At 69.8% G+C, this 55,798-nt stretch carries 56 protein-coding genes, 1 tRNA gene and 2 pseudogenes (1 of these 59 cut by a window edge); 32 read left to right on the plus strand and 27 right to left on the minus strand.

The genetic code is table 11. From position 1 onward, the window contains the following. Positions 1–105: 105 nt before the first annotated feature. Complete coding sequence (locus AB0L95_RS04025; protein ID WP_365156556.1) at positions 106–792, minus strand: DUF461 domain-containing protein; 687 nt, start codon at positions 790–792, stop codon at positions 106–108. Between the two features lie 756 nt (positions 793–1,548). Here AB0L95_RS04025 and AB0L95_RS04030 point away from each other — a divergent pair. The 7 genes from AB0L95_RS04030 (at position 1,549) to AB0L95_RS04060 (ending at position 8,688) form a co-directional block, all read left to right on the plus strand. Next, positions 1,549–2,031, plus strand: a complete 483-nt coding sequence (locus AB0L95_RS04030; protein WP_003953493.1) for a CarD family transcriptional regulator — start codon at positions 1,549–1,551, stop codon at positions 2,029–2,031. A gap of 436 nt (positions 2,032–2,467) precedes the next feature. After that, positions 2,468–3,262, plus strand: a complete 795-nt coding sequence (gene ispD, locus AB0L95_RS04035; RefSeq protein ID WP_365156559.1) for a 2-C-methyl-D-erythritol 4-phosphate cytidylyltransferase — start codon at positions 2,468–2,470, stop codon at positions 3,260–3,262. Further along, positions 3,252–3,746 (plus strand): 2-C-methyl-D-erythritol 2,4-cyclodiphosphate synthase, encoded by a 495-nt coding sequence (gene ispF / locus AB0L95_RS04040; RefSeq protein WP_365156562.1) that lies wholly within the window; start codon positions 3,252–3,254, stop codon positions 3,744–3,746. The genes ispD and ispF overlap by 11 nt, the downstream gene beginning before the upstream one ends. Positions 3,747–3,799: 53 nt before the next feature. After that, a complete protein-coding gene (locus AB0L95_RS04045) occupies positions 3,800–4,207 on the plus strand; it encodes a PPOX class F420-dependent oxidoreductase (protein ID WP_365156565.1) in 408 nt (135 codons plus the stop codon). Positions 4,208–4,303: 96 nt separating this feature from the next. Further along, a complete protein-coding gene (cysS, locus tag AB0L95_RS04050; protein WP_365156567.1) occupies positions 4,304–5,704 on the plus strand; it encodes a cysteine--tRNA ligase in 1,401 nt (466 codons plus the stop codon). A gap of 98 nt (positions 5,705–5,802) precedes the next feature. Then, the gene (rlmB, locus tag AB0L95_RS04055; protein WP_365156570.1) at positions 5,803–6,741 is read left to right on the plus strand and encodes a 23S rRNA (guanosine(2251)-2'-O)-methyltransferase RlmB; all 939 of its coding nucleotides are present in this window, start codon (positions 5,803–5,805) and stop codon (positions 6,739–6,741) included. A 168-nt stretch (positions 6,742–6,909) separates the two neighbouring features. Next, entirely contained in the window at positions 6,910–8,688 is a 1,779-nt protein-coding gene (locus AB0L95_RS04060) for a DoxX family membrane protein (RefSeq protein ID WP_365157725.1), read from the plus strand. Positions 8,689–8,878: 190 nt separating this feature from the next. Here the strand turns inward: AB0L95_RS04060 and AB0L95_RS04065 are convergent, their stop codons facing one another. The 3 genes from AB0L95_RS04065 to ugpC form a co-directional block, all read right to left on the minus strand. Then, positions 8,879–9,610, minus strand: coding sequence for a nucleotidyltransferase family protein (locus tag AB0L95_RS04065; RefSeq protein ID WP_365156573.1), 732 nt, complete (start codon positions 9,608–9,610; stop codon positions 8,879–8,881). 51 nt (positions 9,611–9,661) lie between these two features. Next, the gene (locus tag AB0L95_RS04070; protein ID WP_365156576.1) at positions 9,662–10,108 is read right to left on the minus strand and encodes a hypothetical protein; all 447 of its coding nucleotides are present in this window, start codon (positions 10,106–10,108) and stop codon (positions 9,662–9,664) included. Between the two features lie 272 nt (positions 10,109–10,380). Next, a complete protein-coding gene (gene ugpC / locus AB0L95_RS04075; protein WP_365156579.1) occupies positions 10,381–11,517 on the minus strand; it encodes a sn-glycerol-3-phosphate ABC transporter ATP-binding protein UgpC in 1,137 nt (378 codons plus the stop codon). 227 nt (positions 11,518–11,744) lie between these two features. On the opposite strand from ugpC, the gene AB0L95_RS04080 reads away from it, so the two are divergent. Further along, positions 11,745–11,818: transfer RNA gene (locus AB0L95_RS04080), tRNA-Thr, on the plus strand. Between the two features lie 97 nt (positions 11,819–11,915). Here AB0L95_RS04080 and AB0L95_RS04085 read toward each other — a convergent pair. Further along, positions 11,916–12,785 (minus strand): site-specific integrase, encoded by an 870-nt coding sequence (locus AB0L95_RS04085; protein WP_365156581.1) that lies wholly within the window; start codon positions 12,783–12,785, stop codon positions 11,916–11,918. Between AB0L95_RS04085 and AB0L95_RS04090 the strand changes: the two are divergent. Then, positions 12,750–12,869, plus strand: a pseudogene (locus tag AB0L95_RS04090) (serine hydrolase); the annotation flags it as partial. The gene AB0L95_RS04085 and the pseudogene AB0L95_RS04090 overlap by 36 nt on opposite strands. A gap of 83 nt (positions 12,870–12,952) precedes the next feature. Next, positions 12,953–13,360 (plus strand): hypothetical protein, encoded by a 408-nt coding sequence (locus AB0L95_RS04095; RefSeq protein ID WP_365157806.1) that lies wholly within the window; start codon positions 12,953–12,955, stop codon positions 13,358–13,360. Positions 13,361–13,458: 98 nt separating this feature from the next. On the opposite strand, the gene AB0L95_RS04100 is transcribed toward AB0L95_RS04095, so the two are convergent. Continuing rightward, complete coding sequence (locus tag AB0L95_RS04100; protein ID WP_365156584.1) at positions 13,459–13,629, minus strand: hypothetical protein; 171 nt, start codon at positions 13,627–13,629, stop codon at positions 13,459–13,461. 291 nt (positions 13,630–13,920) lie between these two features. Between AB0L95_RS04100 and AB0L95_RS04105 the strand changes: the two genes are divergently transcribed. Beyond that, positions 13,921–14,553 carry a hypothetical protein gene (locus AB0L95_RS04105; protein WP_365156587.1) on the plus strand — a complete coding sequence of 211 codons (633 nt, stop codon included), beginning with the start codon at positions 13,921–13,923 and terminating at the stop codon, positions 14,551–14,553. A 33-nt stretch (positions 14,554–14,586) separates the two neighbouring features. Here AB0L95_RS04105 and AB0L95_RS04110 read toward each other — a convergent pair whose 3' ends face one another. Next, entirely contained in the window at positions 14,587–15,003 is a 417-nt protein-coding gene (locus tag AB0L95_RS04110; RefSeq protein ID WP_365156590.1) for a YeeE/YedE thiosulfate transporter family protein, read from the minus strand. Further along, positions 15,003–15,647, minus strand: coding sequence for a YeeE/YedE thiosulfate transporter family protein (locus tag AB0L95_RS04115; protein WP_365157728.1), 645 nt, complete (start codon positions 15,645–15,647; stop codon positions 15,003–15,005). The genes AB0L95_RS04110 and AB0L95_RS04115 overlap by 1 nt, the downstream gene beginning before the upstream one ends. Before the next feature lie 1,248 nt (positions 15,648–16,895). On the opposite strand from AB0L95_RS04115, the gene AB0L95_RS04120 reads away from it, so the two are divergent. Next, complete coding sequence (locus AB0L95_RS04120; RefSeq protein ID WP_365156593.1) at positions 16,896–17,144, plus strand: hypothetical protein; 249 nt, start codon at positions 16,896–16,898, stop codon at positions 17,142–17,144. Between the two features lie 268 nt (positions 17,145–17,412). Here the strand turns inward: AB0L95_RS04120 and AB0L95_RS04125 are convergent, their stop codons facing one another. Both AB0L95_RS04125 and AB0L95_RS04130 read right to left on the minus strand, forming a co-directional pair. Beyond that, a complete protein-coding gene (locus AB0L95_RS04125; protein ID WP_365156595.1) occupies positions 17,413–18,753 on the minus strand; it encodes a S53 family peptidase in 1,341 nt (446 codons plus the stop codon). A gap of 396 nt (positions 18,754–19,149) precedes the next feature. Further along, on the minus strand, positions 19,150–19,458 hold the full coding sequence (locus AB0L95_RS04130) for a hypothetical protein (protein ID WP_365156598.1): 309 nt from the start codon (positions 19,456–19,458) through the stop codon (positions 19,150–19,152). A 452-nt stretch (positions 19,459–19,910) separates the two neighbouring features. On the opposite strand from AB0L95_RS04130, the gene AB0L95_RS04135 reads away from it, so the two are divergent. The 4 genes from AB0L95_RS04135 (at position 19,911) to AB0L95_RS04150 (ending at position 24,236) form a co-directional block, all read left to right on the plus strand. Further along, entirely contained in the window at positions 19,911–21,302 is a 1,392-nt protein-coding gene (locus AB0L95_RS04135) for a serine/threonine-protein kinase (RefSeq protein ID WP_365156601.1), read from the plus strand. 677 nt (positions 21,303–21,979) lie between these two features. Continuing rightward, on the plus strand, positions 21,980–22,189 hold the full coding sequence (locus AB0L95_RS04140) for a hypothetical protein (protein ID WP_365156604.1): 210 nt from the start codon (positions 21,980–21,982) through the stop codon (positions 22,187–22,189). A 689-nt stretch (positions 22,190–22,878) separates the two neighbouring features. Then, complete coding sequence (locus AB0L95_RS04145; protein ID WP_365156607.1) at positions 22,879–23,928, plus strand: sigma-70 family RNA polymerase sigma factor; 1,050 nt, start codon at positions 22,879–22,881, stop codon at positions 23,926–23,928. 95 nt (positions 23,929–24,023) lie between these two features. After that, positions 24,024–24,236: a hypothetical protein gene (locus tag AB0L95_RS04150; RefSeq protein ID WP_365156609.1), complete on the plus strand. Its 213-nt coding sequence runs from the start codon at positions 24,024–24,026 to the stop codon at positions 24,234–24,236. Here the strand turns inward: AB0L95_RS04150 and AB0L95_RS04155 are convergent. The 8 genes from AB0L95_RS04155 to AB0L95_RS04190 form a co-directional block, all read right to left on the minus strand. Beyond that, positions 24,197–25,882, minus strand: a complete 1,686-nt coding sequence (locus tag AB0L95_RS04155; RefSeq protein WP_365156612.1) for a glycosyltransferase — start codon at positions 25,880–25,882, stop codon at positions 24,197–24,199. The two genes, AB0L95_RS04150 and AB0L95_RS04155, sit on opposite strands and share 40 nt — an antisense overlap. Next, positions 25,879–27,132: a nucleotide sugar dehydrogenase gene (locus AB0L95_RS04160; RefSeq protein ID WP_365156615.1), complete on the minus strand. Its 1,254-nt coding sequence runs from the start codon at positions 27,130–27,132 to the stop codon at positions 25,879–25,881. The genes AB0L95_RS04155 and AB0L95_RS04160 overlap by 4 nt, the downstream gene beginning before the upstream one ends. Positions 27,133–27,969: 837 nt before the next feature. Further along, positions 27,970–29,256, minus strand: coding sequence for a glycosyltransferase family 2 protein (locus AB0L95_RS04165; protein ID WP_365156618.1), 1,287 nt, complete (start codon positions 29,254–29,256; stop codon positions 27,970–27,972). A 29-nt stretch (positions 29,257–29,285) separates the two neighbouring features. Continuing rightward, a complete protein-coding gene (locus AB0L95_RS04170) occupies positions 29,286–29,459 on the minus strand; it encodes a hypothetical protein (protein WP_365156620.1) in 174 nt (57 codons plus the stop codon). 209 nt (positions 29,460–29,668) lie between these two features. Beyond that, positions 29,669–30,928, minus strand: coding sequence for a nucleotide sugar dehydrogenase (locus AB0L95_RS04175; protein ID WP_365156623.1), 1,260 nt, complete (start codon positions 30,926–30,928; stop codon positions 29,669–29,671). 400 nt (positions 30,929–31,328) lie between these two features. Further along, positions 31,329–31,907 (minus strand): hypothetical protein, encoded by a 579-nt coding sequence (locus AB0L95_RS04180; RefSeq protein ID WP_365156626.1) that lies wholly within the window; start codon positions 31,905–31,907, stop codon positions 31,329–31,331. Between the two features lie 56 nt (positions 31,908–31,963). Further along, a complete protein-coding gene (locus AB0L95_RS04185) occupies positions 31,964–32,329 on the minus strand; it encodes a hypothetical protein (protein WP_365156629.1) in 366 nt (121 codons plus the stop codon). An 87-nt stretch (positions 32,330–32,416) separates the two neighbouring features. Next, positions 32,417–32,725: a hypothetical protein gene (locus tag AB0L95_RS04190; protein WP_365156631.1), complete on the minus strand. Its 309-nt coding sequence runs from the start codon at positions 32,723–32,725 to the stop codon at positions 32,417–32,419. 602 nt (positions 32,726–33,327) lie between these two features. On the opposite strand from AB0L95_RS04190, the pseudogene AB0L95_RS04195 reads away from it, so the two are divergent. Beyond that, positions 33,328–33,465: pseudogene (locus AB0L95_RS04195) on the plus strand (IS982 family transposase); the annotation flags it as partial. Between the two features lie 116 nt (positions 33,466–33,581). Here the strand turns inward: AB0L95_RS04195 and AB0L95_RS04200 are convergent. Continuing rightward, positions 33,582–34,280, minus strand: a complete 699-nt coding sequence (locus AB0L95_RS04200; protein ID WP_365156634.1) for a class I SAM-dependent methyltransferase — start codon at positions 34,278–34,280, stop codon at positions 33,582–33,584. A gap of 114 nt (positions 34,281–34,394) precedes the next feature. After that, the gene (locus tag AB0L95_RS04205; protein ID WP_365156637.1) at positions 34,395–35,495 is read right to left on the minus strand and encodes an acyltransferase; all 1,101 of its coding nucleotides are present in this window, start codon (positions 35,493–35,495) and stop codon (positions 34,395–34,397) included. Positions 35,496–35,898: 403 nt separating this feature from the next. Here AB0L95_RS04205 and AB0L95_RS04210 point away from each other — a divergent pair, with 403 nt between their 5' ends. The 7 genes from AB0L95_RS04210 to AB0L95_RS04240 all read left to right on the plus strand — a co-directional run bounded on the left by AB0L95_RS04210 (position 35,899) and on the right by AB0L95_RS04240 (position 41,266). Next, positions 35,899–37,053: a SchA/CurD-like domain-containing protein gene (locus AB0L95_RS04210; RefSeq protein WP_365156640.1), complete on the plus strand. Its 1,155-nt coding sequence runs from the start codon at positions 35,899–35,901 to the stop codon at positions 37,051–37,053. A 65-nt stretch (positions 37,054–37,118) separates the two neighbouring features. Further along, the gene (locus AB0L95_RS04215) at positions 37,119–37,580 is read left to right on the plus strand and encodes a cupin domain-containing protein (RefSeq protein ID WP_365156643.1); all 462 of its coding nucleotides are present in this window, start codon (positions 37,119–37,121) and stop codon (positions 37,578–37,580) included. Beyond that, positions 37,577–38,845, plus strand: a complete 1,269-nt coding sequence (locus AB0L95_RS04220) for a beta-ketoacyl-[acyl-carrier-protein] synthase family protein (protein WP_365156646.1) — start codon at positions 37,577–37,579, stop codon at positions 38,843–38,845. The genes AB0L95_RS04215 and AB0L95_RS04220 overlap by 4 nt, the downstream gene beginning before the upstream one ends. After that, positions 38,842–40,092, plus strand: coding sequence for a ketosynthase chain-length factor (locus tag AB0L95_RS04225; RefSeq protein ID WP_365156649.1), 1,251 nt, complete (start codon positions 38,842–38,844; stop codon positions 40,090–40,092). Before AB0L95_RS04220 ends, AB0L95_RS04225 begins: the two co-directional genes overlap by 4 nt. A gap of 82 nt (positions 40,093–40,174) precedes the next feature. Next, positions 40,175–40,432, plus strand: a complete 258-nt coding sequence (locus AB0L95_RS04230; protein WP_365156652.1) for an acyl carrier protein — start codon at positions 40,175–40,177, stop codon at positions 40,430–40,432. 1 nt (position 40,433) lies between these two features. Continuing rightward, on the plus strand, positions 40,434–40,913 hold the full coding sequence (locus tag AB0L95_RS04235) for an SRPBCC family protein (protein ID WP_365156654.1): 480 nt from the start codon (positions 40,434–40,436) through the stop codon (positions 40,911–40,913). Between the two features lie 20 nt (positions 40,914–40,933). Beyond that, complete coding sequence (locus AB0L95_RS04240; RefSeq protein WP_365156656.1) at positions 40,934–41,266, plus strand: TcmI family type II polyketide cyclase; 333 nt, start codon at positions 40,934–40,936, stop codon at positions 41,264–41,266. Positions 41,267–41,357: 91 nt separating this feature from the next. On the opposite strand, the gene AB0L95_RS04245 is transcribed toward AB0L95_RS04240, so the two are convergent. Next, the gene (locus tag AB0L95_RS04245) at positions 41,358–42,386 is read right to left on the minus strand and encodes a methyltransferase (protein WP_365156659.1); all 1,029 of its coding nucleotides are present in this window, start codon (positions 42,384–42,386) and stop codon (positions 41,358–41,360) included. Positions 42,387–42,716: 330 nt separating this feature from the next. On the opposite strand from AB0L95_RS04245, the gene AB0L95_RS04250 reads away from it, so the two are divergent. The 3 genes from AB0L95_RS04250 (at position 42,717) to AB0L95_RS04260 (ending at position 45,414) form a co-directional block, all read left to right on the plus strand. Further along, positions 42,717–43,382 (plus strand): rhomboid-like protein, encoded by a 666-nt coding sequence (locus AB0L95_RS04250; RefSeq protein ID WP_365156662.1) that lies wholly within the window; start codon positions 42,717–42,719, stop codon positions 43,380–43,382. Positions 43,383–43,392: 10 nt separating this feature from the next. Then, positions 43,393–44,799 carry an FAD-dependent oxidoreductase gene (locus AB0L95_RS04255; protein ID WP_365156664.1) on the plus strand — a complete coding sequence of 469 codons (1,407 nt, stop codon included), beginning with the start codon at positions 43,393–43,395 and terminating at the stop codon, positions 44,797–44,799. 141 nt (positions 44,800–44,940) lie between these two features. Further along, positions 44,941–45,414, plus strand: a complete 474-nt coding sequence (locus AB0L95_RS04260; RefSeq protein WP_365156667.1) for a GNAT family N-acetyltransferase — start codon at positions 44,941–44,943, stop codon at positions 45,412–45,414. Between the two features lie 17 nt (positions 45,415–45,431). Here the strand turns inward: AB0L95_RS04260 and AB0L95_RS04265 are convergent, their stop codons facing one another. After that, a complete protein-coding gene (locus tag AB0L95_RS04265) occupies positions 45,432–46,106 on the minus strand; it encodes a pentapeptide repeat-containing protein (RefSeq protein WP_365156670.1) in 675 nt (224 codons plus the stop codon). Positions 46,107–46,240: 134 nt separating this feature from the next. On the opposite strand from AB0L95_RS04265, the gene AB0L95_RS04270 reads away from it, so the two are divergent. Continuing rightward, entirely contained in the window at positions 46,241–47,749 is a 1,509-nt protein-coding gene (locus tag AB0L95_RS04270) for an MFS transporter (protein ID WP_365156673.1), read from the plus strand. Between the two features lie 11 nt (positions 47,750–47,760). Here AB0L95_RS04270 and AB0L95_RS04275 read toward each other — a convergent pair whose 3' ends face one another. Then, positions 47,761–48,261: a hypothetical protein gene (locus tag AB0L95_RS04275; RefSeq protein WP_365156676.1), complete on the minus strand. Its 501-nt coding sequence runs from the start codon at positions 48,259–48,261 to the stop codon at positions 47,761–47,763. A 64-nt stretch (positions 48,262–48,325) separates the two neighbouring features. Here AB0L95_RS04275 and AB0L95_RS04280 point away from each other — a divergent pair, with 64 nt between their 5' ends. Further along, positions 48,326–49,726: a M1 family metallopeptidase gene (locus AB0L95_RS04280; protein ID WP_365156679.1), complete on the plus strand. Its 1,401-nt coding sequence runs from the start codon at positions 48,326–48,328 to the stop codon at positions 49,724–49,726. A 29-nt stretch (positions 49,727–49,755) separates the two neighbouring features. On the opposite strand, the gene AB0L95_RS04285 is transcribed toward AB0L95_RS04280, so the two are convergent. After that, positions 49,756–50,277, minus strand: a complete 522-nt coding sequence (locus AB0L95_RS04285; RefSeq protein ID WP_365156682.1) for a GNAT family N-acetyltransferase — start codon at positions 50,275–50,277, stop codon at positions 49,756–49,758. Positions 50,278–50,384: 107 nt separating this feature from the next. After that, positions 50,385–50,960, minus strand: a complete 576-nt coding sequence (locus AB0L95_RS04290; RefSeq protein WP_365156685.1) for a TerD family protein — start codon at positions 50,958–50,960, stop codon at positions 50,385–50,387. Between the two features lie 159 nt (positions 50,961–51,119). Between AB0L95_RS04290 and arfB the strand changes: the two genes are divergently transcribed. Beyond that, positions 51,120–51,548 (plus strand): alternative ribosome rescue aminoacyl-tRNA hydrolase ArfB, encoded by a 429-nt coding sequence (gene arfB / locus AB0L95_RS04295; protein ID WP_365156688.1) that lies wholly within the window; start codon positions 51,120–51,122, stop codon positions 51,546–51,548. Positions 51,549–51,551: 3 nt separating this feature from the next. On the opposite strand, the gene AB0L95_RS04300 is transcribed toward arfB, so the two are convergent. After that, entirely contained in the window at positions 51,552–52,127 is a 576-nt protein-coding gene (locus AB0L95_RS04300) for a flavin reductase family protein (protein WP_365156691.1), read from the minus strand. Between the two features lie 425 nt (positions 52,128–52,552). Here AB0L95_RS04300 and cdgB point away from each other — a divergent pair, with 425 nt between their 5' ends. Together cdgB and AB0L95_RS04310 are read left to right on the plus strand one after the other, a co-directional pair. Further along, entirely contained in the window at positions 52,553–54,226 is a 1,674-nt protein-coding gene (gene cdgB / locus AB0L95_RS04305) for a diguanylate cyclase CdgB (protein WP_365156694.1), read from the plus strand. Between the two features lie 117 nt (positions 54,227–54,343). Then, positions 54,344–55,288 (plus strand): CBM35 domain-containing protein, encoded by a 945-nt coding sequence (locus AB0L95_RS04310; protein ID WP_365156697.1) that lies wholly within the window; start codon positions 54,344–54,346, stop codon positions 55,286–55,288. 6 nt (positions 55,289–55,294) lie between these two features. On the opposite strand, the gene AB0L95_RS04315 is transcribed toward AB0L95_RS04310, so the two are convergent. After that, positions 55,295–55,798, minus strand: the 3' portion of a protein-coding gene (locus tag AB0L95_RS04315) for a 1-phosphofructokinase family hexose kinase (RefSeq protein ID WP_365156700.1). The gene runs 426 nt beyond the window's last position; only the last 504 of its 930 coding nucleotides appear in the window; its start codon lies off the right edge, out of view — the gene reads right to left on this strand; it ends in the stop codon at positions 55,295–55,297.

Consider the following 55,798-nt stretch of genomic DNA (forward strand, 5'->3'; position numbering starts at 1 on the left):
GACCGGGGGACCCCCGCCCCGAACCGGCATCGGGCGGCCCCCCCCGGGGGGGGCCGCCATCCCCCGAACGGCCGTGGGGACGGGGCCGTGGCCCCGTCCCCGGTGTCACTGGCCGGCGGAAGCGGTCGCCGTCGCGCTCGCGGACGCGTCGTGCCCGGGCTTGCCGGACTCCTCGTGCCCGGGCTTGCCGGACGAGCCCGCCGCGGGCGAGCCCGACGCCGACTTCGAGGGCTTGGCGCTCGTGCTCCCCGACGGCGAGGCGGTGGTGGTCGGCGTGGGGATGTTGCTCGGTCCCCACTTGGTGAAGTAGCTCTCGGCCGGCACCACGTAGGCCCCCAGGCTCACGTCGCCGGTCTTGCTGAAGCTGAACGTGATCTTCTGCGCGTTGCCGTTCTTGACGGAGGCGCCCATGTTGTCCAGGACGGCGGAGACGTTGTCCTTGCCGCCGATGACGAGGGAGCCGCCGGCCGGGACGGTCACCTTGCCCGAGCCCTTGGCGGGGGAGAGGGCGGCGGTGCCGTCGCCGTCCACGCTGATCGAGTCCAGCGTCTCGTCGTCGCGGCCGGTGTTGAAGACGGTCGCCGAGATCACCGCGGGGCCGGTGGCCTTCGGGTCGGGCTGGGTGATGACGAGAGCGTTCTGGACCTTGATGGTGCCGACGCTGGTCGCGGCGTTGTCCGGCTTGACCTCGAGCGTCTGGCTGTCGTTGCCGGCGCCGCATGCGGCGAGCGAGGCGATCGAGAACGCGATGGCGGCGGCGGCGAGGGCGCCGCGTCGAAGGCTGCTGCTCACGGCGGCGGCAACTCCTTGAACGTGGGCGGAGCAGGACGACTCCCTGATAAAGCCGCCCTAAGTGTCTGTCAGCGGCCTTAGGTTACCGAGCCGTTCCCCGGCCGCCGCACCCGACCCTCCCCAAGGGCTCCGAGTTCGTTCGGGAAGGGGGTCCGGCGCGGGTCCTCGGGGATACGGCGCAGGTCGTCGGGAAACCGGTGCGGGGGCGTCGGAAGATACGGCGCGGGGTCGTCGGGGACAGGGTGCGCGCTCGGCGGTGGTCGTCCGCCGAGTCCGTCCCGAACACTCTGACCTCATCGTTCTCACCTGGCTCATCAGCCACTTTGACCTCGACTTGGCCTTCCATTCACATAACCGACTTGCCTCCGTCCGGATTTCCGGCAAGGAATGCGCGGCCAGTACCGGAAATCGATCACAGGGACAACCGGGCGGGGAACAGTACCCGTCTTGATCAATTCCTGATTCGGCCCGGACGCGACGACAGGCACCGAACGGAGTAGCGTAAGTCGAGCGCTTGGGGCCGGACAAAAGGGGACGATCGGGGGTCGGCTGGTGGCCTCCGAAGCGTGTAACGTACGGGTTTCCCCGTGCCCGCAGAGCCGCTCCGACCTGCGAATACCCTCTTCCGCTCTCCCCTCGAAGCACGTTCCTGTCGCGGTTGTCAAGCCCCGAGATATGCCCTGACCTGCGAAAACGCCATTCAGAAGACGCGGTTTCCGTGTTACCCTGGATAGCCACGGAAGGGGTACCTGTCACATGACGTTCAAGGTTGGCGACACCGTGGTCTATCCCCATCACGGGGCCGCGCTGATCGAGGCCATCGAAACTCGTCAGATCAAAGGCGTGGACAAGACCTACTTGGTGCTGAAGGTCGCCCAGGGCGACCTGACGGTGCGTGTGCCAGCGGACAATGCGGAGTTCGTCGGCGTGCGTGATGTGGTCGGTCAGGACGGGCTGGACCGGGTCTTCGAGGTGCTGCGCGCGCCGTACGCCGAGGAGCCCACGAACTGGTCGCGTCGCTACAAGGCAAATCTGGAGAAGCTCGCCTCCGGCGATGTCATCAAGGTCGCGGAAGTCGTGCGTGACCTGTGGCGTCGTGAGCGCGAGCGCGGACTGTCCGCCGGTGAGAAGCGGATGCTCGCCAAGGCCCGGCAGATCCTGGTGAGCGAGCTGGCCCTCGCGGAGAACACGAACGAGGACAAGGCCGAGGCGCTGCTCGACGAGGTCCTCGCGTCCTGACGCCCTTCCGTTCCGCCCGGTTCCCCCGAGGGGCCCCGCCCGGCCTCCGGAGGTGCCTGGCGGACGGACCGGTGCGCAGCACCCATGTATATGCCGCGGTGCCCGATGACGCAGTAGCTGTCGCCGGGCGCTGCGGCATGTTCGTACCCATGGCCACACGTCGTCCCCACAGGCACATGCATACGTGGAAACCACAGGCACATGCATACGTGGAACCTTGCCGGGGTGTGGAGCCCTGTCCGGATGTCCTGCGCCGGGGGGGAAACCCCGATACTTGGCGTGCCGGGCCCGGGCAGCTGGCTCGACCGGATGTCACGGAAGGGTCCGGTCGAGGCTCGCGCCCGGCACTCCCCCCAAGCTCTCTGCTGCGTTCGAGCAGGGGGCACCCCCAGGGCCATACCCATCCCGGCCGAGCACACAAACCTGACAGGAACCGATGTCTGACGATTCGCGTCCTTCACCCACCGGAGTCCTTCCCTCGACGGCGACCCGCATCGCCGCGGTGATTCCGGCCGCCGGCCGGGGAGTTCGCCTCGGTCCGGGCGCCCCCAAGGCACTTCGCACGCTCAACGGCACCCCCATGCTCATCCACGCGGTGCGCGCGATGGCCGCGTCCCGCGCCGTCTCCCTGGTGATCGTCGTGGCCCCGCCGGACGGCGCCGCCGAGGTCAAGTCGCTCCTCGACGCGCACGCGCTGCCCGGGGGCACCCCCGGCGGCAGCTGGGGGAGGACGGACTTCCTCGTCGTGCCCGGCGGGGACACCCGGCAGGAGTCCGTGAAGCTGGGCCTCGACGCGCTGCCGCCGGAGTACGAGATCGTCCTCGTCCATGACGCGGCCCGCCCGCTCGTCCCGGTCGACACGGTGGACGCGGTGATCGACGCAGTACGGGACGGCGCGCCCGCCGTGGTGCCGGCGCTGCCGCTCGCCGACACCGTCAAGGAAGTCGAGCCCGCCGCCACCCCCGGCGAGCCGGAACCGGTGGTCGCCACCCCGGAGCGGGCCCGGCTGCGCGCGGTGCAGACCCCGCAGGGCTTCGATCGCGCCACGCTGGTGCGCGCGCACGAGACGGTGACGGACAACGTCACGGACGACGCGAGCATGGTCGAGCAGCTGGGGCTCGGAGTCGTGGTGGTGCCCGGCCACGAGGAGGCCTTCAAGGTGACGCGGCCCCTGGACCTGGTGCTGGCGGAGGCGGTCCTGGCCCGCAGGAGGCTGAACGATGGCTTCTGAGGCACCGCTGCTGCCGCAGGTGGGCATCGGTACCGACATCCACGCCTTCGAGGAGGGGCGGGAGCTGTGGTGCGCGGGCCTGAAGTGGGAGGGCGAGGGGCCCGGTCTCGCGGGCCACTCGGACGCGGACGTGGTCGCGCACGCCGCGTGCAACGCGCTGTTCTCGGCCGCCGGGCTCGGCGACCTGGGGCAGCACTTCGGGACGGGACGCCCCGAGTGGTCGGGCGCCTCGGGCGTCACGCTGCTGACCGAGGCGGCGCGGATCGTCCGCTCGGCCGGGTTCCGGATCGGGAACATCGCGGTGCAGGTCGTCGGGCCCCGTCCGAAGATCGGCAAGCGCCGCGACGAGGCGCAGAAGATCCTCTCGGAGGCGGCGGGCGCTCCGGTGTCGGTCTCGGGCGCGACGACGGACGGCCTCGGCTTCCCGGGGCGCGGCGAAGGGCTGATGGCGGTCGCCACGGCGCTCGTGGTGCGGGTGGACTGAGGGCGCGGGGGTACCCGAGGGGTCACCAGTGACCGAGGTCCCGGAGGTACCCCATGGCGACCGCCGCTCTGTCCGACCGGCTCAAGGCCCTGCTCGACCGCCCCGTCTTCGTGGTCGTGGGCACGATCCAGCCCGACGGAAGCCCGCAGCTCTCCCCGGTGTGGGTCAAACGGGACGGTGATCAGCTCCTGCTCTCCACCACCGTGGACCGCCGCAAGAAGCAGAACCTGGACCGCGACCCCCGGGTGAGCGTCGTCGTCCAGGACCCCGATTCGCCGTACGAGTACGCCGAGATCAGGGGGACCGCGGAGCTCACGTCCCAGGGCGCCCCGGAACTCATCGACGAGCTGTCGCTGAAGTACACCGGGAAGAAGTACGCGGAGTTCAACCCGGACTCGATGCGGGACGCCGAGCGGGTGGTGGTGCGGATCGTTCCGCGGAAGGTGGCCGGGGGTCTGTGAGAGCGGCTTTCCGGTGCCCCTGACGCCGGTCACGAATGCGCGCCCCTTGGCGGCAAGGGGCGTGAGGCACTCCCCGCGGCCCACTACTCTGGACACGTGACTATTCGCCTGTACGACACCAGCGCCCGGCAGATCCGTGACTTCACCCCGCTCCAGCCGGGTTGTGTCTCGATCTACCTGTGTGGTGCCACCGTGCAGGCGCCGCCGCACATCGGGCACATCCGCTCCGGCCTGAACTTCGACATCATGCGCCGCTGGTTCGAGTACCGCGGCTTCGACGTGACGTTCATCCGCAATGTCACGGACATCGACGACAAGATCATCAGGAAGGCGCACGAGCAGAACCGCCCGTGGTGGGCCATCGGCTACGAGAACGAGCGCGCCTTCAACGACGGCTACCGCGCCCTCGGTTGCCTGCCGCCCACCTACGAGCCCCGCGCCACCGGCCATGTGCCCGAGATGATCGAGATGATGCGCGGGCTCATCGAGCGCGGACACGCCTACGAGGCCGAGGGCAACGTCTACTTCGACGTGCGCTCCCTGCCCGGCTATCTGTCGCTGTCCAAGCAGGAGCTCGACGATCTGCGCCAGCCCTCCGAGGAGGGCGAGACCGGCAAGCGCGACCCGCGTGACTTCGCCATGTGGAAGGCCGTGAAGCCGGGCGAGCCGAGCTGGGAGACGCCCTGGGGACGGGGCCGCCCGGGCTGGCACCTGGAGTGCTCGGCGATGGCCCACAAGTACCTCGGGCCCGTCTTCGACATCCACGGCGGCGGCATCGACCTGATCTTCCCCCACCATGAGAACGAGATCGCCCAGGCCAAGGGCTTCGGCGACGACTTCGCCCGGTACTGGGTGCACAACGCCTGGGTCACCATGAGCGGCGAGAAGATGTCGAAGTCGCTCGGCAACTCGGTGCTCGTCTCCGAGATGGTCAAGCGCTGGCGTCCCATCGTGCTGCGCTACTACCTGGGCACCCCGCACTACCGCTCGATGATCGAGTACAGCGAGGACGCCCTGCTGGAGGCCGAGTCCGCGTTCGCCCGGATCGAGGGCTTCATGCAGCGCGTCGTGGAGAAGGCCGGCGGTGCCGTCGAGCCCGCCGACGAGGTGCCGCCCGCCTTCGCCGAGGCGATGGACGACGACCTGGGCGTGCCGCAGGCGCTGGCCGTCGTGCACACCACCGTCCGGCAGGGCAACAGCGCGCTGGCCGCCGACGACAAGGAGGCCGCCGTGGCCCGGCTCGCCGAGGTGCGGGCCATGCTCGGCGTCCTCGGCCTCGACCCGCTCGACGCGCGGTGGTCCGGGGAGGACGACCGGGGCGAGGATCTGCACGGGGTCGTCGACAGCCTCGTGGGCCTGGTGCTCCAGCAGCGCGAGGCCGCCCGGGCCCGCAAGGACTGGACCACTGCGGACGCCATCCGCGACCAGCTGAACCAGTCGGGTCTCGTCATCGAGGACAGCCCCGAGGGGCCGCGCTGGACGCTCGGCTCACGCTGATCGCGCCCCGGCGACTCCTTGATCGATTGTGCCGCCCGGCCCTCCGGGCGGCACACTGCATAGACGTACATACGAAAGCTTCAACAGACGGGTAGGTCATGGCCGCGAACAACCGCCGCATGTCCGGCAAGAAGGGCGCGCAGGTCGGCAGCGGCGGCAAGCGGCGCCGCGGCCTGGAGGGCAAGGGCCCGACCCCGCCCGCCGAGATGCGCAAGGGACACGCCAAGCAGCGTGCCGCCCAGGCGAAGGCGCGCCGTGTCCAGGGGCGCCCCCAGCGTCGTACGGGCGGAAAGACGTCGTCCGAGCTGGTCGTCGGGCGCAACCCGGTCGTCGAGGCGCTCCGCGAGGGCGTGCCCGCCTCCACGCTGTACGTCCAGCAGTTCATCGACAGCGACGAGCGGGTGCGCGAGGCGCTGCAGCTCGCGGCGGAGCGCGGCGGGATCAACCTCATGGAGGCCCCCCGGCCCGAGCTGGACCGTATGACGAACGGCCTCAACCACCAGGGGCTGGTCCTGCAGGTCCCGCCGTACGAGTACGCGCACCCCGAGGACCTCGTCGACGCCGCGTTCGACGAGGGCGAGGACCCGCTGATCGTCGCCCTCGACGGGGTGACCGACCCGCGGAACCTGGGCGCGGTCGTGCGATCCGTCTCGGCCTTCGGCGGGCACGGCGTCGTCGTGCCCGAGCGGCGTGCGGCCGGGATGACCGCCGGTGCGTGGAAGACGTCCGCCGGTACGGCCGCCCGTACGCCCGTCGCACGCGCCACCAATCTGACGCGCACCCTGGAGGCGTACAAGAAGGCGGGCATCACCGTCGTCGGGCTCGCCGCGGACGGGGAGGCCGAACTCGGCGACCTGGACGCCCTTCAGGGGCCGGTCGCGATCGTGGTCGGCAGCGAGGGCAAGGGCCTGTCGCGGCTGGTCGGCGAGACCTGCGACTTCCGGGTGCGGATCCCGATGCCGGGCGGCGCCGAGTCGCTCAACGCGGGTGTGGCCGCGGGCATCGTGCTGTACGAGGCGGCCCGCAGGCGCGCCTGAGGCCGACGGCCGCCGGGCCTGGACAGACCGCTCCGACAGGCCCGGACGACCGTTCGTATGCTCACCCGTACGAGGGAAACCGGTCGTACAGGACAAGCTTGACGGGGTCCGGACAGATCCACGCGGTCAAAGCAGTGTCCTATCCACACGTCACTCGGTTAGATGAGTGTGGACACCAGAACACGCCGCACACCCACGGGGGAGCGGTCGTCGGGATTCGACGACACCCCCGCGCTGAGCATGGTGAAGGTGCCGAGCGATCCGGCGCAGGTCATCGTCAATCATGCGAGCTTCCGCGTGAGGTTGGGCGCGTCGACACGGCGCGCCCCGTCCCCGCACGCGGCGCGGCAGCTGAGCGGCCCCCAGGACGCCGGTGCCGTGGGCCGTCGTCGTCCCGTCGTGTGGAGCGGGAAGTCCGCGCCCGACGACAGCGGAGCCCACCGGCTGCTGCAGGCCGTACGGAGCCAGACCATCGGCCACGGCGAGGATCCGGGCGGCGACGGGGGCGCGACCCAGCTCATGTCCCGCCTCGACGTGCGGGGCCTGCCCGGCCACGGCTACGACTCCGGCGCGACCCGGCTGCTGCCGCACATGCGGAACGCGGGCAGCACGTACGACGAACCGGTCCACACGCAACCGCTCTACGGCGGACCGGCCTACGACGACTCGCCCTACACCGACTCGCCGTACGCCGACCCGTCCTACGACGAACCGGCCTACGGCGACCCGTCCTACGACGAACCGGCCTATGGCGACCCGTCCTACGACGCCCCGGGCCACGGCCTGCCGGGCCACGGCGAACCGCCCTACGGCGAATCGCCTTACGGCGGCCCCCTGTTCAGGGACGAGGTCCCGGTCGCGGAACCGGGGCCCAGGGGCAGGCGGCGCTGTGGCACCCCGGCCACGTCCGCCGCCGCGGCGGGGGTGCGGCACGCCTACTACCCGGGCCGCCGGATGAACCTCGGCGTGGTGCTGCTGCCGCTGCGTATCTTCCTGGGCTCCATCTCCGCCTACGCCGGCATGGGCAAGCTCTGCGACCCCGTCTACTTCGACGGCGGCAAGCGGGGCTCCATGGTCACCTGGCTCAACACGCTCCACCCCTGGCAAGTCGCCGAGCCGATGCGCCAGTTCGCGCTTGAGCACCCCGTCGGGACCGGGCTCGTCATCGCCTTCCTCCAGGTGATCGCGGGCGTACTCACGGTCCTCGGCCTGTGGCAGCGGGTCGCGGCCGCGGTCGGCGCGCTGCTGTCCGCGGCGCTCATCGTCACCGTGAGCTGGCGGACGGCCCCCGCGTACGACGCGCCCGACATCATCTACCTCGCGGCCTGGTCGCCGCTGGTCATCGCCGGGGCGCCGGTGTACTCCGTGGACGCCCGGCTCGCGGGCGGCGCATGGCGCAGGCTCGGTCCGCGGGCGGACATCTGGGAGCTGCGGCGCTATGTGCTGCGCCGGGGCGCGCTGCTGGCCGCGCTCGTGACCGGGGTGACGCTGCTCGTCGGGTCGCTGCTCGGCGGGGCGGTGCGGGACGCGGACCGCGTGGTCGTCCCCGGCCCCGGAGAGGCACCGCGTAACGAGCTGCCGGGCTCGCCGCTGCCCGGGACGCCGGGCGGGCGGCAGCACCCGTCGAGCCCCTCGGCCTCGCGGCCCTCGGCGACACGGGGGACGACCTCGTCCCCGCCGTCGAGCGAGGTCACCACGCCGGGTACGGCCGGGGCGACCGGCACCGCCACCGGCGGCCAGCCGAGTCAGACCCAGGGCACCGCGGGCCAGGCCCCGCCGCAGCACTCGGCACCGTCGCGGCAGGCGCCCAGCACCAGCGCCGGGCCGTCCTCCTCGGGCGGCAGCGGCACGGGCGGCCCGACGGGCGGTGCGAGCGGCAGCAGCGGTGGCGGCGGAGGAAGCAGCTCCGGAGGCTCGGACCACCTGGTGGGCGGCCTCCTGGGCTGACCCCGACCGGGTTTCGGGAAGGCAGGGCCCCGCATGTTGGAGGTGCGGGGCCCTTCTCCTGCCGTGGGGCGGGCGAGGACGTGGTGCCGTAGGGTCCGTGCAACGTCAGCGGCGCTTGCGGATCTCCAGGTAGCGCTGCGCGACGTCGGCCAGGAACCAGTCAGGCACGGTGTCGGGGGCCGGGGCCGGGTCAGCGGCCCAGGGTCGCCAGTTCCTTGGCCGCCTCCGTGAGGTCCTTCGCCGTGTCGATGGCCCGCCAGTAGGCGCCCTGCGGGAGGGGGAAGCCGGCCAGGCGGCGTTCCCGGGCCAGCCGGGGAAAGGTCGTACGCTCGTGGTCGCCGCGCTCGGGGAGCATCTTGGCGAACTCGGCGGAGAACACGTAGACACCCGCGTTGATCTCGAACGTCGACGGCGGGGCCTCGATGAAGTCCGTGACGTGCCCGAAGCCGTCCGTCTTGACGGCACCCCACGGGATGCGCGGCCGGGCCAGCGCGAGCGTGGCGGCCGCGCCACGCTCGGTGTGGAAGTCCGCCATGTCCCGCAGCGAGAACCGGGTCCAGATGTCGCCGTTGGTGGCGTACCACGATTGGTCGGGGTGCGGCAGATGCTCGGCGGCGTAGCGCAGACCGCCGCCACGGCCGAGCGGCTCCGCCTCGACGACCGTCTTGACATGCACGGGCAGATCGGTGGAGTCCAGCCACCGCTGGAGGACGTCGGCGAGGTGGCCGCAGGAGACCACGACGTCCGTCACACCCTCTTCGGCGAGCCAGGCGAGCTGGTGGCCGATGATCGGGGTCCCGGTGCCCGGGATCTCCACCATCGGCTTGGGCCGGTCATCGGTGTACGGACGCAGCCGTGAGCCCTGGCCCCCGGCCAGGATGACGGCTTGAACGGGGCGCGAGGCGGCGTTCGGATCGGTCATGACCGAACTGTACGTCGCGCGCCCCGTCCGCGGTCCGGGCGGTCGGCGGGCTCAGCCGCGCCGTGCGGCCACGCCCGAGGCGAAGGAGGTGTCGCAGACCGGGCGGGCGTAGGACTGGGCGCGCGTGGGGCCGTAGATACGGACGGCGGCGCGACCGAGCGCGCGGGCGATGGACGCGCAGTGCCTCGCCAGCGACGGGCGGCCGTTGACCGCCTGCTGGAGGTGGGTGAGCGCGACGCCCGGGTTCCGGTCCTGGAGCTCCAGCAGGAGCTTGTCGCGCAGCACGTCCTGCGGGGCGCGGGAGGAGGCGCGCGTGGAGACGTCTGCGGCGGACGCGGCGAGCACCGAGTTCGACGAGCCCCCCGACCAGTTCACGCGGGTGACCGCGAGGGTCCCGGACAGCACCAGGACGACGGGCAGGACGAGGGCCAGGGTGCGACCGATCCGGCGGGCGGGGCCACGGCCGCGCCGTGTCCGAAGAGTAGTGGTGTGCTTCACGCGAGTGAGGGTAGCGCGGGGTAGTGATTTGGCGACATTTAGTCACCGGTTCGGGGGATGGGGAGGCGGGGATTTCCGGGTAGAGGGTTGACGTTCTTGGTCGAAATGCCGCGTATGCCGGGGTATTTGTCGTCGGCTGCCGATGGCCGCCGATGACTGTTGACGGCTGTCGTCGGTTGTTGACGGCGGCCGACGGCTGTCGACAGCGAAGAGGGCCCCGCGGCTGGCCGCAGGGCCCTCTTCGTCCTTCCGGTCCCGCCGGTGGGCGGACCTCAGTCGGAGAGGCGCTCGCCGGTCGAGGTCGAGAACACGTGGGTCTCGCCCGGCCGCGGCACGATGTGCAGCTGAGCGCCCTTCTCCGGCACCTGGCGGCCGCCGACACGGACGACCAGGTCCTTGGCCTCGCCGCCGACCTCGGCGGAGCCGTAGACATAGCCGTCGGCGCCGAGTTCCTCGACGACGTTCACGGAGATGGCGAGGCCGGCCGGGGCGTCCTCGGCGTCCTTGGACAGCGAGGCGGCGGCGGAGCCGCCCAGCTCGACCACGTCGAAGTGCTCGGGGCGGACGCCGACCGTGACCGTGCGGTCACCCTTGTCGGTGGCGGCCTTGAGGGCCTCGCGGTTGACCGGCACCACGCTGTTGCCGAACTTCACGCCGCCGTCCGTGATCGGGACCTCGACGAGGTTCATCGCCGGGGAGCCGATGAAGCCGGCGACGAAGAGGTTGGCCGGGCGGTCGTACATGTTGCGCGGCGAGTCCACCTGCTGGAGCAGGCCGTCCTTCAGTACGGCCACGCGGTCGCCCATCGTCATGGCCTCGACCTGGTCGTGGGTCACGTACACCGTGGTGATGCCGAGACGACGCTGGAGCGACGCGATCTGCGTACGGGTGGAGACGCGGAGCTTGGCGTCCAGGTTGGACAGCGGCTCGTCCATCAGGAAGACCTGCGGCTCGCGCACGATGGCGCGGCCCATGGCGACACGCTGACGCTGACCGCCGGAGAGCGCCTTCGGCTTGCGGTCCAGGTACTCGGTGAGGTCGAGGATCTTCGCGGCCTCCTCGACCTTCTTGCGGATCTCCGCCTTCGCCACACCGGCGATCTTGAGCGCGAAGCCCATGTTGTCGGCGACCGTCATGTGCGGGTAGAGCGCGTAGTTCTGGAACACCATGGCGATGTCCCGGTCCTTGGGCGGCAGATGCGTGACCTCACGGTCGCCGATCCGGATGGCGCCGGCGTTCACGTCCTCGAGCCCCGCCAGCATGCGGAGCGAGGTGGACTTGCCGCAGCCGGACGGGCCGACCAGGACGAGGAACTCCCCGTCCTCGATCTCGATGTCGAGTGCGTCGACGGCGGGCTTGGTGGAACCCGGGTATATCCGGGTCGCCTTGTCGAACGAGACAGTGGCCATGGTGAATGGGCCCCCTTCACCGGCAGGAACGTGCCGGACGATCCGTTGTAAAGGTGGTGTGCCACCACGGGGGTTCCGTTGTGGCGTAGTCCACAAGAGTGAACTGGCTCAGGACCGTACCTGCCCTTCACCTGCTCTGTCAGTACCCGAGCGACTGTGAACTTCGCGGAAATTTTCGACGGTCCCGTGCCGGGACCTGGGTACACTGCACGGGCACGCATGTGCACGCCTCCTTAGCTCAGCTGGTCAGAGCACCGCTCTTGTAAAGCGAAGGTCGTCGGTTCGAATCCGACAGGGGGCTCACCTTCTGACCCGCGTCGGAGCATGAAACGGGCCCACCGGAGACCATCTCCGATGGGCCTGTTTAGCGTCGATGGGAACGCCATGGGAGCGAGGCGTCAGGCGGCGTCCTCGCTGGGAACGCCGGTGGGGTTCTCGGCCGTCAGAGCACCGGCCCTCGCGTCCGGCTCGTGGGCCACGTCACGGCGCGCCGGGGACTTGCGCGGAACCAGAGCAAGCGGAGCCTCGGCCTGGGCGTCCTCGAACTGCGGCAGCACCGACGTGTACGTGTCGGCGGTCAGCGAGTACGAGCCGTGCCCCAGCAGAGTCTGGATGGCCTTCATGTGCAGGCCAGCGGCCAGCGACAGCGTCGCCGCGCAGTGCCGCAGGTCGTGCAGCCGCACCGGCGGCAGGCCGAGCCTCGTCACCAGGCGCGTGAACGTCTGCGACAGGTGCTCCGGGTGGTAGGCGCGGCCGTCCTCCCAGGTGAACACCAGGCCTGTGTCCTTCCACGTCTTGGCGCTCTCCTCCCACTCGGCGCGCTCCCCCGCCTGCCGCTCGCGCCACAGTTCCAGCAGCTTCCGCGTCTCCGAGTCCAGCTTGATCGTCCGCTCGCCGCTCTCGCTCTTGGGGGTGTCCTCCCACACGTCGTACGACGCGACGACCAGCTGCTCGCTGATGTGCACGGTGCCGTGTGTCAGGTCGGTCTCCGCCCACGGCAGGCCGGCAGCCTCGCCGCGGCGCAGGCCACGGAAGATCATCAGGTGGAACATCGAGTACAGGCGGTGCTCCGCGACGGCGTCCAGGACAACGACGGCCTGATCGCCGACCGGTTCATGGTCGAGTCGCTCGACGAGGTGATCCAGCGCACGCTGCGTCCCACCAACCGACCGTGGCCGGGGCCGGTCTTCGCGCCGGGCAGCGAGCAGCTGTACAACAACTTCAACTACCGGCTGGCAGGCCGGATCATCGAGCAGGTCACCGGTCACTCGATCAAGGACGAGGTGACCGCCCGCATCCTGCGCCCGCTCGGCTTGCGGCACACCGACGTGACCGAAGGCGCTCCGCAGATGCCAACCCGCACCTGGCCGGCTACCTCCCCGACGACGCCGGCACCCCGGTGGACGTCTCCGCGCAGGGCGGCAACCCCGAGTCGATGGTCTCCACCCCCGCCGACCTGGACCGCTTCCTGCGCGCACTGCTGGACGGCGAATTCCTGCCGCCGCAGCAGGTGCGCGACCTGCTCACCCTGCCGCGCGACGCCGCCGGACAGCTGGTTCCCTCGCTCACCCCTGGTGACTGCCAGTTCGGACCGGACAAGGGCCGGGCCTGCTACAGCGCCGGGCTGATGGCCATCCCTCTGCAGGACGGCACGGTGGTGTGGGGCAAGACCGGTCACGATCTCGGTTACTCCGACGGGTTTTTCGCGACCCCGGACCTGAGCCGGCGCCTGATCTATTCGTCCGGCAGCACCGGCAGCACCGGCAGCACCGGCAGCACCGGCGGCACTCCGGCGCCAGCCCTCCGGCTCGCCATGACCGTGTTCGGCCCCTTTGCCCGCTGAGCCCGACCGCCAACGAGCCACCAGCTTCAACGAGCGCGGACGGGCCCGGGGCCTGCCAGTGACACCGACCGCGCTGAGTGCCTGGCTGAAATGCCTGCTCACCGCGTGGTCGGGCCGCCGTCGATCACGCGTAATAGGTCAGGAAGGTGGAACGGCACCGTTGCCGATACCAACTCAGGCAAGCTCGCAGGAGAGCCGGGGAAGTGCAAGCGCTGTTTCAGCAGCACGTGCAGTTCCACGGCGGTGCAGACGCCGGAGTGGTCGACCATCACCCTTCGTGGTCACAACGCGGACCCCGCAGATGAATACGCGACACCTCAACATGTGCGCTTACCAGTCCCGGACCCGAACCTCAGGGGCATCCGCGACCGCGCCCTGGTGCTCATGCACTTCGCCGTCGCCGGCCGCGAGCACGAACTCGCCTTCAACCGGGTGCGCGACTACGCCGAGGCCCCCGGCGGCATCCAGGCCGACCTGCGCGTGTCCAAGGTCCGGCCCCGCGTCGTCCCGGTCCCCTACGGCTCCCGGCCCTCGATCTGCCCGGTGAGAGCCTGGCAGGCGTGGAAGGAGCCGCCGGCCTCACCGACCCGGACGGATACGCCTGGCGCCGCCTGCACAACCGCTGGCACACCGTCCTGGAGGGCGGCCTGCAGCCCGCGGCGATCGGCGACGTCGTCACCCGCGCCGGCGAGCGCGCGGGGATCGAGATCCGATTCACCGGCCACAGCCCCCGCCGCGGCCTGGCGACGTCCTCCCGGCTGAAGGGCCACGACCAGATCGTCATCGCCAAGCAGGACGGATGGGCCCCGCACTCCAAGGTCCTCGCGGGCTACCAGCGGGTCCTGCAGCAGCAGGTGGCCGCGCAGGAGCCCGGCGTGTGGGCGACCAGCGTGGCCGAGGTGCCGCCGCTGGTCGGCCTGCAGGAGGCGACCCAGCTGTTCGGTCTGACCAGCCAGCAGAACCTGTCGGCGGTGGTGCGTCAAGGTCGGTGTGCGCCGGCGGACTACCAGCTGTCGGGGTCGCCGCTGTGGCTGTTGGACACGCTCATCGAAGCCGCCCCCGACATCCGGGCGAAGTCCCGCACCGTGATGTGGGCGATCGCTCCGCAGGTCGAGGCGGCGCTGCGGCAGGGCCGCTATACCGGCCCCGGCTCCGTGATCGTCCCACGTGGGCGCGCCGCGAAGGCCCTCTGACGCGCAAGTAGCAGTCGGCCACCGACCGGTTGGTTAGAGCCCGCAGGAGCCCCGGTCGAGGTGGAAGTACCGGGCGTTGGCCCAACGACACAGTCGGATACCGACGGCCACGCCGACGATTGTGACCAGAGCGGGCATGTATCCGCTGGCCACCTGGGTGATCGGGATTGCCGGGCACCCACCTGAGATGGCCCAGCCCGTACCGAACAACACTGCGCCTGGGATCACTCCGGCGTGGATGCGCCCCGGGGTGCGGCGGACCCGTAGCAGAGCGAACACGCAAGCGATGATCACGACGGCGCCCGCGAAGGAGAGCAACATGCGCAGGTCCTGGAAGGTGAACATGCGGTTCAGTTCGGCGTAGTCGCCGAAACCGATGTTCGTGACGGTATAGCCGAGGGCCAGTCCGGTGATGATGTTGGCCAGCAGAATCGCGCCCCGGGTGCGCATCAGATCACCTTCCACAGGAGGAACGACACCCCGACGGCGGTGCCGAAGAACACCGCGGTCGCGACGATGCTGACCGGGCGTAGACGGCCGCAGCCGCTGAGTCCGTGCCCGGAGCTGCATCCGCCGGCCAATCGAGTGCCGAAGCCGACGAGCACACCTCCCACGAACAACAGGGCGACCATGGTGATCGGATTGGCGGTGACCAGGTTCCGAAAACCCGGGCCCATGTCGAAGCGGAGGTGGAACCGCCCAGAGGTGACTGCGGCGATCAGTCCGCCGAGGAAAATCGACACCAGCAAGGCAGCCTGGGTGACCAGAGGGACCGGGCGCAGACTCGTGACCGAGGGGCCGTCACCTGCAGCCGGATCGAGTGGTTGTGTTTCCCGGTACGGAGGCTGCGGCATGGTGGGCGCGCCGGGGCCGGTTCCGAAGTGTTCCGCGGTGGCCACTGCGAGCGCGTCGGCGAGAGCGCGATCGTCTTCGAACTCCTCCTCCGTCCGCTCGAGCTGACGTTCGCTGCGCCAGTGCAACACGCGGTCCCACGCCGAGGAGACCCCGAAAGACCGATCGGTGGCGAGGGTGTAGTTGATGGTGACCAGAGCGAGCCCGACAGCGCCCGCCCACCAGGGCCAGTAGGAACTCATGCGGGGCCTTTCATCCAGTCGGCGAATCGAGCCCACCAGCCGCGCGGCGGGCCGGATGCTGGGCGCGCGTGTCGAGCGAGGCGGTCTGCAGGCTGGGGAAACGGTGCGGGTGGCGACGGTTGGTAATGCCCGACCGGTTCCGGCGGAGGGGTTGTTGCGAAAGGGGCGGCCATCTCCGGCGACGTGGTTCCCGGTTCTGACCACTCAGGTGGCTGGCCTGGTCCTGGCTGGGACCAAGCCGCGGTCTGCGAAAACCAGGGATTGGGTCCTGGTGGCGGGGCCTGTCGGGGTGCCTGCGTTGGGGTGGCCTCGCCGGGCCGGCTCTCATCGGCCGCGGGTTCGAGGTGCCGCGCGCGGACTCCGTTGGGCAGCAGGCTGATCGGCACGCGCTCGCCGGTGAGTGACAACTGGTAGCGCGCACAGTCGTGCCACTGATTCTCGCTGTCGCAGTAGTACTTGCGCCAACCTTGCAAGCTTGCCCTGAGTAGGGGGAAAAGGGGGCATGTTGCGGCGTGCGGGCAACCCACGTTGCTCCCTCCTGACCGGCGCACACCGCCCGTTCGGAGAGGGCGGCTGCCGTTGTCGGTTGTTGTCCTTGCCGCGCCCGGTCGACGATCGCAATACGTCGAGGAGTGCAGGCACAGCGCCGTATTTTGGTCCCCCGTCACCGCGTTCCGGCGTGATGCAACCATTGTTTCGGTATCCCGGGCAACCCCAGGGCGGTTTTTCAACCAAACCACTTGACATTGCATGGTGGGCGTGAAAATTGGGCCTCTATTGTGCCGAGAAAGTGAAAGTCGGAGACGGCCAATGAAGATATTGACGAAGGGGAATTATGTGTCAGCGTGTCCTCTGCCGGACGTGTCGGAAGGTGACCTATGAGGGCTGCGGCCGCCATGTGGAGCAAGTACTCGCCGATGTGCCAACGGCTCAGCGGTGCATGTGCGAGTCAGCGAAGCACGGGCGCGCGCACCCACCGGAGGCGACGGCTCGATCGGCACAGGTGTCGACCCGACCGGGCGGGCCGCTACCACCCGCACGCGTTGCTCGACGCCAAGGAAGTTCATCGGGCTCGTCGAGAGGTGGTTGGTGGGCTCGGCTCGTCCATTGGGTGAAAAGCCCGGCCTGAGGTTGTGGCGTGAGAAGGTCAACTGCGCCGGCTTGAGGCCCAAGACGTCCGTTATGGATGATCTCCGCCCTAGGGGGGGTGGCCGCGTTCCCTGGTCGGCGGGGACGTAGCGTCAGCGCATGGACTTGCGTATCACCGCTGAGGAGGAAGCGCTCGTCTTCCGGCTCGCGGAACTCCTGGACGCCGGCACGCGACCGCGGGAGGCGCAGCTCGTCGAGGAGCTGGGCCCGGATGTTCGGCAGCAGCTCGAAGGGCTCAAGGCGAAGGGGTGGATCCTCGTCCTCGAGGCTACAGGCGGGATGGTGATCACCGATCTCACCGGGCCGACGTGGAAGGCCGTCAGCAGCCGCCGCGACGTCGGCTGGTAGCGGCCACCAAGCAGCGTCTGACCTCGCCACATTCCTAGGCATCCCCGAAACCGACATCGAGGACGCCCGCTGACCACCAGACGTTCTGTGGAAACAGTTTCGTCAAGTCCGCCGAGGGATCTGAGCGGCCCCCAGCATGCCGATCAAGCCTGGCAAGGACGACCTGGGCGCCCTCTACGAGAACCGCTGACCGAGAACCGCCTATCCCGGCGAAACATCGGCCCCTGCCCGCGGTTCGCGGGCAGGGGCCGATGCGCAGCGCGGGGCGTCAGAAGGCGCCGGTGCCGTTCGGAGTGCCGAGTCCGGTCGGTCCGTCGTAGCCGGGGCCGGCCGTGCACAGGTAGTTTCCGCAGGCGCCGTTCGAGCCCGACGTGACGTCGTTCAGCGCCGAGGTGTGGCTGTACGGGTATGAACCGGCCATCACGGAAGCGGTGTTGCCTGCCAGCGCGTACACGCTCGCGATGATCGGCGACGAGGCGCTCGTGCCACCCACCTGCACCCAGCCGTCCGCGCCCGCGACGGCCCCGAGCGAGATCAGCAGGTCACAGTAGGAGCTGGTGCCGCACGTGTTGTACGTGTCGTAGACCGCGACGCCGGTGTTCGGGTCGGCGACCGCGGACACGTCCGCGACCGTACGCTTGGCGCAACCGGTGTCGTGCTGCCAGGAGGGCTTCGCCTCGTACGCCGAGCAGCCGGACCCCGCACCGCTCGTACTGGTGGCCGAACCCCAGGCAGTCTCGCTCCAACCGCGGGAGTTGGACGACTTGGTGAGTGACGTACCACCGACGGCGGTGACGTAAGGCGAGGACGCCGGCCACGACACCCCGTAGCCGGAGTCGCCGGAACTGGCGGTGGCGGCGATCCCCGGGTGGTTGAAGTGGCTGTCGTCCGAGGTGATGGTGGAGTCCTCCGCGCCGCCCCAGCTGTTGGAGATCGAGACCACGCCCGAGGTGGCGGCGGCCTGGTCCTCGGCCTTCATCAGGTCACTGGTGTTGGCCGAGTTGGCCTCGACGAGCTGGATGTGGCAGTCAGGGCACGTCGCCGAGACCATGTCGAGGTCGAGGCTGATCTCCTCGGCCCAACCGGCGTCAGCGGACGGCAGCGACGACGCCTGCCCGTTCTGGTTCACCTTGCGGAAGCAGCCGTTCGCCGTCGTACAGGCCGACAGTCCGTATGCGCTGCGGTACTTGCCGAGGTCCGCCTCGGCGGACGGGTCGTCGTACGCGTCGACGATGGCCACGGTACGGCCGCCGCCCGACGTCCCGCCGAGGTTGTATGCGGAACGCAGGTCCGACGGCACGTACCCGGCCGTCGTCGGCGACCCCGTGGTCAGCGGCGCCAGCAGGCCGGACGAGGTGCGATGTGCCCGCATCATGCCGAAACAGCGCGCCTGCCCCGCGTGCGCGGGGTGGGCGCAACCGAAGTCGAGCACCGGCGACGAGGCCGCCCGCGCAGGAACCGCGGCCTGCGCGGCACCGGCGCCGACCACGCCTCCGGCCAGCACGGTGAATGCGACAGTGATGAGCCCGGTCAGCAGGGCTGCCGCTCGCCGGGCACGGCGTATGTGAGGAGAGAGGCGGCCATCTCTTTGCGCAGAACGTTGTTCCATCGAGCCTCCTGAAAGTCGTGGGGCACTCGTGGGGCGCCGTGCACGGCCGGCCGCCCGGAGCGGGCGGTCGCATCGCGGCAGTTGGTAGGGGTCGCACGACAGTTGAATTTGAGTCAAGTTCGAGGTGCTGCCACCATGCAGTCGCCGCATGCCACCGTCAAGAGCATGTCAACCCCAACACCCCGCTTTTGCTCATGCAATTGCGGCGTTTGACCTTCGCATGGAGATCGACCGCACACTCGGAGCAGATGCCACGCCCGTCCATCTGCGGTCTGGCACTTGGCGGCATCAGGCGATAGGCCAGCGGGATGAGCAGCGTTCAGCACCTGTCGATAAGGACCCTGTAGCGGGACCGACCGTGGGCGCTCAACTAGGCATGCCAGCCCCTATGCCCGTCTAGCCACCATCGCCACCTTTCACCAGGACGATGATGTCGCCGTTGAGTGTCCCTATGACCGTGTATCCCAGGGAGGTCATCAAACCGGAGACGGCAGCCCGCACTGCAACCCGCATGCCGTCCCTGCAATCACCGCCAGGCTGGTCAGCAGCCAGCGCGGTGAATCCGTCAGACGTCGCCCACGCGACCAGCACCCCGGCACGGGTCTCACTGACCCGGAGACCGGGCGTCAGGCGGTCTACTTGGCCAACTACTTCAAATCCTGCCTGGCTCAGAGCATGCCGGACCTGCGCGAAAAGCTCAGCCACCTCACACGACACATCCCTCGCCTGCCCGCAGCCGGTCCCTTCATGCCCACCCGCGCGGGGGGCCTCGTGAACGATCTGTGACGCTCACGAGATCAGCACCACACAGATGTGTTGACCTCATGGCAACAGGCGGTCACCCGTGACACTTGAAACCCGCGTTGCGCTGGAGAAAGTGACCCCCGGACGTGGGTCGCGCCGACTGCCCCCAGGGGGAGGAACGCGGGCGGCATCGTGCAGGAGCAGGGCCGTTTGCCCCCGTGACGGGTCCGCCCCTGCACGCCTCTTCCGGAGAACGGGGCAACTCACCAAGCCGAGCCGATCACGTCTGACCAAGCCGCTTGTCTGCCGCCGGTAGGCGAGACCGGGAGGACCGGCCACGAAGCCGTGAGGGGCAGGACCGCGACGCCATGAGAGGCATGGTCGCGAAGGCGGGTGGCTGAATAATGACCGCCATGATGAATCAACTCGTGGCCGGAAGCTACCGACTCGAACACCCCCTGGGGCGCGGCGGTATGGCAACCGTGTGGCGGTCCAGGGACGAGGTGCTGGGTCGTGCCATGGCGGTGAAGCTCATGGCCGAGGGGGCGCTGCACGACGCCTCGGCCGTCGAGCGGTTCCGTCACGAGGCGAACACTGTGGCCGGTCTCGGACACGCGAACATCGTCACCGTCTTCGACGCCGGCGTGGACGGGCATCTGCCCTTCCTGGTGACGGAGTTGATCGAGGGGGCCGACCTCGGCTCGCTGATCGCGCGCGGGCGGTTGCGGGTCGAGTACGCCGTCACGGTGGCGGACCAGGTGTGCGGGGCGCTGGAGACCGCGCATCGGGCGGGGGTGGTGCACCGTGACCTCAAGCCCGCAAACCTGCTCATGAGCCCGGACGGCACGGTGAAGGTGGTCGACTTCGGCATCGCCCGTACGGCCGCGACCGCGCGCGCCGGGCTCACGGCCGTCGCCACCGTGGTCGGCACCAGCGCCTACATGGCGCCCGAGCAGGCGACCGGCGCCCCGGTGGACGCCCGCGCCGACCTGTACGCGCTCGGCTGCATCCTGCACGAGATGCTCACCGGGGAGCCGCCCTTCACGGGTGAGGACCCGATGGCCGTCCTCTACCAGCACCTGCACCAGCCGCCGCGGCCGCTGCGCGGCATACGCCCGGACGTCCCCGCGGACCTGGAACAGCTGGTGCTCGACCTGCTGGCGAAGGACCCCTCCGACCGTCCAGCCGATGCAGGGGCCGTGCGCGAGCGCCTGGCCGGTGCCGGTTCATCCCCTGCACTCACCACCCTGCCCATGCCCGCCGCTCCCGAGGCCGGGGCCCACGGGATTCGCCCCGAGGCAGTAGGGCGTCGGGGCCGGGCCACGGCGCGTCCCGACCGCCGAAACCGGCGCCGGCTCGTCCTGCTCGGCGCGGCGGTCTTCGCGGCGCCGGCCATCACCGGCTATCTGGTGAACTCGTCCGGCTCCCCCGACGCGAACCAGGCCGCCGACCCGGCACCGTCGGCCAGCGCGCCCACCTCCTCGGCGCCCGCCACCGCGGCTCCCTCGCAGACAGCGTCGAGTCCGTCGACCACCGCCACGGCAACCCAGCACCAGGGAACGGTCGCCGATGTGCAGAGGGTCGTCACCACGGAGCAGCTCAGCGGTGTCCTGGCACGCGACGCCGCACAAGACCTGCACAACCGGCCCAAGGAGATCGCCAAGCAGCGCGCCAAGGGGCGTACGAACGACGCCGACCACAAGATCGAGGACCTGCGGGGTCGCCTGAACAGCCTCCAGCGCACCGGCAAACTCACCGCCGCGGGAGCCCCCCGGATCACCGCCGCACTCGACGCGCTCGGCTGAACGGCCGTGCGTAGGCGAGCTGCGGCCGGTGTGACCCCGGCTTCTCGTCGGTCGAGCGCCTGATCGACGGCGCCGGGGCTGCGGTGCAACTCCGGTGAGCATGGCGTGCCGGGCAGAGAGCCGAGGAACGGCTGCCCGGCAGTTGCCAGATCCGAGCAGTGCCGCATGCGGCGTCGTCGGCTCAGTCGGGCAGCCGCACGTTGTCCCACTTTGTATTGCGCTCCTCCCGCACACCGCAGGATCAGCGACCCCAGCCGCTCCCCGGAGCGGTACTCGCGCCCCCCGCGCCGTGAATCTGCACGTCGAATGCCCCAGCCACAACACTTCGGTCGCGGGATCCACACAAGAACACGCCAGACGACGCCCGATTGATGTGGAGCGTCAAGTTGGGAGCTCCTGCGGCGATACCAGCCATCCCCGGGCCCATGCAGCTTGTAGAGAAGCTGCCTTCAAATCGTGGTCATGTCTGCACGGATGCGAAGACCGCGCCTCTAACTGCCCTGGTGGGAGCGTCGTTTGACTGGATGCTCGGCGTCCTCCGTGATTTCATCCTTTGCGCTGCCGGGTCGCGCGAAGGTTCCTGGAACTGGACGTCGCGCGCCTGCAGCCGCGGCTCGCCGTTTGTCCCCACATGAGCCGCTCCCCTTACCGACATTCATACGAAGGGAAGTCTCACCATGAACTCCGCTCCCCAGGTTCAGACCATTGAGATCTCCGACGCTGAGCTCGACAACGTCTCCGGCGGCCTCAGCCCGCACGTCGGCGTCATCGCCGGGCCCACGGCAGTCAGCGACTCGGATGTCCTGGCTCAGGTCGACGCAGTCAAGGGCGAGGCCCTGGGAGCCGCCAGCCAATACCACCAGGCTGGCGTCTTCGTCTCCTTCTGATCGGTAGCCTCCCGCTGCTGAGCCGTCAGCAGTTGTCGACGATGCTGACCATGAAGCGCCCTTCCTCGGCCCCAGACGGGGCCGAGGAAGGGCGCTCATGAGGTTCCCCTGCTGAGCTGGACAGCCTGATACTGGGACGGAAGGTCCCAGGGGCAGCAGTTCCAGGCAGTGAGCAAGAAGAGCAACACGAGCAAGCGGTACACGGCCGATCTTGAGCGCCCAGGCCGGCCCTTGCGGGCAGGGGCAGACCCGTCACGGGGGAATACGGGCCTGCCCTTGCGCGACGGCGCCCATACCTTCCCCAAGGGGGCGGCCGCCTCGACCCACGTCCGGGGCCATCAGCTTCAGCGCCCTGTGCGACGTCAATGTCACGAGTGACGGGCGATCTCCGCAAGATCAACACCCTGTGACGTCGTCCACTTGCGTACATCGCAACCGGGTCACACCCCCTCCACACCAGCCATGCGCGGCGACAGCGTCCCGAAGGAGTCCGGGACGCCGCTGGTTCCCGTCCCCGAACCGACCCTCACACTGTCCTGCGGTGGTGTGCTACCCGACGCGGGGCCGCTGACCACCGGCAACGGCTGGAACACGATGGGCGCATCCCCCTCCACAACTGCCGCTACTCGGCGGTAATGTCGCAACCCGCCGGAAGCACAGGACTGGCGGGTGAGTGCGAAGGGGCCCTCATGGCGACGGACATGCCTGCGGACACAGCGGCCGCCGACGAGCGTTGGCAGCGCATGTGGAGCCATCGCGAGCAGTTGCTCAAGGTGGCCCGGCGGCGATCCATGAGCCCGGAGGACGCCGAGGACGCCGTTCACGAGGCGATGCTGCGGGCCGCGGAGCGTCCGGACCTCGACGACGAGCGGCTCGGCGCCTGGCTGACGACGGTGACGATGCGGCTGTGCGTCGACCGGCACCGGCAGGTCAACCGCGAGGCCGAGGTGGGCAGCCGCCCCTCACTCGTCGCGCCGGGCCCGGTACCCGTCGAGGAGGCGGTGTGCGACCAGGCCGAGGCGAAGTGGCTCGCCGTGCGCAGCGGTGAGCTGCCCGCCCGGCAGGCGGAGGCGCTTCGGCTGAGGTCCGAGGACCTGGACGTGAGCCAGGTCGCGGTGCGGATGGGGCTGAGCTACCGGACCGTCGAGTCGCTGCTCGCCCGAGCCCGGCGAACGCTGCGCGCCTCGCTGGCCGGGACGCTCGGGCTGGTGCTGTTCCTGGTCGGGCGCGGGCGGCTGCGCGGGGGCGGCAATGCGCAGGCGGTCGCCGTCACCTCAACGGCAGCGACCCTGGTGGTGGCGGGGTTCGTGCTGCCGTACGCGCTCGACGCGGGCGGAAACGGGAACGGTCCGGCGCCGCGGCCGGCCGTGTCCAGCGACGCGCGGGTCCTGGGCATCGAGACCACGGGCCGAGGGCGTGCCCCCAGGACGCCCACCCCCTCGCCCCCGGCGCCCGGGGCCTGGGGCCTGGGGCCCTCACCCACCGGGGGAACGTCCCTGCCGGTGCCCGTGCCGTCCCTGCCGGACGTGTCCGCGCCCCCGCTCCCGAAGCTGTCAGCGCCGCAGGTGTCCGTGGTGCCGAAGGTGCCGGGCCTGCCGACCGCCGTGCCGGACCTGCCGACGAGGTCGGCCGCCTCGTCGGTCCCGTCGCTCCCCTCGGCCTCGGCCGTACCGGCCGCTCCGCTCTCCGTCCCCGCCCCGAGGACGCCTTCGCGCACGCCGTCGCCGAAGCTGCCGTAGCGCCGGACGGCGCGGCCGCTGCCGAGAACGCGGTAAACCGTAAGCGGACGGTCGTCAGCAACTGCCTTCGGTACGCGGTAGAGCGGGAGTTGCTGGTGACCCTGCCTCTGGGCAAGGTCGACTGGACCCCGCCCGAGACTGACGACGAGATCGACTTCCGGTTCGTCCCCGGCCCGAAGCTGGCGAAGGCACTGATCAACGTGGCCGGTGAGCAAGGCGCACGGGGTCGGCACCTACAGGCGTTCATCCGGCACGGCACCCGGTCCTGCTACCAGCCCTGCCCGTGCTGCCAGGATGGATCCTTGTAATCGCCTTGGGATGGGCCGGGTTGCTGGGGGACCTGCCACTGCGCCTGCTCGGCCGGTGCTGGCGTCCCCCATGTCACGTGCTGCTGCGGAACACTCCAGCCCTGTTCCTGGAGCTGCCCGGGCGGCAGCGGCTGCTCCTGAACGACTGGTCGACGCGGGGCGGCAGTGCGGGCGAGCGCGACGCCCTCCAACCTCATCAGTTGGAGTGTCTCGGTGACCTTCTTGTCAGAGTACGGATCCTCCTCCTCGAAGATCTCCGTCACCTCCGCCTCGTCGCCGGCCACGGACACCTCGACGCCGCCCTGCCGGGTGCCCCAACTGCCCTTGCCCAAGGTCAACAGGGCGTAGAAGCGCAGCGGGGTCAGCAGGAACAGTTGGATCAGCCCGTACAGCGGGGCCAGCAAGAACATGCCGAACCGCTTGACGAAGCCCATACCGCGGCGCGGGAAGTCGAGGTACCGGACGTTGCGCAGGTACCCCATAAGAATCATGAAGACGACGTAGTCGCCGACGTGGTGGAAGAACGAGGTTGGGTGAAGGATCGGCAGGACCAGCAGCGAGTAGAGCATCGCCGTGCCGAACACCAGCCACAACCCCAGTTCCATGCAGGTCAGCCAGAAGGCGGGCCGGTGCTTCTTCTGGTGTCGGAAGGCCCACAGGGACTCGCGGAAGAACGACTTATTCCAGCGGACCTGCTGGCGCAGAAAGTGCGGAAGCTTCTCCGGCACCGCCGTGTAGCCGACGGCGGTCTCTTGGAAGACCACCCGGCCCTCCATGAGGCAGTAGTTGGTCATCCGGCGGTCGTCGCCAAAGACGGCCGGTTTGCCCAGGAACTGCTGGTTGAGGAAGTCCGGGAGGTACTTGCGAACCAGCGTGCCTCGATAGGCGGAGAGCGCGCCGCAGCAGCACAGCACGGACTTCAAGCGCGAGTACGCGGCCCGCTCGAAGAGGAAGGAGTTGCCGTATCTGAGGTCCTGTAGACGAGTGAAGATGTTGCTGTCGTGGTTGAGGGCCAAGACCATGCCGGTGGAGGCCATGACGCGCTCGTCGGCCATCGGGATCAGGAGTTCGCGGAAGGTGTCCCGGGCGAGGACCGTGTCCGAGTCCACGCACAGGAAGATGTCCGAGTACGGAGCTGCCTCGAAGCCCCGGGCCAGCGCCTCGCGCTTACCCTTGTTCTCCGGCTGCACGCTGACGGAGTACTTGACGCCATGGGCTTCGAACTCACGGCGCATCTTCTTGGCGACGCGGATGCCGCCGGGGTCCGCGCTGCAGTCGTCGATGATGTGGATCTCGTTGGGGAGCCGGCTCTGCGCGAGGAGGCTGCGCAGGCCCTGCTCGAACATCACCGGGTCCTCGTTGTAGATGGGGATGACTGCGGTGACCCACGACTGATCGAGGTATTCCAGTTCTTCTCGTCCCGCCTTGGCTGGACGGTAGAAGAGCGCCATGAACATCTTGATGGCCAGCAGGCCCATGGCACCGATCGTGTACAGGTGCAGGGAACCGGCGTCGAGCCGTGTGAAGATCAGTGCGGCGAGGCCCAGGAAGAAGAGGTACGACACCTTCAGATGTCTGCGTCTGCGGTGTTTCTGCCGGCTGCCGGACTCAGCAGCCCCGGGTATGTAGGTGTCCTCGGTAGTCACAGCTTGACCACCCGAGGGTGATCGGCGGACCGGCCGCGGGTGTCGAACAGCACTCGGGCACGGTCGGCAAGCAGGTCCAGGTCGATCTCCCGGTGAGCCTGGAGCAGAACGGTGAGGTCCGCTGTCTCGGCCGCGGCCAGGTAGTCGTCGATCCGCTCGACCGGCATCCCGCCGACGGTCCAGTCAGTCACGCGCGGGTCGAAGTAGACGAGTTCGGCGCCCCGTGCACGGAGGCTCTCGGCCACGGCGAGAGCTGGACTCTCCCGCTGGTCAGAGATGTCGGGCTTGTAGGTCACGCCGAGCAGCAGGATGCGCGAGCCTCGGACCGCTTTGCCCTGGTCGTTGAGCAGGTCAGCCGCACGGTTCACCACGTGCAGGGGCATCCGCTGGTTGATCTCTTGGGCCAGTTCCACAAAGCGGAATGGAATGCCGAGCGACCGAACCTTGTACGACAGGTAGTTGGGGTCGATGGGGATGCAGTGCCCACCGACTCCCGGGCCAGGGTAGAAGGGGGCAAACCCGAACGGCTTGGTGGAGGCGCAGCGGATCGCGTCCCACAGATCGACGCCGATCTCGCGGCAGAACATCGACATCTCATTGACGAGGGCGATGTTGACGTGGCGATAGGTGTTCTCCAGGAGCTTGGCCATCTCGGCCTCGCGGGTTCCCTTCGCCTCCACGACGCTGCCCACGAAGTGCTCGTAGAGGGTGCGTGCGGCCTTGGTGCATTCCGGCGTAACACCGCCTACCACCTTCGGCGTGTTTTCCAGACCGAAGCTGGAGTTGCCCGGGTCGATGCGCTCCGGGGAGAACGCCAGATGGAAGTCCTTGCCAACTTGCAGGCCGCTGGCCTCAAGTCGAGGACGTACGACCTCCTCGGTCGTACCCGGGTAGGTCGTCGACTCCAACACCACGAGTGTGTCAGGAGCCAGGTGGGCCGCGATGTCGTCGACTGCAGCGTGCACCGCGCCCAGGTCCGGAGAGCCGTGGTCGGTGAGCGGGGTCGGGACGCACACAATTACCGCGGCAGCGTCTGCGATGACCTCGGCCCGGTCGACCGCTTCAAAGCCTTGCTCCAGCATCGTACGAACGTCGGCGTCGGCAACGTCATCCACGTGCGAACGGCCGGAAGTCAAGCTGTCGACGACCCGAGGGTTGCGGTCCAAACCGACTACTTTCAGCCCTGCTGCTGCAGCGGAGCGGGCCAGCGGCAACCCCACATATCCGAGCCCCACAACGACGAGATCCACCCTGGTGGCTCTACTCACGACATCATCCCAACCCCTGGTCTGACGGCCGCAGCCGCGTACAGGCGCTACCTCGGTCCCCGAGGAACTGAACAAGATTCAGGAGGCTAACAAGACCTTCACACTTCAACCACATTCCTTTAATGCTCCTTTAAGGTGCCCCATCTCACTTCAAGTGCGTACAACTTTCCGCCTTCCTCATCTGTCGCAGTGAGCCCGCTTTCACCCGTTGTCGAACGAGTGCACCGGTGAGGGCGGCGCCAGAACGGCGCGGTTCCAGGGCAGCGCGTCGCTAGGGCAGGAGAAGGTGGGGTTCGTCGGCGCTTCTGGCGCGGGACGGAAGCCTGGACGACGGCGGGCATCCGGGCCAGACCGCCGGCGCATTGCCAGGTGCTCACGTGCGCGCATCCCTGCAGCGCGCGGCTCCTACCGAGGAGCCCGTGCTGTCCTCGGACCTCATTGGCCCCGCGACGGCCGGACGCATGGTGGCTCAGCAGGTTCCTGCCATGCGGACCAGCGGACTGGCGGCCGTATCAGCTCGCTCCCCGGCCGGTGCGGAATGAGCACCTCGTGGGGGCCCCAGGGCGTGGTGCAGCCCTGGATGAGTGCCCAGCACATGGCAGCACGGATGAAGGATCTGATGGAGAGAGGGTCACGAACGACGAGCCGAAGAGCATTCATGGTCCACGCGATCAGGCTGTACGCGAACCACGACCGGCCTGACTACGACGACCCAGACGGACGCCAGGTGCGGCCGCGTGGCCATGGTGGGCAGCTTGGCCCTGTGCTCGGCGACCGCGAATGATCTCCTGCACTCGCTCGTCCTCGCCCCATGGCCACCTAAGCGCCCATCAGATCCTTCGCATCGAGACGGTGGCGGTTCTTCGGCAGAGCCGTCTTGGCCGTCAGCCCCCGCGACTGCCAAGCGTTGTCGCGGAGCTTGAACAGAGCCCAGTAGCGAGTGGGGCATAGCAGCACGATGTTCATGAACACGGACGCCGGGGTTCCGACAAGCCACGAGCGCCACCGCTGGCGTGTGGTCATGTCCGGCCGCATGAGCACGTACAGTCCCGCCTGCCCGTAACGCACCACGACGTACACCGCGAGGTACACCAAGGCAACGCCCGGGTTGTGGTAGCGGCCACCCAAGGCCATCACCGTCATCACGAGAGTCCAGGCCAGCATCACAGGGGTGATGACGAGCTGAAGCAGGCCGAAAGTCGGCGAGATGAGCTGCTTCAACGACAGCCGCGAGTACACGAACGGCAGCATCCACCACCACGACCGTGCCCAGCGCAGGCGCTGACGGTAGGTCTTCTTCAGCGTCGTCGGCATGTCGGTGACCACGCCTGCTTCGTTGACAGCCACGACCTCACCGCGCATGAGAGCCCTCAGCGCCAGCCAACGGTCGTCCCCCGTACCGCACTCCACCTCGTAGGCGTCCAGATGGTCGTAGAGCAGCTCTGCCCTGTAGAGGGCCAGCGCGCCCGACGTGGTCTCCAGCGCTCCGAGCATGGATCGCGAGGACCGCATCATCACGCACGAAGTGCCGATGTCGATGTCCGCAGCCCTGGAGACCCAGGTCTCCTCAAAGTTGCGGATGTAGATCATGCCAGTGGTGGCCTGGATCCGCGGGTTGCTCATGGCCCGGAGCTGCTGCTCCAGAGCATCCGGGAAGGGCTCGCCGTCCGAGTCAATGGTGAGAACGAATTCGAAGTGCTTGCCCTGCTCCTGAAGGTGACGGAGCACCGTGACCTGGGCACCGCGCTTGCCCTTGTTCTCCTGTCGGTGCCAGAAAACCCGAGGATGATCGAAGGGCTCCACGGGGTGTTGCTGCGAGCCGTCGTCGATCACATGGATCTCATCCACCGGATGCGTCTGGACCAGCAGCGACCTCACTGTGCGGTGCAGGTTCTCCGTGGGCTCTTCGAAGGCTGGAATGATGGCCACCGTCCGGCCAGGAGCTACGGGCAGGTGCGTGAAGGACCGGCCCTTCAGGAACGAGGCCAGGCAGAGCACGATCACCATCATGCCCAGCCACCAGTAGAACGTCAGGATGGGGCTCTTCGATTGGAGGTGGACCACCACGGTGGCAGCGGCCAGAGCCGCCACCACCACGGCAGTCACCACGGTGAATCTCGCCCGTGATGCAGTGCTCAAGCGGTCACCCGCTTGCCGCGGGTCGCCAGGCGGAAGACTGCCACCCCGCTGACCACGAGGAGCATGGCCGCCAGCACGATCCATCCCAGAGCCGTGCCGCCCGTGGCGGCCAGAGCGGCTCCCCCGGTGGCGGTACCGATCGCGGCACCCACACCATTATGTCCGTACATGATTCCTTCCTTCCCGAGCGTCGCGGACGCTCGACCTTGTCGTGAGTCGGCATGGCGCCGAGCGTGACCGGCGCATAGGCCGCCTCATTGGCAACCTCTGCGACGTCGAATGGGTCATTGAGGCGTCAGCAGCACCACGGCGTCCTACTCCTCGACCGGGATCGGTCTCTCATCCTTTGGCCCTGCCACCCCTGTTGTTCTTCGGTGCTCTAGAGCCGCTCGACGTGAGGGGCAGGCGCCATGACGCCACGGGTGTCCAACACGTAGGCGGCCTCGACAGCGAGCTGGGCGAGGTCGAATTCGCCGTGTGGGGTGAGCAGGACTACGGCATCGAACTCGGCAACACTCGTGCCGTCGTCCGCGGGGGCGAAGGGGATGTCCCTGCAGCCGTCGTTGGGCAGGTAGGGGTCGACGACGGTCACATGCGCCCCCATGGCGCGCAGCCGGTCGATGACCTGGACGGCCGGCGACTGTCGGGCATCCGAAGTGCCCGGCTTATAAGCGGCGCCGAGGGCGAGAATGCGGGCCCCGTGCACACTGCGGCGGAATCGGCGGCTCAGGGCGTCCTGCAGGCGGCGCACCACGTAGTCCGGCTGGCTTTCATTGATGTCCTGGGCCAGCTCAATGAGCCGGAAGGTCTGTCCGTGCCGAGCTTTGACGTGGTGGCTGAGGTAGACGGGATCGATGGGCAGGCAATGCCCGCCGACGCCGGGGCCCGGCAGGAACTTGGTGAATCCGAACGGCTTGGTCGCGGCCAACTCCAGGGTGTGCCACACGTCCACGCCTAGCGTGTGTGCCATCCGGGAGAGCTCATTGACCAGTGCGATGTTCACGTGGCGGTAGGTGTTCTCGAACACCTTGGCCAGCTCGGCTTCTTCCAACCCGGAGGCCGGTACGGTCACTTCGGTGATCGAATCATAGAAGGCCTTCACACGCCGCAGGCAGGCATCGGTGAGCCCGGCGACGATCTTGGGTGTGTTCTCCAGCCGCCAATCAGCATTGCCGGGGTCGATGCGCTCGGGGCTGAATCCGACATGGAAGTCTCGTCCGGCAACGAGGCCCGATCTTTCCTCCAGCAGGGGTATGAGCACGTCGCGCGTTGTGCCCGGATGCGTGGTCGACTCAAGCACCACGGTGGCACCCGGCTCCAGCCACGCGGCCAGCGCACTGCCGGCCTCCCGTACGCAGCTGAGGTCTGGGGCACGGTCGGTCAGCGGGGTCGGCACGGTGATGACCGCGACGTCGAAACCCTTGAGGTCCTTCAGATCGGAGCTGACGGTGTAGGCGCCCGAACGAAGTACTTGCTGCAGGCGGTTGGAGTCGATGTCCTCGATGTAGGACGATCCGGCGGCCAGCCTCTCGCAACGCTTCCGGTCGGGCTCGTAGCCGGTCACGGTGTGTCCAGCCTCAGCGGCCCTCAGGGCCAGGGGCAGGCCGACATAGCCTTGCCCGAGCACACAAATGTGCATGGTGGTTTCCTCACCTTGAGCCAGCCCGCGGACACGCGCGGACTGGAAAACGGCGCCCCTGAAGTGCGGCTGCCTGTTCCTGAAGCAGGCAGCCGCGGCGTCGGGTACTGCAAGCAGCGGTGTGAGAGCGGCGAGCTGAACCCCCCGTCGGGTTACAGCAGTCGCCCGCGTCGAGTCACCACCGTGTTACCGATCCGTCCGGGCCCCCTGCCCGTACGTGCGCGATGCACACAAGTCGATCTTCACAATCCCCCCTCATTTGAGGGCCTCAAGAGTTCAACAAAAGTGTTGTCGCGCGGAACCCTTGTTATGGATTCGCAACTTCTGAATTCCCTCTGAGGCCCGATCGCGGTGACGATGCACCGCAGTCGAAGGCGGACTGACCGACGCCGGGCAGCCATCAGCCGGCGTTGGTGTCGGTCCACTTGTCGCTGTACATGTCCTTGCTGATCTCACAGGAGGCGATGTTGTAGCTACCCGAAGCGGTGGACTGCGAGATGACCTTGTCGTTGATCTTCAGCTGGCAGGTGACGTGGCCTCCACCCTGAAGCTGCACAGTGATCGAGTAGTACTGCGGGTTGCCGAGCGGCTTGGTCACGCTCATCGGCACCTTGCCCTGGACGGAGGACCCGGCCGGGCCGTACTGCACGTCGGCACCACCGGTGCCGGTGACGACGTAGGTGACGGTCTGCGGCGTCTTCTTCTTGGCGGCTGAGTGCGGGGCGGCGGCCTTGGCGCTGTTCCCGGTGTCCGCGTGTGCGGCCGCCGGGCTGTTGGCGGTGCTGCTGCCGGACTTGCCGCCGCCGGCAGCGGAGATCACGGCGGCGAGGACCACGATGCCGACGACGCCGAGGCAGCCGACTCCGGCACTGGTCTTGGCCTTGCTCTTCTTCTTCGGCGGTTCCGGGGCCTGCGGCTGGAACGACTGCTGCGGCTGGCCGGGCTGCTGGGGCTGCTGGGCCCAGGGCGGTGTGGACATGCGCGGGTACCCCCGATGGTGTGTGCGGAAGAGGATCTCGATGTGGACGGGTTGAATCAGGCGGCCTGGGAGCGCCGATAGTCGGCGAGGGCGTTGGCGGCCCACAGCGGGACCAGGCGCGGGAGTTCGGTACGCGGGACGACGCCGCGCACGCACCGCAGGCCGAGCTTGGCGAGGGAGTCGGCGGCCTCGTTGAGCGGGTGACCGACGTGGGCCTTCTCGTGGACGAACGTCAGGTCCGGCGTGTACTCGGCAAGCAACTGCAGCTTCACCAGGCTGGGCCGGCGCCCCTGGGAGCGCAGGTGGGTGTCGTAGCCCTCGGGCATGTCCGTCCCGCCCTGCTGCCAGCTGTGCAGGAGCCGCAGCGCCTGGAGGTTGTCCACGCGAACCTCGACGGGTCGGCCGGGGTGCGCATCAATCATCCTCATTTGTGTCAACACAAGACTGGAAAGCGGCGCTCGTGTCGACCGTTTCCGCTTTCCCGCGCTCAGGATCATCGCCTCCGGGCATTACTGCCACTGCGAGCTGGTTGCGATGGCCCGCAGTTGGGCCAGTGTCAGGATCGGCGTGGTCCGGGTCGCGGGGGTGTTCTGGCTCGGTGCCTGCCACTGCATGATGGTGACGTAGAGCCCGTCAGGATGCAGTACGTTCACCGCCGCGTGCCCGGGGCCCGTTCCGGGTGGAGTCTGCCGGGACTCGATCAGGGTGCCGTCGGCCAAGGGCGTCGTGCCGGCGAAGACGTGGCTGCGGATCACGGTGGTGGAGGTCTGCCGGGAGACGTGCACCTCGAGCAGCGACTTGCCGTGGCCGTCGTCCACCCACAGCTGCCCGCACGCCTGCGGCTACGCCGGCGAGCCGGAGATCCGTCCGAGCATCCTGTACGGACTGGCCTCGCAGATCAGCGTGAGCAGTTAGCCTCTGCACAGCGACCCCGGACAGGGCGCGCGCAGACGGCCGAAGGCCCCGACCCCTGATGGGGGCGGGGCCTTCGTCATGCCCAAGGGGTCTGCGCTGCTCGCCGCTTCGACGACCCCAGCCGACCTCGGCAGACTCTCCCGCCCTCGTTCCCACGGCTTCACGGCAGTCCTTCATGGGGACATCATGGGAACGGAAGGTCGTGTAAGGGCAGGGAACGATCAGGCAGAGGCGGAAGGCCCGACGGCGCTGACCAGCATGAACGCAGCAAACAGGGGCAGATCATCACGGACAGGGGTGACGCTGGGGGCTCTTGTAAAGCGAAGGTCGTCGGTTCGAATCCGACAGGGGGCTCTCTGGCTGAACAGCACAGACGCCCCGGCCGATGATCGGTCCGGGGCGTCCGACATCCACGGGTGACATCGACCGGGGCGGTCACTCACGGTCGGGACGGCGCCTGAGCAGGCGGTCCATGTGACTGATGGCCTCGCGCTACGTGTCCGAGCGGCAGGTCGTCGAGTCGGTCAACGAAACCTTGAAGGGACAACTCGACCTCGAACAGCACCGAGGGCGCACACCTCGCGGTGTCATCGCCCGCATCATGCAGCGCATCCTCGCCCTGACCGCCGCGATCTGGCACAACGACCACACCGGCCAGTCCGTCCAGCGATCGCCGACCGCCTACGACCATGATGGGGCACGGCCAGTGGCCGACCTCCGGATCGACGGACCCTACTCACGCTGGTCGGCATGATCTGTCTACGGCTGACCGGTGACTGGCAGAGCCCGTACCCAGGTGCGGTCGCCAGTCAGGTATGCGTCGACGGCAAGCCCTGCCTCGCTCAAAGCGAGCTCAAAGGCCTTGGCGGTCAGGGGGCGTGACAAGAACGTCTGGCTCCACCGCGCGTCCGAGAAGATGTATTCGACGTGGACGGACCGCACACCTGGGGCCACCGGATCGGAGGACACCACCCGGACGAGGCCGCCAGCGACCTTCCGCTCTTGTGGCAGGTTGTCGTGCCGACCCTCGCTCTCTCGCTGGATCAGCACGCAGCCGTCGTCCGCGACATGCCGTCGGCAGGTCCGTAGCAGCCCCTGGCGCACTTGTGGATCACCAGCATGAACAAGGAACGACCCCAGCAACACCACGTCGAAGCGAGCCTCGAGCTCCAACTCCTCGATCGGACTGCAGACAGTCCGGGCGCCGTGGACCCGCTCGAGCATCTGGGGAGATTCATCGACGGCAGTCACGGTGAAACCTCGCTCCACCAGCGGATGCGTCACGCGGCCCACGCCAGATCCGAGCTCGAGAATATGGACCTTGGCGGGGACGGCCCGCTGGATGATGTCGGGCTCGTCGCCCACGGGGAGCCGTCCGTACAGCTCGACTGCACACCCGTCCGGCGTGATTGCCCCCGGCCCGGTTCCTTGGTATCCCTCGCGCATGCGTCCGCTCATACCCCCATCGGAACACGGCGGGGGCTGCCGTGAAAGACGACGTCGTCCTGCCCCCTGCTGCACCCCAGCAGTCCGCCCTCACAACGGACCGTTCTTCGAGGTCGCGGAGCTCTGTCACTTCTTGTGGAGTGCCGACAGCATGGAATTCCAGGAGCGGTTCCGCTGGAAAGGCTTTTCGAAGGTCTCGGAGAATATCCAGGCGCCCAGGATCGAAGTGGGCAGTGCGAGCGCGAGTGTCAAGCAGAAGGTGGGCAGACCGGGTGACACGAAGTGCGGGGCGATCTTCCGGACGACGGTCATGACGATGGGCAGATGGATGAGATAGAGGCTGTAGGAGAAGCCGCCGAGACTGCGCATGGGGCGCGTGGCCAGGAGCCGCATGAGGGGGGCCGGTCTTCCGGTCGCGACCGCGGCGAGAAGCATCGTCATGGCAGGGACGACGGCAAGGTCGACCCAGTAGTAATGGTTCACCGTCCACGCCGATCCCTTGGCGAGGATGAGCGACAGAGGCGGTGCGGCGGCCAGCAGGGCCAGCCAGTGCCACGGCAGGCGCCGGATCCTCTCCGGTGCGACGATGACCCCCGCGCCGACCAGGCCGGCGACGAAGACCGGGGCGAGATTCGGGGCCAGCCAGTTCACTCCTTCTGCCGGGTTGGCGTGTGCCGCCGCCAGGCCGCGGACGACCGCCGGCAGTGTCACTCCCGCGACCAGGACCACCGCTCCCAGCCGCCGCCGGACCAGGAGGAGCAGCGGAAAGAGGAGATACAGCTCCGCCTCCACGCCGATCGACCAGAAGGCTCCGTTCGGTGTCGGCGCCGTGATCATGTCCTGGACCACGAGCCCGTACACCAGGATTGTTCTGCTGTTCGGCGGTCCGTAGTGCGAGGCCGCCACCACGAAGTGGGCGACGAGCACGCTCAGAGCGAGTGCCGCCCAGTACGGCGGAAGAATCCGCCAGGCGCGGCGGCGTAGAAATCGAGCGGCACCGCCCAGGTGCCAGCCGTTGCGCGCCGGGGAGATCGCCAGCGAGAAACCGGACAGCACCAGGAAGAAGACGACAGCGAGACGCCCGTACATCATCCAGCCGAGCCAGGGCGGACCCGAGTTGCCGGGGAATCCTGGAAAGGTCAGCAGCCAGCAGTGGAACAGGACGACGTACAACGCGGCCAGGCCGCGGAGTCCGTCGAGACCCAGCAACTGGCTGGGGCCGCGCACCTCATCCGACGCGCCCCCTTCTCGCGCCGGTGCGGGCAACTCCAGAGCACTCCCGGTGGGAGGGTTCGACCCTAGGATCGCTCGCCCCTTTCTTCTGCGGTGCGCTCCCGACATCTCCCTGTTCGCGTGGGCGCAGCGCCACCCACGGTGACTGATACGTCGCAGGTGGCCAGGAGGTTCAACGGGGAAGCGCAGGACTTCCCCTCTTCGGCCGGCGCGGGGCGCGTCGCGGTGTCCCTGCCCTGCCGGGGGCGGCTCCGCATGGGTCAGCGGGCCCCGTCACCCACGTGGTTCATACGAGTCGCGCGCCCTCTGACCCCGGCACAAGATCGAAGAACGCTGACGTCGCGTCACCTCGCGGCCGGCGTTGCCCTCTGCCCCCGCGTAAGGAGAAGTGCGCAGGATGACCACTACGTCTGAACGTATTTCAGCACCGGTGACGCGCAAGGCGTCGAGGCGTGTGTCCCAGTCCGTCTTCGACGGCTCCCGCCTCAGGGTCGTACTGCTGGTGGAAGTCTATGACGGAGCCCAGCAGCAGTTCCTGGAGGCTTACGAGCATCTGTGCAGTCAGGTCGCGTCCGTGCCCGGGCATGTCAGCGACCAGCTCTGCCAGTCCATCGAGAGCCCCTCCCAGTGGCTCATCACCAGTGAGTGGGAGAGCGCCCCGCCGTTCCTCGACTGGGTGAACAGCGAAGAGCATGTGCAGATGGTCCGGCCGCTGCACAGCTGCGTCCGGGACACCCGGTCGCTGCGCTTCCACATCGTCCGCGAGACCAGCCGCGCGGCCGCGGCCGACGCCGGTCCCCGACAGTTGCAGCTGGCGCCCCGGATCGGCGACGGCAAGATCCGTCATGCGCTCACCTTCACCGTCAGACCCGGCAGCGAGGAGACCGTCGCCAAGATCCTCGCCGACTACGCCGCGCCGGAGGCACAGGTCGACGAGAACACGCGGCTGTGCCGTACCTCGCTGTTCATGCACGGCAACCGGGTCGTACGGGCCATCGAGGTGGAGGGCGACCTGCTCGCCGCGCTGCGCCACGTCTCCCGGCAGCCCCAGGTGCGGGCCGTCGAGGAGGCCATCAACCCGTATCTGGAGCAGGAGCGGGACCTGACCGACCCCGAGGCCGCGCGGGTCTTCTTCACCCGTGCCGCCGTCCCCGCCGTCCACCATGTGACGGCGGACGACGAGTGCCCGGACGCGGTGCGGTACGCGCTGTACTACCCGGCCCGCCCGGGTCGCGGGATGCAGCTGGCCCGGCTGCTCGCGGAGCAGGACGAGGCGTCGGCGAACGACCCGAACTGCCCGGTCTGCCGCAGCACCATCTTCCAGCGCGACGAGATCGTGGTGCGGCTGGTCGACGTACGGGGCGACCTGGACGGCGACCCGGTGCACTCCCTCGGCCGTGCCGACTCCGCGCGGGCGGCCGAACTGCTGTCGCTCCTCGACGGCGAGGCCGTGGGTGCGAACGGTTCGGCGCTGAAGGACGGCGACGCCGCGCACTTCCTCAAGCTGGCCCGCATGCAACTCGTCACCGACCGCCGGTCGGACCAGGCCTGACCGGCACCCGCGGGCCGTAGCGGCCGCGCCCCCCTGTCGACGCAGCACACCACCGGAGGAACGACGTGATCAAACCCCGGCCCCGGATCGTGAATCTCAGCGAGACCGAGCCCAACACCAAGCGCGGAGGCGACCTGCGCGCCATGCTCACCCCGGCCACGGTCGGCTCCACCAGCGGTTTCATGGGCGTGGCCATCGTGCAGCCCGGCGACCGCATCGGGGAGCACTACCACCCGTACTCCGAGGAGTTCGTCTACGTCATCTGCGGGCGCCTGGAGGTGGACCTGGACGGCGACCCCCAGCCGCTGCAGCCCGAGCAAGGGCTGCTGATTCCCGCCTATATGCGCCACCGCTTCCGCAACGTCGGTGACACGGAGGCCCGGATCGTCTTCCATCTGGGTCCGCTGGCCCCGCGCCCGCAGCTGGGCCATGTCGACACCGAGGGCACCGACGCGGTCGCGGTCGCGGCGCAGACAGCCGAGGTCGGCGCCGGCCGCCCGGCCGAGCGAGACCAGGTCCGTTCATGACCAGGCGGGTCGCGGTCACCGGCATAGGCGTGGTGGCGCCGGGCGGCATCGGCGTCCCGGCGTTCTGGGACCTGCTCTCGGCCGGCCGTACCGCGACGCGGGGCATCACCTTCTTCGACCCGTCCAGTCTGCGTTCGCAGATCGCCGCCGAGTGCGACTTCGACCCGGCGGCTCATGGGCTGGACGCGGAGCAGGTGGCGCGCTGCGACCGGTACATCCAGTTCGCCCTGGCGGCCGGGGAGGAGGCGGTGCGTGACGCCGGCCTCGACACGAGCCAGGAGAACCCCTGGCGGGTGGGGGTCTCCCTGGGCACCGCGGTCGGCGGCACCACCCGGCTGGAGCACGACTACGTCCTGGTCAGCAGCCACGGTGAGCGCTGGGACGTGGATCCCCGGCAGGCGCAGCCGCATCTGCACCGCGCGTTCTCGCCGAGCACCCTCGCCTCGACGGTGGCGGAGCGCTTCGGGGCGCGCGGGCCGGTGCAGACCGTCTCCACGGGCTGCACCTCCGGGCTCGACGCGGTCGGATACGCCCTGCACACCGTCCAGGAGGGCCGGGCCGATGTGTGCATAGCCGGTGCCTCGGACTCGCCGATCTCGCCGATCACCATGGCGTGCTTCGACGCGATCAAGGCCACCTCCCCGAACAACGACGATCCCGCGCACGCCTCCCGTCCCTTCGACAACAACCGTGACGGGTTTGTCATGGGCGAGGGCGGCGCGGTGCTCGTCCTGGAGGAGCTGGAGCACGCCCGGGCCCGCGGGGCGCGCGTGTACTGCGAGATCAGCGGCTATGCCACCTTCGGCAACGCCTACCACATGACCGGTCTCACCAGCGAGGGTCTGGAGATGGCGCGGGCGATCGACGAGGCGCTGGACCATGCGCGGCTCGACGGCTCGGCGATCGACTACGTCAACGCACACGGCTCGGGCACCCGGCAGAACGACCGGCACGAGACCGCGGCGGTGAAGAGGGCCCTGGGACACCACGCCTACGACACCCCGATGAGCTCCATCAAGTCGATGGTGGGGCACTCCCTCGGGGCGATCGGGGCGATCGAGGTGGTGGCCTGTGTGCTGGCCCTGGACCGCCAGGTCATTCCGCCCACCGCCAACTACGAGACCCCGGACCCCGAGTGCGATCTGGACTACGTGCCCCGCGTGGCCCGCGAACGCAGGCTGAACAACGTGCTCTCCGTGGGCAGCGGGTTCGGCGGGTTCCAGTCCGCGGTGATCCTGACCCGGCCGAGGGAGAGGACACGATGAGCGCACCGCACGGCAGGCGTGCCGGCGTCACCGGAATCGGCGTCGTCGCGCCCAACGGAACGAGTACCGACACCTTCTGGAAGGCCACCCAGGCGGGCGTCAGCGTCCTGGACCGGGTCACCCGGGAGGGGTGCGAGCATCTGCCGCTCCGAGTGGCGGGCGAGGTCCGGGGCTTCGAGCCGGCCGCGACGATCGAGGAGCGGTTCCTCGTCCAGACCGACCGGTTCACGCACTTCGCGATGGCCGCGTCCGATCTCGCGCTGGAGGACGCCCGGTTCGGCCAGGCCGATCTGAGCGACTCTCCGTTCATCGCCGGGGTGGTCACCGCGGCCGGGTCCGGCGGCGGCGAGTTCGGACAGCGCGAGCTGCAACGGCTGTGGGGGAAAGGCAGCCGTTACGTCGGCCCGTACCAGTCCATCGCCTGGTTCTACGCCGCCAGCACCGGCCAGATCTCCATCCGCCGCGGGTTCAAGGGCCCCTGTTCGGTCGTCGCCGCCGACGAGGCCGGCGGTCTCGACGCCCTCGCGCACGCCGCGAGGGCGGTGGGACGCGGCACCGATGTGATCGTGGCCGGTTCCACCGAGGCGCCGCTGGCGCCCTACTCGGGGGTCTGCCAGCTCGGGTACCCGGAGCTGAGCACGGCCTCCGACCCGGCCCGCGCCTACCGTCCCTTCACTGCCGACGCCTGCGGGTTCGTGCCCGCGGAAGGCGGCGCGATGCTGGTCGTGGAGGAGGTGGGCTCGGCCCGGGAGCGGGGCGTGCCCGTGCGTGCCGTCATCGCGGGACACGCGGCCACGTTCACCGGCGCCTCCTGCTGGGAGGCGTCCCGGGAGGGGCTCGCCCAGGCGATCCGCGGCGCCCTGGACGAGGCCGGCTGCGCCCCCGAGGAGATCGACGTGGTCTTCGCGGACGCTCTCGGCATCCCGGCGGCGGACCGGGCCGAGGCGCTGGCGATCGCCGACGTCCTGAGCGCGCACGGCAGCCGGGTGCCCGTCACCGCGCCGAAGACGGGGATCGGGCGCGGCTACTGCGCGGCGCCCGTGCTGGACACCGCCGCGGCGGTGCTCGCGATGGAGCACGACCTGATCCCGCCCACCCCGCATGTCTTCGATCTCTGCCATGACCTCGACCTGGTGACCGTACGCGCCCGTCCCGCCGAGCTGCGCACGGCGCTGATCCTCAGCCGGGGACTCATGGGTTCGAACTCGGCGCTCGTGCTGCGGCACGGCGCCCCCGACGCCTCCTAGGGAGGCCCGCAGCCCACCACGACGACCCGCAGCAATCCCTGTGGAAAGTCAGCAGCAAGCATCAGCGAAGGAGAGAAACCGCATGAGCGACCGCATCACCGTGGAAGAACTGGCCGATCTGATGAAGACGGCCGCCGGGGTCACCGTGGCCCCGCAGGACCTTGAGCAGAGCTACGACTCGGGGTTCGAGGCCCTCGGCATCGACTCCCTCGGCCTGCTCGGCATCGTGGGGGAGTTGGAGAACCGGCACGGCACCCCGATGCCGCCCGACGCGGAACGCTGCAAGACCCCCCGTCAGTTCCTCGACCTCGTCAACACCACCCTCATGGCTGGAGCCTGACATGGCCGGACACACCGAGAACGCCATCACCATCGCCGCCCCGGTCGACCTCGTCTGGGACATGACCAACGACCTGGAGAACTGGCCGCGGCTGTTCAGCGAGTACGCCTCCTGCGAGGTCCTCTCGCGCGAGGGGAACCGGACGACCTTCCGGCTGACCATGCACCCCGACGAGAACGGCACGGTGTGGAGTTGGGTCTCGGAGCGCGAGGTCGACCGCCCCGCGCTCAGCGTCAAGGCCCGCCGCGTCGAGCCGGGCCCCTTCGCGTACATGAACATCCGCTGGCAGTACGAGGAGGTCACCGAGGGCACCCGGATGGTGTGGACGCAGGACTTCGAGATGAAGCCCGAGGCGCCGGTCGACGACGCCTGGATGACGGACAACATCAACCGCAACTCCAAGGTCCAGATGGCCCTGATCCGGGACCGGATCGAGCAGGTCGCCGCCGAGCACCGGCCCGCGCCGGCCCTCACCGACTGAGCCGGACGGAGGACAGGCCGATGCACCAAGCCCTGATCGTCGCCCGGATGGCCCCCGGCTCGGCCCCGGACATCGCCAAGGTGTTCGAGGATTCCGACCGGGGAGAGCTGCCGCATCTCGTCGGGGTCACCCGGCGCAGCCTCTTCCAGTTCGGCGATGTGTACATGCACCTGGTCGAGTCCGACCGGGACCCCGGCCCCGCCATCGCCAAGGTGGCCGGGCATCCGGAGTTCCGGGACATCAGCGAGCGGCTCTCCGCGTACGTCAGCGCCTACGACCCCGCGACCTGGCGCTCGCCCAAGGACGCGATGGCGCAGCGCTTCTACCTCTGGGAGCGGGATGTCGCCTCCTGAACCGCCCATACGACCACCGGTCGCCGGGCCCGCGCGATGGACGCGGACCCGGCGACCGGTGCTGTGAGCGGTGTGCCCCGCCGCGGTGGGGTCAGGCGCGGACGGTGCAGTCGAACGCGTGCAGATACGGGTTGACCGGGCGGACCTCCTCGATGACCAGCCCCGCGGCGGTCAGCCGGTCGACCATGCTCCGGGTGGTGTGCTTGGCGCCGCCCACGTTGAGGAGCAGCAGCAGGTCCATGGCGGTGCTGAACCGCATCGAGGGCGTGTCGTCGACGAGGTTCTCGATGACCACGACCCGCGCCTTCGGCCCGCCCGCCGCGACGACGTTGCGCAGCGTCCGGGCGGTGCTGTCGTCGTCCCACTCCAGGATGTTCTTGATGACGTAGACGTCGGCCCGGACCGGGACCGCCGCGCGGCAGTCACCGGGCACGATGGTCACCCGGTCCGCGAACTCCCCCTGCTCGCGCAGCCGGGGCACGGCGTTCGCCACCACGGGCGGCAGGTCCAGCAGGGTGCCGTGCATCGAGGGGTACTTCTCCAGCAGGCTCGCCACCACATGTCCCTGGCCGCCGCCGATGTCCGCGACCGACGCACACCCCGTCAGATCGAGGAACTCCGCGACGTCCCGGGCCGACTGCTCGCTGGAGGTGGTCATGGCCCGGTTGAAGACGTCGGCCGACTCCGGGGCGTCCTCGTGCAGATAGGTGAAGAACTCCTTGCCGTACAGGTCCTGGACGACGTTCCGGCCGGTGCGTACCGCCTCGTCCAGCCGCGGCCACGCGTCCCAGGTCCAGGGCTCGGTGCACCACAGGGAGATGGAGCGCAGGCTGCCCGGGTCGTCCTCGCGCAGCAGCCGGGACATCTCGGTGTGCGCGAAGGTGCCGTCCTTGTGCTCGGTGAAGACGCCGTAGCAGCACAGCGCACGCAGCAGCCGTCGCAGCGGGCGCGGTTCGGTCTTCACCGCGGCGGCGAGGTCGTCCGCGCTCATGGGGCTGTCCCCCAGCGCGTCGGCGACGCCCAGGCGGGCGGCGGCGCGGAGTGCGGCGGCGCAGGCCGCGCCGAATACGAGCTCCCTCAGCCGCATGGACGGCGGTGGGGCGGGGGTTGCGGTCGTCATGTGCCGCCTTTCCTCTCCGGGTCCGCCGGCGGGTGTCCCGACCCGACGAGCGCTGCTGTGCACGCCAGACAGGCGATATGGCGTTTCGTCATATTCTGTACGCTATGACCCCTTATGGAGGATAGAAAGCCGGATCGGCCATCCGGTGGCGTGTCTACGGTGAACGCGCGTGCGGGAGAAGGGGCGATACGCCCGCGTCCGGTGCCGTCGCCGCAGGTCGGTCCGCCTCCGGGGGAGCCGCGCGATCCGTGTCCGGATCCCGGTAGCCCGGCAGCGAGGACGGCCGGCTCGCCGGGCGCACCGATCGCGTGGCCGACCATACTGGCGTATATGGACCCGGTGATACGGCTGAGGCGTGGACTCGGAGCGGGTGCGGCATACGTCCGCAGCGCCCCGGGCACCTACCTCTGGCTGGCGGTCCTGTTCGTCACCACCGTCGCGCTGCACCATATGTCGCCGCAGGTCGAGGAGGACTTCCTGCGCCAGCGGTCGACCAACATCCATGAGTTGTCGGCCCATCCCGTCCGCGTGCTCATCACCAGCGCGATGTGGATCGACGGCGGGCACTGGCTGCCGTACGCCGTGCTCTACACCGTCTTCCACGCGCAGGCGGAGCGCTGGCTGGGCACCGCGCGCTGGCTGGCCGTGTGCGTCGCCGCGCATGTCCTGGCCACCCTCGCCAGCGAGGGAGCTCTGCTCCAGGCGATACGCCGGGGCGTCGCCCCGCTCTCCGCCGCCGACACCCTGGACATCGGGGTCAGCTACGCCCTGGCCGGGGTCGTGGCGGTGCTCGCCTACCGGATCGCGGCGCCCTGGCGTTACGTCTATCTGGCGGTCGTCCTGACCGTGTACACCGTCCCCTTCGTCCTCTCTCCCACCTTCACCGATTTCGGACATCTCATCTCGGTGCTGATCGGTCTCGGCTGCTATCCGCTGACCCGGAGCCGCGGAAAAGCATGGAATCCGAAGGAGACACTGGCCACCCTCAGGAGTTAACGTCCGCCCCATGAACAGCGCAGCGAGCGGTGTCGTCAACGGCGGCATCTCCTTCTGGTACGCCGACGACGGCCTCCCCGCCCCGCGGGAGCCCCTGGCCGGGGACGCGACCGCCGATGTCGTGATCGTGGGCGGCGGCTACACCGGCCTGTGGACCGCCTACTACCTGAAGAAGGCGGCCCCCTTCCTGCGCATCACCGTGCTGGAGCAGCGGTTCTGCGGCTACGGCGCCTCCGGACGCAACGGCGGCTGGCTCTACAACGGCATCGCGGGCCGCGACCGGTACGCGCGACTGCACGGCCACGAGGCCGCCGTACGTCTGCAGAAGGCGATGAACGAGACGGTCGCCGAGGTCGTCCGGGCCGCCGAGGAGGAGGGCATCGACGCCGATGTGCGCGTCGGCGGCGTCCTGGAGGTCGCGTACACCCCCGCCCAGCTGGCCCGGCTGAAGGCGTTCCACGAGCACGAGCTGTCGTTCGGCGAGAAGGACCGCGAACTGTACGGCGCGCGGGGGACCGCCGAGCGGATCAGGGTCGCGCACGCGGTCGGCTCGACCTGGACCCCGCACGGAGCGCGGCTGCACCCGGTCAAGCTGGTCAAGGGCCTCGCGGCGGCCGTCGAGGCGCTCGGCGTGACGATCCACGAGGGCACGCCGGTCACCGAGATCCGCCCCAAGCACGCGGTGACGCCCTACGGCACGGTCCGCGCGCCCTATGTCCTGCGCTGCACCGAGGGGTTCACGGCGTCGCTGAAGGGGCAGAGACGCACCTGGCTCCCGATGAACTCCTCCATGATCGCGACCGAGCCGCTGACCGACGCGCAGTGGGCCGAGATCGGCTGGGAGGGGTGCGAGGCGCTGGGCGACATGGCGCACGCGTACATGTACGCGCAGCGCACCGGCGAAGGCCGGATCGCGCTCGGCGGCCGGGGTGTGCCCTACCGCTTCGGCTCCCGCACGGACAACGACGGCCGTACGCAGCCCGCCACCGTCGAGGCGCTGCACGACATCCTGGTCCGCTTCTTCCCGTCGCTGGCCGGGGTGCGGGTCGCCCACGCCTGGTCGGGTGTGCTCGGGGTACCGCGCGACTGGTGCGCGACGGTCACCCTGGACCGTGCGACAGGGCTCGGCTGGGCGGGCGGTTACGTCGGCTCGGGCGTCGCCACCGCCAACCTCGCCGCGCGGACCCTCCGCGACCTCGTCCAGCAGGACTCGGGCCAGGCCGGCGGGACCGATCTGACCGACCTGCCGTGGGTGAACCACCGGGTCCGCAAATGGGAGCCGGAGCCGCTGCGCTGGCTCGGGGTGCACGGCATGTACACCACCTACCGAGCGGCGGACCGACGTGAACTCACCGCTCCGGCCGCCGAGTCGTCGAGGCTGGCGCAGCTCGCGGACCGGGTGGCCGGGCGGCACTGAACGACCTTCGCCGTCCCCGCCGGACGGCGGGGACGGCAGGGACGGCGGGGACCGAACGACCTTCGGCATCGGCGCCGACCGGCGCGGACGGCGGGGAACGGGGCTTGCCGGCTCCCGTCCCCGCCGTGTGACACTGCGCCCATGATCCGCACCGCGACCCCCGACGACATCCCCGTCCTGCACACCCTGATCCGTGAACTGGCCGAGTACGAGAAGGCGCCCGACGAGGCTCGTGCGACCCGGGAGCAACTGCGCGAGGCCCTGTTCGGCGACCGCCCGGCGGCGTTCGCGCATGTCGCCGAGGAGGGCGGCGAGGTCGTCGGCTTCGCGCTGTGGTTCCTGAACTTCTCCACCTGGCGGGGCGTGCACGGGATCTTCCTGGAGGACCTGTATGTGCGCCCCGAGGCCCGGGGCGGCGGCCACGGCACGGCGCTTCTGACGGAACTGGCCCGGATCTGCGTCGCCCGCGGCTACGAGCGCCTGGAGTGGTCGGTCCTGAACTGGAACCGCCCCGCCGTCGGCTTCTACGAGGCCCTGGGCGCCCGCCCGCAGGACGAGTGGACCGTGTACCGCCTGACGGACGGGGCCCTGGCCGAGCTGGGGAAGCCCGCGTAGACACCCGGCCCGTGGGCTCAGGCGTCCTCGGCCACCCGGACGCCCAACGCCCCCGCCAGCACGGGCGCCAGGTCCAGGAGCTGGGCGTGGCTGATCACCGCGCCCGAGAGCCGGTCCGCCCCGCGTGTGATGTCCAGCTCCGCCGCACGGCGCAGATCCACGTCCACCAGGGTCGCCGCCGTGAGGTCGGCCCCCTTCAGCACGCAGTCCACGAACTCGACCCGCTCCAGCCGGGCGCCCCCGAAGTCCGGCTCGACCAGGACACAGCCCTCGAAGACGACGTCCTTGAGTCTTGCCCTGCGCAGATTCAGATAGTCGATCTTCCCGCCGCGCACCAGCACCCGCTCCAGCACCGCGCCGTGCAGCTGCGTCCCGCCGAGCCGGGCGTCCACCAGCTCCACGTCACGCAGGCTCGCCTCGGCGAGGTCCGTGCCCACGCCCCGTATCCCCGACAGGACGGAGTCCACCACACGGGCGTGGTGCAACCGCGTCTCGTCCAGCGTGCAGCCTCTCAGCGCGCAGTCCAGGAACCGGGCACCCCCGCCGTCCTGCCCGGCGAGGTCCGTGTCCCGGAACTCCAGCCCGTCGTAGTCCCCGTCCGGCGTCAACTCGCCGTCCGTGAACGCCACCAGCTCCGGCAGCCGCACCTCCGGCCGCCGCGCCGGCTTCACCACCCGATCGTTCCGCACCATGCCCCCATGCTGCACCCCGCCACCGACAATCCCTCCCACCTGCGACGACATCCCCCAAGGGCACGCCCGGGGCGGCTTCGAGGGCGCGCCCGGCCGAAGATGCGGGGCCCCCTGATCCATGGTCTTCTGGCGGGGTGAGCGTCACCCCGAAGGGCGTGCCGGCGGGCCTCGACGACCCGGATGACCCCCGCCGCTGGTGGGCCCTCGTGATCATCGCGCTCGCCCAGTTGATGGTGGTCCTGGACGCGACGATCGTGAACATCGCGATGCCGTCCGCCCAGCGCGCGCTCGGCATCTCCGACGGCAACCGCCAGTGGATGATCACGGCGTACACCCTGGCCTTCGGCGGGCTGCTCCTGCTCGGCGGCCGGATCGCGGACCTGGCGGGCCGCAGACGCACCTTTGTCGCCGGACTGGCCGGTTTCGCCGCGGCGTCCGCGCTGGGCGGCGCGGCCACCACGTCCGGCATGCTCTTCGGCGCCCGCGCGCTCCAGGGCGCCTTCGCCGCCGTCCTCGCCCCCTCGGCGCTCAGCCTGCTCACGACCACGTTCACCCGCCCCAGGGAGCGCGGCAGGGCCTTCGGCATCTACGGCGCGCTCGCGGGCAGCGGCTCGGCGATCGGGCTCCTCGCGGGCGGGCTGCTGACCGAGTACCTGAACTGGCGCTGGTGCCTGTACGTCAACGTGCCCATCGCGGTCTGCGCCGTCGTCGGCGGCCTGGTGCTGCTGCCCGCGGGCCCCCGCCGCACGGGCGCCCGCCTGGACGTCCCCGGCGCGCTGCTGGGCTGCGGGGGACTGGTCGCGCTGGTCTACGGGTTCAGCGAGGCCGAACCGCGGGGCTGGACCGACCCGCTGGTCCTCGCCCTGTTCGCGGCCGCCGCGGCGCTGCTCGGGGCGTTCGTGTGGTGGCAGACCAGGGCGCCGCAGCCGCTGCTGCCCCTGCACATCGTCAGGGACCGCGACCGGGCCGGCTGCTTCGCGACGATGACCCTGGCCGTCATCGGCATGTTCGGGCTGTTTCTGTTCCTGACCTACTACTTGCAGGTCGTCCTCGGCTACTCGCCGCTGCGGACGGGTCTCGGCTATCTGCCGCTGACGGCGGCGATCGTCGTCTGCTCGACGCAGATCTCGGCCCGTCTGCTGCCCCGGGTGGCACCGCGCCTGCTGATCGTGCCGGGCCTGCTGCTGGCGGCGGGCGGCATGGTGATCCTCACCGGGATCACCGTGGACTCGCACTACACGACCGCGATCCTGCCCGGACTGGTGCTGCTGGGGCTCGGTATGGGCCTGACCTTCATGCCGGTCTTCGCGACCGCCACCGCCGATGTCGCGCCGCGTGACTCGGGGGTGACGTCGGCGACCGTCAACACCTCGCAGCAGGTGGGCGGTTCCATCGGTACGGCGCTGCTGAACACGATCGCCACGAGCAGTGCCACGGCGTACCTCGCCGCGCATCTGCCCGATTCCGCCCGGAAGGGGCTCGTCGTCCGCGAGGGTGTGGTCCACGGCTACACCGTCGCCATCTGGTGGGCGGCCGGCGTCATGCTGCTGGCGGGGCTGGTCGCGGGCGTGACCGTCAGGGCCGCGGCCCCGGCACACGGCCCCAGGGGGACGCCGACGCCCAAGGACGCCCGGCGCCGATAGCGGCCGGCGGTTCAGCCGAGGCGGGGGAAGCGGGACTGGAGGGTCCAGATCGCCGGGTTGTCCGCGAGATCCTCATGGAGGTCGGTGAGATCGGCGACGAGGTCGTGCAGGAAGTCCCGGGCCTCGCGGCGCAGTTCGGTGTGGGAGAAGGACAGCGGGGGCTCGGACGCCGGCAGCCACTCCGCCTCGATGTCCACCCAGCCGAAGCGGCGCTCGAAGAGCAGCCGGTCGGTGGACTCGGTGAAGTCCAGCTCCGCCTGCTGGGGCCGGGCCGCGCGGCTGCCGAGCGGGTCCCGGTCGAGCAGTTCGACGATGTCGCACAGCGCCCACGCGAAGTCGAGCACCGGCACCCATCCCCAGGCTGTGGACAGCTCCCGGTCCGCCTTGGTGTCGGCGAGATAGACGTCACCGCAGAACAGGTCGTGCCGCAGGGCGTGGACGTCCGCGCGGCGGTAGTCGGTCTGCGGGGGGTCGGGGAAGCGGTTGGAGAGGGCGTAGCCGATGTCGAGCACGGGGGCGATGGTGTCACGCCGCGGCCCGCCCCGCCCCCGCGGGCCGCACCGTAAGATCACCTACGTGTCCCGGTTCATACGCCTTGTCCCCGCCGTGCTGCTGACTGTCACGCTCACGGCCTGCGGCGGCGGGGTGCACGGCACGCCCGGCGGCCTCGGACTGCACGACCCGTACTTCCCGCGTGCCGGCAACGGCGGATACGACGTCACGCACTACGACCTGACCCTCGCCTACGACCCGGCGCACCGCCGGCTCACCGGCACGGCGGTGATCACGGCCCGCGCCACCGAGGACCTCTCCGCCTTCGACCTGGATCTCCAGGGGATGCACGTCGGCAGCGTCACCGTCGAGGGCCACGGCGCCCGCTGGAACCGCGCCGGACAGGAGCTGACCGTGCGTCCCCGTACCGACCTCGACCGGGGCGAGACGTTCCGTACGACGGTCCACTACTCCGGCACACCCGAGACCCTCACCGACCCGGACGGCTCGAAGGAGGGCTGGCTCAGGACCGACGACGGCGCCCTGGCGCTCGGCGAGCCGACGGGCTCGATGGCGTGGTTCCCCGGCAACGACCACCCGTCCGACAAGGCGACGTACGACATCGCGATCACCGTCCCCGAGGGGCTCCAGGCCGTTTCCAACGGCGAACCGACGCGCGAGACCACCCGGGACGGCCGCACCACCTATGCCTGGCACACCTCCGAGCCGATGGCGAGTTACGTCGCCACGGTGGCGATCGGGCACTTCACGGTCACCCGCTCCACCCTGAAGAACGGCCTGCCGGTGTACGTCGCCGTCGACCGGACGCAGACGGGGGCGAGCCGCGAGGCGCTGGCGCGGATACCGGAGATCATGGAGTGGGAGGAGGACAACTTCGGTCCCTACCCCTTCTCCTCCACCGGCGCGGTCGTCGCCCGTGAGGGCGCCGCGGGCTATGCCCTGGAGACCCAGAACCGCCCGGTCTTCCCCGGCGCGCCCGACACCGAGACCCTCGTCCACGAGCTCGCCCACCAGTGGTACGGCGACTCCGTCACCCCGGAAAGCTGGCGGGACATGTGGCTCAACGAGGGGTTCGCGACCTACGCGGAGTGGCTGTGGCGCGAGGACCACGGCGGTGACACGGCCCAGCAGACCTTCGACGCGCTCTACCGGGGCGACTACTACGACGACCCGGACCAGAACAAGTCGATCTGGGCGTTCCCGCCCGCGAAGCCGTCGGGCGCCGCGCATGTCTCGGACAGCCCCGTCTACGAGCGGGGCGCGATGGTCCTGCAGAAGATCCGGCAGACCGTCGGCGACGACACCTTCTACGACATCATCCAGGGCTGGGCGGCCGCCCACCGCCACGGCAAGGCGTCCACGGCCGACTTCACCGCGTACGTGGAGAAGAAGGCCCCGCACAAGGACTTCGGCCCCATCTGGCGGGACTGGCTGTACGGGGACGGGAAACCGGAGCACCCCTAGCGAATCTCACCGGGGGCGGGCGGTCCCGGTCAGGACGGCCGGAGCGCCTTGCGGAGCACGGTGCAGGGGCGGGCCCTCCGGAGGTCCGGGCGGTGCGCGACGGTCTCGTAGCCGAGGGACGTCCAGAAGGCGAGGCCACGGGTGTTGCCGTCCAGGACCGCGAGGCGCACGGCGGTCCGGCCGTCGGTGCGCAGGCGCTCCTCGACCAGCACGGCCAGGCGCCGGCCGTACCCCTGTCGCTGCAGGGCCGCGTCCACCATCAGCAGGCCGATCCACGGGTCCGGGTCGGCCGGGTCGGGGTGGCGGGCCAGAGTGATCGCGATCCCCACCAGGCGTCCCTGGGCGCGGGCGAGCAGGACCTCCGCGTCCGGGTTCGCCAACTCGTCGGCCAGTGCCGTCGCCACCTGTTCGGGGCGGATGTCGTCCGGGTCCGGGAAGTCGCCGCTGAGCGCGTGGTAGACGCGGTGGGAGGCGTACAGCGCGGTGAGTTCGGTGAGCAGCGGGGCCGGGATGTCGTGGTCGGCGGAGAGCCGCAGGGGCTGGAGGATCACGGACGCCAACGTATCCCGCGCGGGGCGTCCGGGGCCCGGAGAGCGACCGGAGCCCCCCGTCCGCGCAGCACCGTGGACGGGGGGCTCCAGGACGAGCGTTGCCGGTGTCAGACGTTGACGCCGAAGTCCTGGGCGATGCCGACCAGGCCCGAGGCATAGCCCTGGCCGACCGCGCGGAACTTCCACTCCGCGCCGTTGCGGTAGAGCTCGCCGAAGATCATGGCCGTCTCCGTGGCCGCGTCCTCCGAGAGGTCGTAGCGCGCGATCTCCTGGCCGCCGGCCTGGTTGACGATGCGGATGTACGCGTTGCGCACCTGGCCGAAGTTCTGCGAACGGGACTCGGCGTCGTAGATGGAGACGGGGAAGACGATCTTGTCGATGTCGGCCGGGAGCGCCGCGAGGTTGACGTTGATCGCCTCGTCGTCGCCCGCGCCCTCGCCGGTGCGGTTGTCACCGGTGTGGACGATCGAGCTGTCCGGGGTCTGCTTGTTGTTGAAGAACACGAAGTGCTGGTCCGAGTAGACCCGGCCCTGCGTGTTGACCGCGATCGCGGACGCGTCGAGGTCGAAGTCCGTGCCGGTGGTGGTGCGGACGTCCCAGCCGAGGCCCACGGTGACGGCGGTCAGGCCCGGAGCCTCCTTGGTGAGCGAGACGTTGCCACCCTTGGACAGGCTTACAGCCATTGTTGGGAGTCCCTTCCCTCGGTGCGTGTGCGGATGAAGCTACCGCCACCCATAGGAACGCCGAGAGGGGTACATATGGTTCCGGGTCTCTTTACCTTTTTTACCTTCCGTGGGAAATCCGGGTGACGCGCACCGCCTGGAAACGGGAACATGGACGTCATGTCCGGTCCTCACATCATCCGTGGCTCCGTCTCGCTTCCCGAGGCCGAGCTGATGTGGCGTTTCTCGCGCTCCTCCGGGCCCGGCGGACAGCATGTCAACACCAGCGACACCCAGGTGGAGTTGCGATTCGACCTCGCGCGCACCGAGGCGCTGCCGCAGGTGTGGAAGGAGCGGGCCCTGCACCGGCTGGCGGGGCGGCTCGTCGACGGTGTCCTCACCGTCCGCGCCTCGGAGCACCGCTCGCAGTGGCGCAACCGCGAGGCCGCCGCCGTACGCCTGGCCTCCCTGCTCGCGGAGGCGACGGCTCCGCCGCCGAAGCCGCGCACGCCGACCCGGATCCCCCGCGGTATCAACGAACGCCGGCTGCGGGAGAAGAAGCGGCGCGGCGACACCAAGCGGGGCCGCACCGGCCGGGACTGGGGCTAGCCCCTAGCCCAGGTGGCGGTAGCGCCCCCGGAAGTACAGCAGCGGTCCGCCCTCCGTGCTCGGCACCTGCGCCGTGAGGACCCGGCCGATCACCAGGGTGTGGTCGCCCGCCCGCACGCGCTGTTCCGTGCGGCACTCCAGGGTCCCCAGGGCGCCGCCCACCAGCGGTGCGCCGGAGGACTCCCCGCGGGCGTAGGCGATGTCCTCGAACAGGAGCCGGTCACTGATGCGGCCCTTCATCGCGAAACGGCCCGCGATGTGCCGCTGGTTCTCCGTGAGCACCGAGACGGCCCACAGGGGCTGTTCGGCGAGCAGGTCGTCCATCCGGGAGCCCTCGCGCAGGCTGACCAGGACCAGGGGCGGGTCCAGGGACACCGACATGAACGCGTTGGCCGTCATGCCGACGTCCTCGCCGCTCGGCCCCTCCGGGTCCAGCGCGGGCTCGTGCGCGGTCACCAGGACCACGCCCGTGGCCAGCCGGGACATGGCCGCGCGGAACTCGTCGTTGCTCACCCCCTCAGGATGCCCGGAGGCGGGCGGTACGGCGGTCAGCGGCGGGGCGAGCGGAGTGTTCAGCACACAAGAACGCTAGTAGGCACCCTCCGGCCCCCGCATCGGGCCCGGGGCCGATGCGGGACCTAGGTCCGGCGGCCGAGGCGCCGGGGGGACCGGGCTTCCGCTGATCCCAACTCGGCGCCGGGTGCGCTCGGTTGGCCCGTATGATCACAGTGTCTGCACACGGTGACGAATTGTGTTCGCGGAATGCGTCGGAAAAGCGCGGAATCCGCACCCAATTGTTCATGTTTTTCTGTGACTTGAGTCACAGGTGCCGTATTTTGTTGACCCTGTGTACCTAGTGGGCAGCGCGCTGTGATTCAGTGGCGGGGACGCTGCATGACGCTACACCCGGAGTACTCCGAGTAGCGCACCGAGGAAGACCGAGAGAACCGTAGGACGCCGAAGCATCCCTGGAGTTGCTGCGAGATCTCGAGGGGAGGGGGCGAATGGAGACCGAGTCGGAGCCGTATGTCCGCCTGGCCACCCTGCGGCAGCTGCACCAGGTGATGGCGGACATGAACACCGCCCGCAGCCTTGCGGACACACTGCAGACCGTCGCCGACGGCATCGTCACCGGCCTCGGCTTCGAGCTGGCGGCCGTCAACCTCGTACGCCAGGACGGCGACCTCGTCGTCGCCGCGCTCGCCGGGAACTCCGCGGCCGAGGCGCTCATCACCGGCCGCGTCGGCTCCCGCGCCTCCTGGGAGCGCCGCCTCAGCATGGGCGAGGCCTGGGGCGACCTGCGGTTCATACCGCACACCGAGGGCTGGGTCCTCGACGACGACGACGTCCCGCAGTGGTACACCGACGGCCCGGAGCCCCGCTTCGAGGACGAGTGGCACCCCTCCGACCGCCTCTTCGCGCCGATGTACACGCCGGGTGTCCAGGGCGGAACCGGCGAGCTGATCGGCGTCATCTCCGTGGACCGCCCGCGCAACGGGCGGCGGCCCGGCGCCTGGGGGCGCGAGGCGCTGCAGATGTACGCCTTCCAGGGCGCCATAGCCATCAGCAACGCCCGGCTGCGGGCCAACATGCAGCGGGCCCTGGTCCGCCTGGAGCGGGAGCAGCAGGCCCTGCGCGCCAGCGAGGAGTCCTTCCGGCAGGCCTTCGAGTACGCCCCCTCCGGCATGGCCATCGCCGAGATGGGTGGCGACCAGCACGGGCGGATCCTGCGCACCAACGACGCCCTGTGCCGGCTGCTCGGCCGGCCCGCCTCCGCCATGCGCCGCTACTCGTTCTCCGACCTCGTCCACCCCGAGGACATCGGCACCCTTCTGCGCACCTCCGCCGAGGGCGGCCGGGCCGAGCTGAGGCTCGGGCGGCGGGACGGCACCTATGTATGGGTGTCCCTGCGCAACTCCGTCGTCGCGGACGCCGCCGACGGGCCCCGCTTCCTGCTCACCCACGTCGAGGACATCGAGGAGCGCAAGCGCCGCGAGCTGCAGCTCGCGCACCGCGCCTCCCACGACTCGCTCACCGGTCTGCCCAACTCGGCCGAGTTGCGCTCCCGGCTGTCGGCCCGGCTGTGCCAGCGGCCGCAGTCCCTGCCGCCGGGCGCGGCCGAGTCCCTGGACGCCGCGTACGGCGCCTACGAGACCGACCACCCGGCGGCGTACGACGGGAGCGGGCACGCCTTCGACTTCCACACCGGCCCGGGGCCGTTCGACGGCTTCGACCACCATGTGCACACCGTCGCCCCCGACCGGGACACCGACGACGGCACCAAGGGGCTCGCGGTGCTCTTCTGCGACCTCGACGGATTCAAGTCGATCAACGACCGCTTCGGGCACAACGCGGGTGACGCCGTCCTCATCGAGGTTGCCCGGCGGCTCACCCGCGGCGTGCGCGACGGAGACACCGTGGCCCGGCTCGGCGGCGACGAGTTCGTCGTCCTCGCGGACGGACTCGGCAAGGCCGACGCCCAGGACCTCGCCGTACGGCTGCGCAACGAGATCATCCAGCCGATACGGCTCGACGGTCGCGCCATGCGGGTCGGCGCCAGCTTCGGCATCGGCTGGGCCCACTGCGGAATGACGGCGGACGAAGTGTTGAAATCCGCTGACGAGCGGATGTACGTGGAGAAACGATCTCGTCCCAAACAGCATCGACGCGCGGGATAAAGCCCAGCTCAGTGCAGGGGTGATGGGAAGAACACCCGTGTGAGGCCTGTGGAGCGGGTAGGCTCGCCATTCAGCCACGTACGCATCTGGACCCGCACCTGTTGAGGAGACCTAGGGATGACGCCCGGCAACAACGGCGCGAGCACGCCCGAGGACGACGACCCGTTCGGCTATCTCTACGCCGACGGTCAGGCCAACGGCGCCCAGCCGCCCACCGGCGGCTACGGCTATCCGGGCTCCGTCAGCAGAGTCCGCGCGGTCGGCGAGCGCCAGTACGGCCAGCCGGCGGCCCAGACGGCCGCCTACGGGCAGGTGCCCCAGCAGCAGGGGTACGGCCAGGCCCCCTACGGCCAGCCGAACGCGCACTACGCCGCGCCCGAGACCCAGCCGGGCGGCGCCCCCCCGACCCGGCAGGAACCGGCGGGACCGGGCGGCGGCGGCCGGGGCCGGGGCCCCAACACCAAGGGCCTGCTGATCGGCGCGATCGCGGTGGTCGCCGCGGTCGTCATCGGCATCGGGGTCGCCATGATGGGCGGCGACGGGAACAAGAAGGACACGGCGGGCGGCGCGTCGAGCGGCCCGACCACCTCGCAGAGCAGTTCCCCGAGCGCGTCGGCGTCCGCTTCCGCCGCCGGTGAACTGCCGAAGATCGACGCCAAGGCCCTCCGGCTGGAGGGCGGTACGACCACGGCCTCCGACGTGAAGGGCGCCAAGGCGGACGGCGGGGTCTATGTGGGCGGCTTCAACAACGTCGGCGCGGCCGTGACCTGGAGCGTGGACGTCCCCGCGAGCGGCAAGTACACGCTGCACACCGGCTACGGCGTGCCCGGCGTCGACGCCACCGCGACCCTCACGATCAACGGCACGCCCCTGGACGCTCCCCTGAAGCTGAAGAACTGGGCCAACGCGGCCCAGGGCGACTGGGAGAAGGGCTGGACCAAGACGTTCAACTACATCCAGCTCAACAAGGGCACCAACACGATCCGGATCTCCTGCGAGCAGGGGAACCAGTGCAACGCCAACCTCGACCAGTTCTGGCTGACGAACGGCTGGTCGAACTAGCCTGCGTCAGGCGGCCGTCGCCTCGCCCGTGACGGCCACCCGGTCCAGCAGCTCCTCGTAGGCGGGGAGGTCGAACTCGCCCGCCACGGGGGCCAGAACGGTCGCCGCGGACAGGGCCACAGCCCGGGCCAGCCGGGCCGGCCAGGGCAGATGCTCCACCAGTCCCGACAGCAGACCCGCGACCGCCGAGTCGCCGGCGCCCGTCGGATTGCCCGGGAGCCGGCGCGGCGGGACGGCCCGCCAGCGGCCCTCCGCGTTCACGGCGAGCAGGCCCTCCGCGCCCAGCGAGGCGACCACCGTGTGCGCCCCGCGCCTGCGGGCGTCCCGGGTGGCCTGCAACGGCTCGTGGGAACCGGTGAGTTCGGCCAGTTCGTCGGCGTTCGGCTTGACGATGTCCGGGCGAGCCGCCACCCCGCGGCGCAGCGGTTCCCCGCTCGTGTCGAGCAACACGGGCACATTCATCGCCCGTGCGGTGCGCACGAGTTGGGCGTACGCCCCCACCGGCACCCC

Source organism: Streptomyces sp. NPDC052036 (assembly GCF_040680495.1).
Taxonomy (GTDB): domain Bacteria; phylum Actinomycetota; class Actinomycetes; order Streptomycetales; family Streptomycetaceae; genus Streptomyces.

Coding starts and splice junctions, on each gene's coding strand:
- ispF (WP_365156562.1), top strand. CDS start 3,252: ATGGCTTCTGAGGCACCGCTGCTGCCGCAGGTGGGCATCGGTACCGAC.
- AB0L95_RS04225 (WP_365156649.1), top strand. CDS start 38,842: ATGAGCGCACCGCACGGCAGGCGTGCCGGCGTCACCGGAATCGGCGTC.
- AB0L95_RS04135 (WP_365156601.1), top strand. CDS start 19,911: ATGATGAATCAACTCGTGGCCGGAAGCTACCGACTCGAACACCCCCTG.
- AB0L95_RS04250 (WP_365156662.1), top strand. CDS start 42,717: ATGGACCCGGTGATACGGCTGAGGCGTGGACTCGGAGCGGGTGCGGCA.
- arfB (WP_365156688.1), top strand. CDS start 51,120: ATGTCCGGTCCTCACATCATCCGTGGCTCCGTCTCGCTTCCCGAGGCC.
- AB0L95_RS04230 (WP_365156652.1), top strand. CDS start 40,175: ATGAGCGACCGCATCACCGTGGAAGAACTGGCCGATCTGATGAAGACG.
- AB0L95_RS04245 (WP_365156659.1), bottom strand. CDS start 42,386: ATGACGACCGCAACCCCCGCCCCACCGCCGTCCATGCGGCTGAGGGAG.
- AB0L95_RS04235 (WP_365156654.1), top strand. CDS start 40,434: ATGGCCGGACACACCGAGAACGCCATCACCATCGCCGCCCCGGTCGAC.
- cdgB (WP_365156694.1), top strand. CDS start 52,553: ATGGAGACCGAGTCGGAGCCGTATGTCCGCCTGGCCACCCTGCGGCAG.
- AB0L95_RS04175 (WP_365156623.1), bottom strand. CDS start 30,928: ATGCACATTTGTGTGCTCGGGCAAGGCTATGTCGGCCTGCCCCTGGCC.
- AB0L95_RS04110 (WP_365156590.1), bottom strand. CDS start 15,003: ATGCGCACCCGGGGCGCGATTCTGCTGGCCAACATCATCACCGGACTG.
- ispD (WP_365156559.1), top strand. CDS start 2,468: ATGTCTGACGATTCGCGTCCTTCACCCACCGGAGTCCTTCCCTCGACG.
- AB0L95_RS04290 (WP_365156685.1), bottom strand. CDS start 50,960: ATGGCTGTAAGCCTGTCCAAGGGTGGCAACGTCTCGCTCACCAAGGAG.
- AB0L95_RS04145 (WP_365156607.1), top strand. CDS start 22,879: ATGGCGACGGACATGCCTGCGGACACAGCGGCCGCCGACGAGCGTTGG.
- ugpC (WP_365156579.1), bottom strand. CDS start 11,517: ATGGCCACTGTCTCGTTCGACAAGGCGACCCGGATATACCCGGGTTCC.
- AB0L95_RS04220 (WP_365156646.1), top strand. CDS start 37,577: ATGACCAGGCGGGTCGCGGTCACCGGCATAGGCGTGGTGGCGCCGGGC.
- AB0L95_RS04170 (WP_365156620.1), bottom strand. CDS start 29,459: ATGTACGGACATAATGGTGTGGGTGCCGCGATCGGTACCGCCACCGGG.
- AB0L95_RS04260 (WP_365156667.1), top strand. CDS start 44,941: ATGATCCGCACCGCGACCCCCGACGACATCCCCGTCCTGCACACCCTG.
- AB0L95_RS04185 (WP_365156629.1), bottom strand. CDS start 32,329: ATGATTGATGCGCACCCCGGCCGACCCGTCGAGGTTCGCGTGGACAAC.
- AB0L95_RS04065 (WP_365156573.1), bottom strand. CDS start 9,610: ATGACCGATCCGAACGCCGCCTCGCGCCCCGTTCAAGCCGTCATCCTG.
- AB0L95_RS04310 (WP_365156697.1), top strand. CDS start 54,344: ATGACGCCCGGCAACAACGGCGCGAGCACGCCCGAGGACGACGACCCG.
- AB0L95_RS04240 (WP_365156656.1), top strand. CDS start 40,934: ATGCACCAAGCCCTGATCGTCGCCCGGATGGCCCCCGGCTCGGCCCCG.
- AB0L95_RS04210 (WP_365156640.1), top strand. CDS start 35,899: ATGACCACTACGTCTGAACGTATTTCAGCACCGGTGACGCGCAAGGCG.
- AB0L95_RS04125 (WP_365156595.1), bottom strand. CDS start 18,753: ATGGAACAACGTTCTGCGCAAAGAGATGGCCGCCTCTCTCCTCACATA.
- AB0L95_RS04115 (WP_365157728.1), bottom strand. CDS start 15,647: ATGAGTTCCTACTGGCCCTGGTGGGCGGGCGCTGTCGGGCTCGCTCTG.
- AB0L95_RS04255 (WP_365156664.1), top strand. CDS start 43,393: ATGAACAGCGCAGCGAGCGGTGTCGTCAACGGCGGCATCTCCTTCTGG.
- AB0L95_RS04030 (WP_003953493.1), top strand. CDS start 1,549: ATGACGTTCAAGGTTGGCGACACCGTGGTCTATCCCCATCACGGGGCC.
- AB0L95_RS04045 (WP_365156565.1), top strand. CDS start 3,800: ATGGCGACCGCCGCTCTGTCCGACCGGCTCAAGGCCCTGCTCGACCGC.
- AB0L95_RS04120 (WP_365156593.1), top strand. CDS start 16,896: ATGGACTTGCGTATCACCGCTGAGGAGGAAGCGCTCGTCTTCCGGCTC.
- AB0L95_RS04265 (WP_365156670.1), bottom strand. CDS start 46,106: ATGGTGCGGAACGATCGGGTGGTGAAGCCGGCGCGGCGGCCGGAGGTG.
- rlmB (WP_365156570.1), top strand. CDS start 5,803: ATGGCCGCGAACAACCGCCGCATGTCCGGCAAGAAGGGCGCGCAGGTC.
- AB0L95_RS04200 (WP_365156634.1), bottom strand. CDS start 34,280: ATGAGCGGACGCATGCGCGAGGGATACCAAGGAACCGGGCCGGGGGCA.
- AB0L95_RS04180 (WP_365156626.1), bottom strand. CDS start 31,907: ATGTCCACACCGCCCTGGGCCCAGCAGCCCCAGCAGCCCGGCCAGCCG.
- AB0L95_RS04095 (WP_365157806.1), top strand. CDS start 12,953: ATGGTCTCCACCCCCGCCGACCTGGACCGCTTCCTGCGCGCACTGCTG.
- AB0L95_RS04100 (WP_365156584.1), bottom strand. CDS start 13,629: ATGGTCGACCACTCCGGCGTCTGCACCGCCGTGGAACTGCACGTGCTG.
- AB0L95_RS04140 (WP_365156604.1), top strand. CDS start 21,980: ATGAACTCCGCTCCCCAGGTTCAGACCATTGAGATCTCCGACGCTGAG.